Raw genomic sequence first — 54,245 nt, 5'->3', positions numbered from 1 at the left:
TAAGCAAGATCAAAAGCCGTCAGTTTTTGAAAAACATGAAAACTGACGACTTTTTTGGAAGGTATGAATAATTCAGGCTTAAGACTGAGTTGGGGAGTGCCATTTTGGGTAAAATGCGTTAAGATAGCCTTACTACAACAATAAGGAGACTACTCGTTATGATTTCGTTGATCGTTTTGGGCATCATTGTCTTTTTCGGACTGCGCCTATTTTTCGGTCTGTTTGGGTGGCTGTTTCGATTAATTGGCCTCGTCATTATTGGCGGCCTCATCTTTGCTTTTGCGTCCTCGTTTATCGGCATCTTTGTGATTATTGCGCTGGTGCTGTTAGGGAGCTGGACCTTTGGCAATTTATTTAGTTAAACCAATTAAAGATAGTGTTAATTAAACGATTAAACGGTGACTTGCTAGTTGGCAAGTCACCGTTTTTAGTTAGGAACATCGAAAAACCGCACAATGATCAAGAATGATGGTCGTTGTGCGGTTGTCAGTTAACTATTCAAATGAGAGATCTAGCAGCCAGAGTTGTTGCTGCCTAATGTGACCAGTTGTGATCCAAACGTGTCGGTAATCGGGTTTGGATTGTTTGGTTAATTCGTAAAAGTGGTCGAGTAGGTCGCTATACTCACCAACGAAGGCGTCAGTCATTAAGTTGACACTGAGACGGTTACTTGGAAAATAGAGTTCCTGGTTAGCAACCGGAACGGTGTCGGGAATCCCAATCGTCACCGTATTGGCGTAGTCCCGGGGATTAAAAATTACCCGGTCAGGATGCCGATTTACGTAGGTCAGGACGTTATAGATCGAATCAGAATTACTTGCCACACCAATTGCCCCTTTTCTTTCAAATGCTACCCCATTGTAGCAAATAAAGTTAGGAGCGTCAGCAGAAGTGCGTTTGTGTAACCGCTTAACTCGAAAATTTAAACTAAATTATAAAAATGACACAATTTAATCGGTGTACCAGTTCAAGTGAGTGACAACGGTTTAAAATTAGCATTAATCGAATTAGAAATCCCTGTTAAAATATGGATTTAGCCACCGTGATTATGAAAATTTAAAATTAGTTACCAATGCGAGCTTGACAGGGCGGGTGTTTCAGACTACAATTTATTAGAAATCAATGAGGGGAACTCAACTGATTTTAAGTCTAAGAAGCAACTATAAGGAGTGGTTTTTTTGGCAAAAGCACCTAAAGCATCTGAAATTGATTGGAGTAATTTAGGCTTCAATTATATGGATTTACCATATCGTTTCTTGGCCCATTGGAAAGACGGCAAGTGGGACAACGGCGAATTAACAGAGGACGCAACTTTACATATCAGCGAAGGTTCTACCGGGTTACACTACGGCCAAGCGGACTTTGAAGGTCTCAAGGCTTACCGGACAAAGAACAACGACATTCAATTATTCCGTCCAGACCAAAACGCAGCGCGGATGCACAAATCTTGCGAACGTTTATTGATGCCTGCCTTCCCAGAAGACAAGTTTGTTGAAGCGGTTAAGTCAGTGGTTAAAGCTAACGCCGACTACGTGCCACCATATGGCACTGGTGGGACTTTATACTTACGCCCATTGATGATCGGTGTCGGTGGTAACATCGGGGTTCACCCAGCTCAAGAATACATCTTCACGATCTTTGCAATGCCCGTTGGTGCCTACTACAAGGGTGGCGTTACGCCAACCAACTTCACCACGTCATACTATGACCGAGCTGCCCCTCATGGGACTGGTCAAAGCAAGGTTGGTGGGAACTACGGTGGGAGCCTCTTACCAGGGGACGAAGCACACAAGGCCGGATACTCAGACGTTATCTACCTTGATCCAGCTACCCATACCAAGATTGAAGAAGCCGGTTCAGCTAACTTCTTTGGTGTAACGAAGGATAACGAATTCGTGACGCCAAAGTCAGATTCAATTTTGCCAAGTATCACTAAGAAATCATTACTGTACTTAGCAGAACATAACTTAGGGATGAAGGCCATCGAAGGTGACGTCTTCATCGACAAGTTGGATCGCTTTAGTGAAGCAGGTGCCATGGGTACTGCTGCCGTTATCGCACCAATTGGTGGGATCGAATACAAGGATGAATTACACGTCTTCTACAGCGAGACTGAAGTTGGTCCTGTTACGCAGAAGTTGTATGACACCTTAACTGGTATCCAATTTGGTGACGTTGAAGCGCCAGAAGGTTGGATCCAAAAAGTTGAATACTAAACACTAGAACAGTCATTGTTCTTGAAAGCCAGCTTGTCGGTTGATGAGCTGGTTTTTTGTATGCTGTCGGTTGTGTCCAGCGTAAGTGTTGGGTGCGATTTGGGTGTTGGCTGTTTGTCGTCGCTTCGCTCGCCAAAGCCGCATGAAAACCGGCGCTCTCAGGCCACAAAATTCGGCGCCACTTAAACTGTTATTTCCAGGGTTCCTGAAGTTATAGAAACTTGTCAACCACGCGCTTTCTGGCCACCACGCCGAATGGTGCTGCGCGAGACTGAGAGCTGCATGTAAGGCGAGTCCGGTAAACCCGCCAGACCCGGGCGCCTTCACCGGACTCGCCTTACACACTGCTCTCAACCCGTCTCGCTCCGCACACTTACGTAACCAATCATAAAGAAACCGAAAATTTCGTAGCACTAGTCGAAATTAGCAGTTACGATGTGGTAAGGTTAACAAAACAAGCAGAATGGGAGCGGTTCAATGAGTAAGACGTATCAACAGACGATTGCGGCAATCCATGAGTTAGTCGATGAGGGCACGGTGCCTGGCGCGAGTTACGCGTTTATCGATGGTCAGCAAGTGGTTGCTGGTCGGTATGGGGCCGAATCGTTGGTTCCTGGATATGAACCGTTGCGTGCAGGTCAACTTTACGATGTTGCCTCGTTAACAAAGGTTGTTGGCACGACGAATGTAATCTTGCAGTTAGTTGCAGCAGGCCAACTGGCGCTGACAGATTCCGTCAGCAAGTATCTCGCCCAGTGGCGGTATCCGCAGGTGACAGTTCGGCATCTATTGACGCATACGTCAGGCATCACCGGGTACATTCCGCACCGTGATAAACTTAGTGCAGCGGAATTACATGATGCACTGTTGACGTTGCACGTGGGTGAGAACTTCAACGTTAAAATGGTTTATTCGGATATTAACTTTATTTTCCTAGGTTGGATTGCAGAAGCTATCCTAGGAGCGCCAATTCAAACGTTGATTACGCAACATGTACTGACGCCGCTAGGAATGCAGGATAGTACCTTTACGCCGTTAGACGCCCAAAATTGCGTGCCTACGGAGGTGTCTGCAACTCGAGGTGTCATTCGTGGCGTTGCACATGATCCTAAAGCGTTTGTGCTCCAGCGCCACTGCGGATCAGCGGGGTTGTTTGCGACGAGTGAAGATTTAGTTCGGTTTGAACAAGCGATGCTGACTGGTGGTGAACGGGCACCAATGCCGGTGTCCTTTCTAAGTGAGTTGAGTCGAGATCAAACACCGTTGCGGCATCAATGGCGCTCGTTTGGTTGGGCGTTGTTGCCGACTAAAGTTCCGACAACCCATAACTGTATTTGGCACAGTGGTTACACTGGAACGGCGCTGGTTTTAGATTTAACCACGCACCAAGGGATGGTCTTTTTATCAAACCGCGTTCATCCTAAGGCGCCAAATATTCGTTTCTTGGAGCGGCGTAACGCGCTCATTAACACGTATTTGGCTGAAAAAGTCACGCAAGCCAATTAAAAAACGACGCTAGCACTGCGAGGATCGCAAGCTAGCGTCGTTTTTGTGTTCAATTAGAAAGTGGCTGCAATTGGTAAGGCTTCTTGTTGAGCCAAGTCAGCGTCTGGGTAACGACGCTTGAGGGCGGCAACGAGTAACCGTTTTGCCAAATTACCGTTCCGCGTCAAGATTGGGCCGTGGAAGTAGGAGCAAAAGGCGTTCTTGTAGATGGCACCTTCAGTTTGGTCATCACCGTTATTACCGTGGCCTTCGAGCACGTTGCCTAATGGTCGTTCGCCTTCACCGAGGAAGGTTCGCCCTTGATGGTTTTCAAAGCCGTGGTAGGTTTCGCCGGTTTCTTCGTTTTTGATGACGATATCGCCGATAAATCGGTTGTTATCCTGAGCCAGAGTGTAATGATCCATGGCGCCGATGCCAGGAATCTTATCACCCTTAGCATCGATGTAGTAGTGCCCCAGTAGTTGGTAGCCACCACAGATCGCTAACACCGGACCATCATCTTCGATAAAGTCGGTGAGGGCTTGCTTCTTACCTTGGATATCCTTTGAAACGATGACTTGTTCAAAGTCTTGACCACCACCAAAGAAAGCAAGGTCGGTTTGGTCAGCATCGAAGGGTTGATCGAGGCTGACGACTTGAACGTTCAAATGGACGTCCATTTGTTTTGCGTAATAGTTTAATGCGAGAATGTTTCCCACATCCCCATAAGTGTTCATCAGGTCGCCATAAAGGTGAGCCACATTTAGTTCATAGGTCATTCGCCCATTCCCTCCTTGATATAGCCCTGATCGGCTAATAATTTCCGTAATTGTAACACAGCTGTGTAAGTTGCCAAAACATAAACGTGCTCGGTTGGCAAAGTCTTAATCTTTTCGACAACATTACTGAGTTCGGGTACGATTTGGTGCTTATCTTCCGGCACCCCAGCAACCTTCAAACGGAAGGTGATATCTTTATAACGTTCGCCCCCGGTGATGAAAGCGGGGATGTTTAACTTCGGCAGTTTTTCAAAGTTACCATCCCAGATCCAACTGGTATCGATACCGTCCGCGTAATTAGCGTTCAATAAACCAACAAAGGAGAATGGTTCCTTATCGGTTGCAATCATATCCAGCACTTGGTTCAAGCCAACTGGGTTTTTCACTAAGATCAACGTGACCTTCTTACCATCCAGGTCAATCACTTCTTGGCGACCGAACACTTTTTTGTCTTCGCTAAATGCCGCTTCGATCTCCTCAGGTTCAACGCCGAAGAAGCGACCCACTGAGTAGGCAGCCAGTGCGTTGTAAATGTTATACAACCCACCAATTTCAATCTTCATCGGGTGCTGGTCAACGTTAAAGGCGGAACTGGTTGGTGTCATTTCGCCGAGCTCAGTAACCGCGTGTGTTAACACTGGTCGTTCAAAGCCGCAGTTTGGACAGAAGTATTTGCCTAAATTACTGTAAGTGATGTAACGATAGTGGAGAATATGTTGACAGTTAGGGCAGAGAACGCCATCCGTGTTCGGCTTGGCCTTGATGTCTTGCTCTGGTTGGTGCCGGAAGCCGTAATAGATGATGGGGTTGGGCAAGTTCTTGGAGTGGAAAATTGGGGCATCGCCGTTGGCAATGATCGTGGCTTCGGGCGCCAGCGCCACGCCATCGATGATTTTTTGGTAGGTCGTGTAGATTTCACCGTAACGATCCATTTGATCCCGGAAGATGTTGGTGAAAACGAAGGCCTTCGGTTTGATGTAGCGTGTTACCTTAATCACGTTGGCTTCATCGACTTCCAGAACGGCGATTGGACGCTTACCCTTGGCCTTTGGTGCTCGCAAGAAGGTCGTCACGATGCCTTGCTCCATGTTCGAGCCAGTTGGGTTGGTCAAAATATCGGGGTACTTTTGCTGTAAGACCCGCACCGTCAACGCAGTGGTCAGCGTCTTACCGTTGGTCCCGGTAATCACGACCACGTCGTAGTTTTGACCCAGGTGTTTTAAAATATCGGGATCGATTTTAGTGGTGATCTTGCCCGGAAGCGAACTCCCACCCTTTAAAAAAGTATGTAGGAACCAGTAAGATGACCGACCCGCGAAGGTGGCAAAATGACTACGTAATGTCATGGTGAATTCTCCTTATATCAGTTCGGCGCAACAAAGGGTGCCGGTTTTTATCGTTAATTAGTGAACAGTCTAATCTGCTCAATGCGTGGATTTGGGGTTGGTCATGACGGTGAAGGACCTTATAATAACCAACTTAAATTATCCCGTAACATCAAGCATATATTTTACCATGTTTTTGCGTTGTGGGTGAGATTGAAGCTAATTTTGCATTAAATTAAGGTTTATGGGTGTGAGCTGCTGTTGAAATTTATTAGCGAGATAGGGTTAATTTGGCGATGGTGGCAGCGATTTTCGGCGCAATTTTGGCTGATTTGTTCTGGGATTTCTGAACCGTTGGAATGCTGCCGATGGGGTGCTTTTAGGCGACCGCGCCGAAACGTGAGCCCCGAAACTGAGTGCTGCATGTAGGGCGCGTCAGATGAAACTGCCAGGCCCAGGCACTTTTGTTGGGCACGTGGTTAGCCACATTTAAAAATTTGGCAACAATTTTCGGCGCCATGTTTGCTGATTTGTTCTGGGTTTTTCGAACCATTAGGATGCTGCCGATGGGGTGCTTTTAGGCGACTGCGCCGAAACGTGGGCCCCGAAACTGGGAGCGGAGTGTAGGGCGTGTCAGATGAAAGTGCCCGGGCCTGGCACTTTCATCTGACACGCCCTACACTCCGCTCCCAAAACGTTTCGGGTCCCACTCTGTATTTTTCCCCCAATATCCGCTATAATAGATAAGAAATTTGTGAAGAGTGGAGACTGAGACCAGTGGCACAATTATTTTTTAAGTACGGTGCGATGAACAGTGGTAAGACCATCGAGATCTTGAAGGTTGCCCACAACTATGAAGAACAAAACAAGCCGGTCATCATCATGACCAGTGGCACGGATAATCGGGACGGTGTGGGGCTGGTTTCGAGTCGAATCGGCTTGAAGCGCGAAGCAATCCCGATTTTTGATGAGGATAACGTTTTTGATCGTGTGAAAGCTATTAATCCAAAGGCCAACTGCGTGTTGATCGATGAGGCTCAGTTCTTGACGAAGGAGCACGTTTTTCAACTTGCTCAAATCGTGGATGAGTTAAAGATCCCAGTAATGGCGTTTGGGCTTAAAAACGATTTTCGCAATGAGTTATTTGAGGGGTCAAAATACCTGTTGCTTTACGCGGATAAATTGGAAGAAATGAAGACGATCTGCTGGTTCTGCGCTAAAAAAGCCACGATGAACCTGCGTTTTCACGACAACCAACCCGTCTATGAGGGTGAACAAGTACAAATTGGTGGCAATGAAGCGTACTATCCGGTATGCCGGAAGCACTATTACCATCCACCATTGACCATGTTAGGAGAATAGGAGACAGATAATGGACGAAATGTTCGACAGATTACAAGCCGTTGTGGACCGCTACGACGAATTAAACGAATTGATCAGTGACCCAGAAGTGATTGCGGATACCCGCCGCTTCATGGAACTCTCAAAGGAAGAGGCGGATCTTCGCGATACGGTTGAGGCTTATCGCCAATACCAAAACGTTGTGAGCCAAATCAACGATGACAACGAGATGTTACGCGAAAAGCTTGACGATGAGATGACCGAAGTTGTCAAAGAAGAGCTGAAGGAATTAGAACCTCAAAAGACCGCATTGGAAGACAAAATTCGGTTATTGCTCTTACCAAAGGATCCTAACGATGACAAGAACATCGTGATGGAAATCCACGGCGCTGCCGGTGGGGACGAAGCTAGTCTGTTTGCTGCAGACTTATTTGACATGTACTCCCGCTACGCTGAAAAGCAGGGCTGGTCCGTTGAAGTGGTCGACCGCAACGAAACTGAAGTTGGTGGTTTCAAGGAAATCGTCATGTTGATCAGTGGAAACAAGGTTTATTCAAAGCTCAAGTATGAAAGTGGCGCTCACCGTGTACAACGGGTGCCAGTTACTGAATCAGCCGGCCGGTTGCACACGTCAACCGCCACTGTTGGGGTAATGCCTGAAGCTGAAGACGTTGATATTGACATTGATTCTAAGGATATCCGGACTGACGTTTACCGGTCATCTGGTGCCGGTGGCCAACATATCAACAAAACTAGTTCTGCTGTGCGGATGACCCACTTACCAACGGGAATCGTTGTTGCCATGCAAGACGAACGGTCACAACAACAAAACCGGGCGAAGGCTATGCAAATCTTGCGGTCACGGGTTTACAACTACTACCGTGAACAAGAAGAAAGTGCCTACGACGAACAACGAAAATCAGCCGTTGGGACCGGGGACCGTTCTGAACGGATCCGGACTTACAACTACCCTCAAAACCGGGTGACGGATCACCGAATCGGCTTAACGCTGAACAAGCTGGACAAAATCATGAACGGGGACCTAGATGATGTCATTGACGCATTGATCCTCTATGATCAAACCCAGAAGATGGAGCAGCTGAATAATGGCTAAGATGACCTACCTTGAAGCTCAGAGGTGGGCTTCTTTGTTTTTAAGTGACCAACAATTGGACGAATCAGCGGCAACGTATTTGTTACAGGAGCTTAGTGGGTTGGATCAAACCCACTTGCTGTTGCACTATCGAAAAGACGTACCGGAAGCCCTATTGGCCCGTTATCAGGCTGCAATTCGGCAGTATGCGACTGGCACACCACCACAGTACATTGTCGGGACAGCGCCGTTTTACGGTCGGTCGTTTAAAGTAGACGAAAACGTGTTGATTCCCCGGCAAGAGACGGAAGAACTCGTCGAATGGGCGTTATCAATCCTGCCTCAGACGCCACAACGCATCCTAGATGTTGGCACGGGCAGCGGGGCAATTGGGTTGAGCTTGAAAGCGGAACGGCCTGCTTGGCAAGTGACCCTTAGTGATTTGTCCGAGGGGGCATTGGGGGTGGCGCGTCAAAATGCCACAGCGTTAGGGCTAGACGTTACTTTCAAACAGGGTGACCTATTACAACCCGTTACCGGTCAGGCGTTTGACGCCATTATTAGCAACCCGCCCTACATTGACCCAGAGGAAGCATCGGTGATGGACGCGGACGTGTTAGCTAGCGAACCGCGCATGGCATTGTTTGCTGACCACCACGGATTGGCATTGTATGAACAACTAGCAGCTCAATTAGCAACCGGGGTCGCCACGACGCACCACTTATTCCTAGAGTACGGGTTCCAGCAGCGTGAAGCGCTGACGGCGCTATTTGAACAACGATTTCCAACCGCTACCGTCACGGCTCGCCAAGATATTGCGGGGCATGACCGGATGCTACACGTGGCGATGTGAGATCAAACTAATAAACGAGGAGAAGACAACTATGGAAACAACGATTTATCACGCTGATCATGCCGATCAGATCAAAGCGGCAGCGGCGTTATTGAACCAAGGCGAACTCGTAGCCTTTCCTACTGAAACAGTTTACGGATTGGGTGCGGATGCAACCAATGAAACGGCAGTGGGTAAGGTATACCAAGCAAAGGGTCGGCCTAGTGATAACCCATTGATCGTGACCGTGTCATCAGTTGAAATGGTTGAGCGGTTTGCGCAACCACTAACGGAACAGGTCAAGCAGTTGATTGCGAAGTTCTGGCCAGGGTCGTTGACAATCGTGTTACCGCTACAACCCAACGCACTCGCTAAGGTTGTAACTGGTGGGTTATCAACTGCCGCATTTCGGATGCCAGCTAGTCAGGCAACGTTATCATTGATTGAAACGGCAGGGGTGCCAATTGTTGGGCCATCTGCTAACACGTCTGGCAAGCCAAGCCCAACCTTAGCCGAACACGTTTATCACGACTTAAAGGGTAAAATTGCGGGTATTTTGGATGATGGCCCAACGACGGTCGGTGTCGAGTCAACGATCATCGACATGTCAGTTGAGGTGCCAACTATTTTACGGCCAGGGGCGGTAACCGTAGCGGAGTTGGAAGCCGTTATTGGTGACGTGAAGGCTGATCACCACCACGTTGGTAAGAATGAAATTCCAAAGGCGCCGGGGATGAAATACAAGCATTACGCGCCAAGTGCGCAGGTTGAAATCGTGGATTCCGTGGATGACTTTAAGGCAGCAATGACGTGGGCCGGTCAACAAACCGGGACTGTCGGCTTAATGGCCACTGACGGTCAATTGGCCCAGTTAACCATTCCGGCGAACGTTGAAGTCTATTCATTAGGTGCAGACGTTGCCTCGGCCACTCACCGGTTATTTGCGGGATTACGCCATTTTGATACTGAATCAGAAGTCGCCCATATTTTAACGGCTGGGTTCGCTAATGAGGGGCTTGGTGCCGCTTACATGAACCGGTTAGATAAATCAGCCGGTGGGATGCATTTTACGAACGAACAATAGGCTTGTTTTGCCCTTTGTTTGGTTTTTACGGTCTAGACCCTTTGCTTTTAGCCCTAAGTTTGATAAACTTAACGTATCAAATGCCAAGGAGCTGATTGTGTGAGTTATCAAGAACAAGATCCGAAGTTATGGCAGGCCATTAGTCAAGAACAGGACCGCCAACAGCATAATATTGAGTTAATTGCTTCTGAAAATATCGTGTCGCCCGCAGTTCGGGCTGCTCAAGGTTCCGTTTTGACCAACAAGTACTCTGAAGGGTATCCTTCAAAGCGTTACTATGGTGGTAACGAGTACATCGACGTTGTCGAAAACTTGGCGATCGAACGGGCTAAGACGTTGTTCCACGCCGAATATGCCAACGTGCAACCACACTCCGGCTCCCAAGCAAACCAGGCCGTGTATGCGGCTTTCTTGAAGCCTGGGGATACAATTCTGGGAATGGGCTTGGATTCTGGTGGCCACTTGAGTCACGGTGCCAAGGTCAACTTTAGTGGTAAGCTTTACGAGGCATACAGCTACGGCTTAAACCCAGAAACTGAATTACTCGACTTTGATATGATCCGCGAGCTTGCTAAAGAGGTGAAGCCTCAAATGATCGTTGCTGGGGCCTCAGCCTACAGCCGGATCATCGACTGGCAAGCTTTCCGCGACATTGCGGATGAAGTCGGCGCCTACTTGATGGTCGATATGGCGCACATCGCTGGCTTAGTGGCTGCTGGGGTTCATCCTAACCCAGTTGGCATCGCTGATGTGGTCACCACAACGACTCACAAGACGTTGCGTGGTCCTCGTGGTGGGTTGATCCTGTCACAAGAAAAGTACGCAAAACAGATCAATTCTGCCGTCTTCCCTGGCACTCAGGGTGGTCCATTAGAGCACGTTGTTGCCGGGAAGGCCATCGCATTACTTGAAGATGCCCAACCTGACTTTAAGGATTACGCAGAACAAATCGTTAAGAACGCGCAAGCCATGGCAGCCGTCTTCAATGCGTCAGAACATATCCGGGTTGTTTCAGGTGGCACTGATAACCACTTGATGACCCTTGATCTGACCAAGACAGCGTTGAACGGTAAGCAGACGCAAGAACTGCTGGATTCGGTTATGATCACCACTAACAAGGAATCCATTCCAAACGAACCGTTGAGTCCATTTAAGACGTCTGGGATTCGGCTGGGTACCCCAGCCATTACAACTCGTGGCTTCAAGGAAGCAGATGCAAAGCGCGTTGCTGAACTGATCGTAACCGCAGTTGAACATCCAGAAGATGACCAAGTCTTGGATCAAGTTCGGGCCGATGTTCGTGCGTTGACGGATGCTCATCCAATCGATGCGTACGTGGCACCAATTGAATTTGGTAAATAGTGAACAATAAGTCACCATATTATGGTAGATTTCTGATGTGAATGTGAGCTAATATTCGATTAGCAATCGACCTGAATGGTGATGAACCGTGAATTCTTGAAGGAGAATTCACGGTTTTTTAGTCGTATCAGAAATCATCAGTTTTCGACGTTGGTTGATTGTCAATTTTTAAATGATCGTCATACGTTGAATCCGGAGTTTTTATTTACGCTTGTGTCCAGCGACAGTGTGCGGAGCGAGACGGGTTGAGAGCGTAATGTAAGGGCACTTCGGTGAAAGCGCCCGGGCCTGGCGGTTTTATCGAAGTGCCCTTACATGCAGCTCTCAGTCTCGCGCAGCACCATTCGGCGTGGTGGCCAGAAAGCACGTGGTTGACAAGTTCCTGCAATGTCAGGAACCCTAGAAATGACAGTTTAAGTGGCGCCGAATTTTGTAGCCTGAGAGCGCTGATTTTTATGCGGTTTTGGCGAGCGAAGCGACGACAAACAGCCGACACTCAAACCACACCCAACACTTACGCTGGACACAAACGATAGTTAATTCTTACAGGAACCCATAGAAGGGCGCAATTGAAATATGAGAGTGAAACTGTGTCGAAAAGGAACACGCATCCCTTGAATCAGTGACAAAAAATCGAGAAAACGGATTCAGCAACTAACCGCGTGGTTCTGCTCGCTAGGCCTGTACGCCACCGAACTGAAATGGTACAATTGTAAGAAATACAAAAGGAGTGTCAATTCATGGGCAAGTTTCAAGTTATGGATCATCCACTGATTCAACACAAACTGACAATTATTCGAAACAAAAACTGCGGGACAAAGGTCTTTCGGGAAGTCGTTGACGAAATCACGATGTTGATGGCGTACGACGTGGCACGTGATATGCCATTGAAAGACGTTGAAATCGAAACCCCAATTGCCAAGACAACTGTTAAAACCCTTGCCGGGAAGAAAGTGGCGATCGTGCCAATCTTACGGGCCGGCATTGGGATGGTTGACGGCATTATGAAGTTGATTCCGGCAGCCAAAATTGGTCACATCGGGATGTACCGTGATGAAGAAACTTTGGAACCACACGAATACTTTGTTAAGTTACCAGCGGATATTGATCAACGGCAGATTTTTGTGGTTGATCCCATGTTAGCGACAGGTGGATCGGCTATCATGGCCATTGACGCGCTAAAGAAGCGTGGCGCCACGAACATCAAGTTTGTTTGCCTTGTTTCGGCACCAGAAGGGGTTAAAGCTTTGCGTGAAGCTCACCCAGATATCGACATCTACACGGCAGCGTTAGATGATCATTTGAATGAAAATGGCTACATTGTACCTGGACTCGGGGATGCCGGCGACCGGTTATTCGGGACTAAGTAAGTTGCCACAACAAAAAACAATTAATGTAATTGTCCCGTAAATCGTGGACAAATCTGCATTAATTGTTTTTTTGCTAACGATTTTTACAAGTTAGCTTTGTATTTTGTGAGAAAGGGTGGTATTATTTTTGTTGTATTTGTAATGAAGTAGTAATGTTCATTTCAGTACCGCATTATGAATTGGTAGATCTAGTTTGATTAAAAAATCGGCTGGCACTTTCTGAATTCTTGCGTTAATTTGGTTTGAAAAGAGGTGATACTCTGTGGGAGATCCATCTTCAGTTCCTACCTTTCAATTTGGAGGGCTTACGTTTAACGCCGCTAACATTATTTCGGGGTTAATTGCGTTTGTGCTCGTTTTTTTACTTGTATTCGCATTGTCGCGGCACATCACGATGAAACCTGGACGGGGTCAAAACATCCTAGAATGGTTAATTGAGTTTACAAACGGCATTTTGAAGGGGTCAATTCCTGGAAATGAAGCGGGCGCGTTTGGGCTATATGGATTCACCTTGTTTTTGTTCCTGTTCGTTTCCAACGAACTTGGATTACTTGTTCAAGTTGCTGTTGGCGGAAAGGACTACGTAAGAAGTCCAACTTCTGACCCAATGGTTACAATGGCGTTTTCACTCGCGACGTTAATGATCGCGCAATACGCTGGTGTAAGCAAACTGGGTTGGAAGAAACATTTCTCAGGATACTTAAAGCCATTCGTTTTCTGGCTACCAATTAGTATTTTTGAGGAATTTACGAACTTCCTAACGTTAGGACTTCGTATCTTCGGTGTGATTTTCTCAGGCGAAATGTTGCTGAAGATCATCGGAGAGATGGCCTTTTCGCACGGGATTGTAACGTTGATCGTTGCAGCTCCGATCGCAATGGTTTGGCAAGCATTCTCAGCGTTCCTTGGAGCCATTCAAGCGTTCGTGTTCGTAACACTGTCGTCAGTCTACATTTCGAAGAAACTCGACGTGGAAGAATAACGACAACCGTTAGTTAAGATTTTTACTCTTATTTTTCATCTTTAAGGAGGATATACAGATTATGGGAGCTATTGCAGCAGGTATTGCCATGGCCGGTGCGGCTATTGGTGGTGGTGTCGGTGACGGTATCGTTATCTCTAGTATGTTACAAGGTATGGCACGTCAACCAGAATTATCTGGTCAATTACGGACCAACATGTTCATTGGTGTTGGGTTAGTTGAAGCCATGCCTATCATTGCCTTCGTTGTCGCTTTGCTTGTTATGAACAAGTAATTACGTCAACTCGTTAAAACAATTTTAACTAGAAGGAGGTGTCAATAGATGTTTTCACATTTAGCCGTAGCTACTGGTTTAGCAGTTGGTGATTTGCTGTTCTACGCGATTTGTTTCATTATTTTGATGTGGTTGATCAAGCTCGTTGCTTGGAAGCCAGTTAACGAAATGATGCAAAAACGGGCGGATAAGATTTCTGATGATATCGATTCTGCCGAAAAGTCTCGTGAAGAAGCGGCCCAACTGGCTACGCAACGTCAAGAAGCCTTGGCCAACTCTCGTCAAGAAGCATCGTCAATTGTTGATTCTGCTAAGAAGCAAGGTCAACAACAACGCGATGGTATCCTGGCACAAGCCCAAACCGATGCACAATCGTTGAAGGAAAATGCCCAAAAGGATATTGAACAAGAGCGTCAAGACGCATTGTCAAGTGTGCGAAATGATGTGGCTGATTTATCTATTGAGATTGCTTCCAAGATCATTCAAAAAGAATTAAGCGCTGATGATCAAAAGGCATTGATTGATTCTTATATCGAAGGGTTGGGGAAGTAACATGAGTCTTGATAAGGTAACGGTAGCCAAGCGCTACTCCAAAGCACTGTTCGAGTTGCTCAACGCCAACGACCAATTGGACGCTGGTTACGAGGAACTTAAGCAGCTTCGTAAAGTCTTCCAAGACAACCCACAATTGGGCACTGCATTAACAGACAAAAGTTTAGCACCTGCTAAGCGGGAAGCCTTAGTCAAACCGTTGCTAGATAACTCGACATCATACATTCACAATTTGATTCAAATGACTTACGATTACGACCGGATGGACGACATGATCGGTATTATCGACCAGTTCCAAAAGTTGTATGACGAGCAAAACCAAACGGTGTACGCTGATGTCACAACGGCGGTGGCCCTTGATGACGCCCAGCTTGATAAAATCAAAGCTGGTTACGCCAAACGGGTCGGTGCTAAGCAAGTCGTTTTAACTAACAAGGTTGACGCAGCCATTATTGGTGGCGTGATCATCAAGTCGGCCGGGACCATCTTTGATGGCTCGATCCAGACGAAGATCAATCGCGTCCGTCAAGCATTGTTAGCATAACGAGATCTTTATAAAGGGGTGAAACCTATATGAGCATTAAAGCTGAGGAAATCAGTGCTCTAATCAAACAACAATTAGAAAACTACCAAGACGAGATCTCTGTTGAAGAAACCGGTACCGTAACCTACGTTGGTGACGGGATCGCCAGAGCTCATGGTCTTGAAAACGCGTTGTCTGGTGAGTTGCTCGAGTTCGATAACGGGGTTTATGGCATGGTCCAAAACCTCGAAAGTAACGACGTTGGTATCGTTGTTTTAGGTGATTTTACTAAGATCACTGAAGGCGATACGGTTAAGCGGACTGGGCGGATCATGGAAGTTCCTGTTGGGGACGCCTTGATCGGTCGGGTTGTTAACTCACTGGGTCAACCAGTCGACGGTAAGGGTGAAATCAAAACTGATAAAACCCGTCCTATCGAACGAAAAGCGCCAGGCGTTATGGAACGGAAGTCGGTTTTCGAACCACTTCAAACTGGGATGAAAGCCATTGACTCCCTTGTTCCAATTGGTCGTGGTCAACGTGAATTGATCATTGGGGACCGTAAAACTGGTAAGACAACTGTCGCCATTGATACGATCATCAACCAAAAAGGCCAAGATATGATTTGTGTGTACGTTGCGATTGGCCAAAAGGAATCAACGGTTCGTGGTTCAGTGGAAACCTTACGTAAGTACGGTGCCATGGATTACACCATCGTTGTTACTGCCGGCCCTTCGGAACCAGCACCATTGCTTTACATCGCACCATATGCTGGTGCCGCAATGGGTGAAGAATTTATGTTCAATGGCAAGCACGTCTTGATTGTTTATGATGATTTATCAAAACAAGCGGATGCTTACCGTGAACTGTCACTGATCCTTCGTCGGCCTCCAGGTCGTGAAGCTTACCCTGGTGATATTTTCTACACTCACTCACGTTTATTGGAACGGGCTGCTAAGTTGAGTGACGACTTAGGTGGCGGTTCAATGACTGCTTTGCCAATCATTGAAACCAAGGCCGGTGACGTTTCTGCTTACATCCCAACCAACGTGATCTCCATCACCGATGGTCAAATCTTCTTGGATAGCGATTCATTCTATTCAGGTGTTCGGCCAGCCATTGATGCCGGGACTTCTGTTTCCCGGGTTGGTGGTGACGCTCAAGTTAAGGCGATGAAGAAGGTTGCCGGGACGCTTCGTTTGGATTTAGCTTCTTACCATGAATTGGAATCATTTGCACAATTTGGTTCTGATTTGGATGAAGCTACCCAAGCTAAGTTGAACCGTGGTGCTCGGACGGTTGAAGTCTTGAAGCAAGGTTTGCATTCACCACTCGCCGTTGAGAAACAAGTTTTGATCTTGTACGCCCTGACTCATGGTTACCTGGACAAGGTTGAGTTGGACGATATTGCTAAATTTGAAAGCGGCTTATTCGACTTCTTCGATGCCTCACATACTGAGTTATTAGAAGAAATTGCCAAGACTGGTCAATTACCAGACACTGACAAGATGGATGCTGCCGTTACCGAATTTGCAAGCACATTCCAACCTGCCGAAGCTGCAGCGGACAAATAAACTTGAGGAAGGATGGTGAGAGCTGATGGCTGAATCAATTAGCGATGTCCAACATCGGATTGCTTCAACAAAGAACACCCGTCAGATCACACAGGCCATGCAAATGGTTCAAACGTCAAAGTTGAACCAGATCCAAAAGGCTGCCGTAGGCTATCAAGACTACGCGGCTAAGGTCAAATCGGTCGTGATGCATTTGGCGAAATCTCATCTGTTAGATGATTCCTCAAGTGAGTCGCAGTCAACGCAGTCGAAAAAGGCGGCTTACTTGGTCATTACTTCTGACCGAGGCATGGTTGGCAGTTATAACAGTAACGTTTTACGTGAGACCAACGAATTCATCGCTTCCCACAGTGGCGACGATGACTACTTGATCTTAGCAGTTGGCGGAACTGGTGCAGACTTCTATAAGAAGCGTGGCGCAAACATTGCCTACGAATATCGTGGTGTCAGTGATGTGCCAACTTTTAACGAAGTTCGCGAAATTGTCAAAACCGTCACATCAATGTATGATGACGGCGTCTTTTCTGAGCTTTACGTCTGCTACAACCACTTCGTTAACCGAATTTCATCCAGTTTCCGTGGTGAAAAGATGTTGCCAGTGGATAGCGAAACGTTAAGCGGTGACGCTGCTGAAGAAACTCAAGCACCAGCGTTGACCGCAGCTTATGACATGGAACCTTCTGAAGGTGAAGTGCTCAAGGTGGTCTTGCCACAGTATTCAGAAAGTCTCGTTTTCGGGGCAATCTTGGATGCTAAGACTGCTGAACATGCTTCAAGTTCAAACGCAATGAAGTCAGCGTCAGATAATGCCGACGACTTAATTGCTAACCTTGAACTACGGTATAACCGTGCCCGTCAAGCAGCAATTACGACTGAAATTACCGAAATTACTGGTGGGCAAGAAGCTTTAAATAATTAATGACGGGAGGAAATAACGAATAATGAGTTCTGGTAAAGTTGTTCAAGTTATCGGACCAGTTGTCGACGTTGCTTTCCCGTTGGATGAAAAACTCCCAGATATCAACACCGCCTTACACATCAAACAAGATGATGGCAGTTTCCTTGTGACCGAAGTTACCCTTGAATTAGGGGACGGCGTCATGAGAACCATTGCCATGGACGGTACTGATGGTCTTCGCCGGGGTATGGAAGTTGAAAACACTGAGTCTTCAATTTCTGTTCCTGTTGGTGATGACACACTTGGTCGGGTGTTTAACGTCCTCGGGGATCCAATCGACGGCGGTGCTGATTTCGGCCCAGATGCTGAAAGAATGCCAATTCACCGTGATGCACCAAAATACGATGAATTGAACCCAACTTCAGAAATTCTGGAAACCGGGATTAAAGTTATCGACTTGTTAGCGCCATATGTTCGTGGTGGTAAAATTGGGTTGTTCGGTGGTGCCGGTGTTGGTAAAACCGTTTTAATTCAAGAACTTATCCACAACATTGCGCAAGGTCACAATGGGATCTCTGTCTTTACGGGTGTCGGTGAACGGACTCGTGAAGGTAACGATATGTACTACGAAATGAAAGGCTCGGGTGTTCTCGAGAAGACGGCCATGGTGTATGGTCAAATGAACGAGCCACCTGGAGCCCGGATGCGGGTTGCTTTGACTGGTTTGACGATTGCGGAATACTTCCGTGACGTTAAGGGCCAAGACGTGCTGTTATTCATCGATAACATTTTCCGGTTTACTCAAGCCGGGATGGAAGTTTCAGCCTTACTTGGTCGGATTCCTTCAGCCGTTGGTTACCAACCAACCTTGGCTACTGAAATGGGTCAGTTGCAAGAACGGATCACGTCAACGAAGAAGGGGTCAATCACCTCTATTCAAGCCGTTTACGTTCCTGCCGATGATTACACCGACCCTGCTCCAGCAACCACTTTCGCGCACTTGGACGCTACCACTAACCTGGAACGTGCCTTGACGCAACAAGGGATCTACCCAGCCGTTGACCCGTTGGCATCTACTTCAACTGCCCTTGACCCACAAGTCGTTGGTCAAGAACACTACGAAGTTGCCACTGAAGTTCAACACGTTTTGCAACGTTACCGTGAACTTCAAGACATCATCTCAATTCTTGGGATGGATGAATTGTCTGACGAAGAAAAGACCATTGTTGGCCGTGCTCGTCGGATCCAATTCTTCTTGTCACAAAGTTTCTCCGTTGCCGAACAATTTACTGGGTTACCAGGGAAGTACGTCCCAGTCCAAGAAACTGTTAAAGGCTTCAAGGAAATCTTGGAAGGTAAGTATGATGATCTTCCAGAAGACGCTTTCCGTAACTGTGGCCCAATCGAAGACGTTGTCGAAAACGCCAAGAAGATGCAGGCTAACCTGAGCAAATAAGGAGGGGTTCTAATTGGCTGATGAACAATCAGTTTTAACCGTTAGTATCGTAACCCCCGATGGTAACGTCTATGATAATGCCCAAGCCAAAATGTTGATCGTGAAAACGCAACTTGGTCAGCTTGGGATCATGGCGAACCACGTTCCCGTTATTGCCTCATTAGCAGTTGACGAAGCTCGGGTCCAACTTGTCAGTGGTGGAGACGACGATGAAATTGCCGTTAACGGCGGTTTCGTTGAATTCTCTGAAAATGTTGCAACCATTGTCGCTGATACTGCAGAAATGCAGAAGGATATCGATGTCGAACGTGCTCAGAACGCCAAGAAGCGGGCGGAAGCTCACATCAAGGAAGCTCATGAGACCCACGATAGCGATTCATTAGCTCGAGCTGAAGTTGCACTTCGGCGGGCGATTAATCGAATTAACGTTGCTGGCAAGTAATCCTTGCCACGCGAAAAGGGACCAGCGCATTTGCGCTGGTCCCTTTTTGAATTTTACTTACGTTTGTGTCCAGCGTAAGTGTTGGGTGCAGTTTTGAGTGTCGGCTGTTTGTCATTGCTTCGCTCGCCAAAGTCGCACGAAAACCGGCGCTCTCAGGCTACAAAATTCGGCGCCACTTGAACTGTTATTTCCGGGGTTCTTGAAGTTGTAGGAAGTTGTCAACCACGCGCTTTCTGGCCACCACGCCGAATGGTGCTGCGCGAGACTGAGAGCTGCATGCAAGGCGACATCGGTAAACTCGCCAGGCCCGGGCGCCTTCACCGATGTCGCCTTGCACACTGCTCTCAACCCGTCTCGCTCCGCACATTTACGCTGGACGCAAGCGATAGCAAAACGAAAACACGACAGGCAAACTACCAACCTCGATAGTTTACTTGTCGTGTTTTATTGTTAAAGTTATTGTTTTTATTCGAATATCATAATCAATCAAATTTACCATTTCACGAACAAATCACCAAACACTTACGCTAACATGTATGATAGCGCTTTCGATAAATTTGAAAATTAAACCTGATATTTTCAAAAAAATATTCCATAATCAGTTTAAAAAAATTGGTTTACAAGTTCTTCCGTGGTAATGCCCATAATGGGAGTTGCTTGCAAGACAGGGGTTAAAGCAGCCTGAATTGCGGTTGGTGTGTAAGTGACGCCCTGTAAGGTTTGCTCTAGTTGATCAGTCGGTAAATTACTAAAGAAATCGCCGGATAGTTGGACATCTGAGAGTCGTTGGTTGACTAAGTTATAGCGCAACCGCAGTAACCCAGCACCAGTGATGTAGCTGGTATTCGTATGGTCAAATGATCGAGTTGAACCATAAATGACCTTTTGATTATGAAACTGAGTGGCCGCAATTTCAGAAATTCGCGCCTCATCTTCAGCGTTCAGTGACCTTGTTTTTGCCCGGGTTAGCGTAATCAACGCTTGCGTTAACCGGGTAATGAACATCGTTGCCGACCAAGTGGGGCACTGTTCCTTTAAATTAATGGTGCGTTGATGAACGGATTGAATCCGTTTGGCTTTCAACTTAACGGGATCAACTTGAAGTGCTTGTGCCATCCAATCAAGGTTAGAATCGAATAGCAGACTACCATGGTGCAATCGGTAGCCAGGGGTGACATATTGTGCGCTCCCAGATACTTTGCGACCAGCAACCTTTAAATCGTTTCGACTGTCGGTTTGCGCATCAATCCCAATCATTTTTAAGGCTTCACAGACAAGGGTCAACCCAGACGTGAAGTCAATGTCGTGGTGTCGATCTGGTGTGATCAAGGTAAACTGACAGCCACCCTGATCCGTGTAGATGGCACCACCACCGGAGAGTCGACGAACAACGTTGATCTGGTGCTCGGTAATGAAGTCCTGATTGAGCTCAGCCGCGGCTTCTTGGTATTTGCCCAGCATCACCGTTGGGGTGGTTGACCAGACGAGTAAAACGGGTTCTGATGGTCGTTTTTCGGTCATCAAATAGTACTCCAAGGCAAAGTTATGATAAACGTCCAACGACTTGATCGGAATCGTGATCATTTAGTGACCGCTTGAACTGCTTCGAGCTCTTCTCTGGCCTTGTAAGAGCTACGAACAAGTGGGGAGCTGGCAACGAACTTGAAGTGACGTTTCATCGCTTCTTTGTAGTATTGCTGGTAGCGAGACATTGGCACCCATTCGCGTAAGCGGTAGTTCTTTGGGCCTGGTTGAACGTATTGACCAATCGTTAAGAAATCAACGTCAACGGCGCGTAAATCGTCCATGAGTTGGTAAACTTCCTCATCGGTTTCGCCGAGGCCGAGCATGATCCCTGTTTTGACGTACATGTCCTTTGGCGCGTGTTCACGGACGTATTTGAGAACCCCGAGGGAACAATCATAAGTTGCTCGGTTCCGTACTTTAGGCGTGATGGAGCGTACCGTTTCCATGTTGTGGTTAAAGACATCGGGACCGGCAGCAATCACCTTGTCTAAGCAATCTTCGCGACCTTGAAAATCGGGGGTCAGAACTTCAATGGTTGTTTCTGGTGTCAATTCTCGAAGCGCGTTGATCGTGCGAACGAATTGGTCAGCGCCTAGATCTGGTAAGTCATCCCGGTCAGTACTGGTGACGACCACGTGGCTGAGACCGAGTTTTTTGGTGGCCTGAGCGACTCTTAGGGGTTCGAACAGGTCAACTTCCTTGGGGTGGCCGTGAGGGACGTCACAGAAGCGACAAGCCCGGGTACAGTTAGGGCCAAGAATCATGAATGATGCAGTCCCGCTCCCAAAGCATTCGCCTAAGTTAGGACAGTTGGCCTCAGCACAGACGGTGTTTAATTTTAACCCTGAAAGCAGACCGTTCATTTGATCGACCTTCTTTTGGTCGTACGTGACTTTGAGCCAGTCTGGTTTAGGTTGGTGAGTTGGTGTCGATTGTTGCGTTGTCATAGTTAATAGCCTCCAGTGAGTATTGGTTAAGCAACTTCAATAGTTGCAACGAGATCACCGACGTTCGTTGTATCGCCGGTTGCGACTTTTTGATTTTTGAGAATGCCGTCTTCTTGGCTTTCAACTTGACTGATGACCTTGTCCGTTTCAACTTCAAATAGAACGTCACCGGCCTTAACGGTCTCGCCAGGTTGCTTGACCCATTTCCCGAAAAAGTAACTATCGGACTTCGGGCTCAGTTTTGGCATGTGAACTTCTTTTAGCATGTTGATCAGCTCCTGCAAGTGAATAAATTTTGTTGACGCCTAGACTATAACATGTTTTTAGAGATTGTGAAATTAAAGCGGTTATTTCAACGAAAACGCGCTATAAATGCCTATATAACAGCGATTGTGGCTATTTTGTTCAAATCACAAAGTAATTGTTATTCGATATAAAAATGGCATATTAAATATAGCAATATGGAATTGCCAAATTACCCAACTTGCTTACTTTGTGAAACGGCAACCGCCAATCAAAAAATAGAGCGCTAAGTTCGCAATCAAATCAATTTTATGATTATATTAACCATAAGAAAATGATCAACCAGTGACGACTCAAACGGCAATGTTCGGAAATTGACTACCAGGTTCACTAATCGCCTAATAATTGAAAATCAGACTGAAAACAGACAACTGTCCAGTTTAACGCAGATAGTCAATTCAGTGATGAAAATCGTAATATTACAAATGACATAGAATCGGCGACATTGTGAACAAAGTATGCTATATTTTACTGGTAATGTAGAAAGGAAAGTTAATTTATGCGAACAATTGGAGCGCAGGCCCTAATGACGTTAGTGAGTCATTTTGTTTTTATTTTCGTGGCCTTTTGGAGTATTCAAAAATTGCACATTGAAAATTTAATGCGGCTGTATCCTAGTCAAGCGCGAGTCCTAATTGTGATGCTGTCAGTTACGGTAGGGTATACTTGCAGCGAATTTTTCCTAAACTTTATTGATAATGTCCGGAATTTAATTTTTCTGGTTAAATAACCGGAGCTGTGGAGGGAATTCAAGTGGAAAAGATTATTGTTCATGGTGGTAATGAATTAAGAGGATCTGTACATATTGAAGGCGCTAAAAACGCGGTCTTACCAATATTAGCTGCATCGATCCTGGCACAAGAAGACGAAATGGTCTTAACGAACGTTCCAATTCTATCTGACGTTTACACGATGAATAACGTGTTACGTTTCTTAAACGTGGACGTTGATTTTGACGAAGCTGATAACCGAGTTCGCTTGAACGCGGCGAAACAGTTATCGACCCAAGCACCGTTTGAATACGTGTCAAAAATGCGAGCATCGATCGTTGTGATGGGGCCGCTTTTGGCGCGCTACGGTCATGCTCAAGTGGCGATGCCTGGTGGCTGTGCCATTGGTTCGCGGCCAGTTGATCTACATCTCAAGGGTTTTGAAGCCTTGGGCGCAACGATCAACCAGCACGATGGTTACATTGAAGCAACGGCGGATGAATTGATTGGGACTAACATCTATCTTGATTTTCCAAGTGTGGGTGCGACCCAAAACATTATAATGGCCGCAACGATGGCAACCGGGACGACGGTGATTGAAAACGTTGCTCGGGAACCTGAAATCGTGGACCTTGCAAACGTCTTGAACAAAATGGGCGCTAAAGTTCGCGGTGCCGGAACGGAAACGATTCGGATCGAAGGCGTCACTGCTTTACATGGCACGTCACACTACGTTGTTCAAGATCGGATCGAAGCAGGGACCTTCATGGTCGGTGCTGCCTTGACCCATGGTGACGTTTTAGTTGAAAACGCCATTTCAGAACACAACAAGCCCTTGATTTCGAAGTTGGAAGAAATGGGTGTTACCGTCATTGAAAATGAAGCTGGTGTTCGGGTCATTGGACCGAAGGAATTAAAGCCAACGAACGTTAAAACGTTGCCACATCCAGGGTTCCCAACGGATATGCAGCCACAGATGACGGTCTTGCAGTTGGCTGCCAACGGGACAAGTACCTTGACTGAAACGGTGTTTGAAAACCGCTTTATGCACCTTGAAGAGTTACGGCGGATGAACGCTAACTTTAAGGTGGAGGGACGAACGGTTGCCCTGTACGGTCCAACGGAATTTAACGGTGCTGAAGTTGCTGCTACTGATTTACGAGCTGCCGCGGCCTTAGTTTTGGCTGGTTTAGTGGCTAACGGGTATACGCAAGTGACTAACTTGAAGTACCTTGATCGTGGTTATTACCAATTCCACAAAAAGCTCCAAGCACTAGGGGCTGAAGTTGAACGGGTCTCCGTACCTGATCAAGAAGAAATTATTTTAAAGTCGAAAGCAAATGATTGATCGACAGCGTTAGTTTGAAAGTTCGAGCGTGGTCAGCGTTTCTGGCGCCCACGCTCGAACTTTTTTGCTGGCGTTCTTTATCAGATCTAAATACTTATCAACCCCGGGATATGGTATAATTAGCGGTTGAGATATTAAGTTCAGGAGGAATGAAGCAGGATGGCTAAAGATATTGGTATTGACTTAGGAACTGCCAATGTTCTAATTTACGCAGTCGGCAAGGGTATTGTTTTAAATGAGCCGTCAGTGGTCGCAGTTGACACAAAAACGAACCAGGTATTAGCAGTGGGTTCAGAGGCTTACCGGATGGTAGGACGGACTCCTAGTAATATTCGGGCGATCCGACCATTGAAGGATGGGGTTATCTCAGATTTTGATATTACAGAAAGTATGCTGTCGTATTTTATCAGCAAGCTTAACGTTAAGGGCTTTTTGTCTAAGCCTAACATTATGATCTGTGCCCCAACCAACATTACGGAAATTGAACGGCGGGCAATTATTCAAGCTGCTGAAAAATCCGGCGGGGCCAAGGTTTACTTGGAAGAGGAACCTAAAGTGGCTGCCGTTGGCGCGGGGATGGATATCTTCAAACCTCGCGGGAACATGGTGATCGATATTGGTGGTGGGACGAGTGACATTGCCGTCTTATCATTAGGTGACATTGTCGCCAGCAAGTCAGTCCGGGTAGCCGGTGATGAACTGAACGTCAACATTATCAATTACTTGAAGACGGCACATAACCTCCAAGTTGGTGAACGCACGGCTGAAACCATCAAAATCAAGATTGGTTCCGCCTATCTCGAAGAAAACGATACCGATAGTATGGAAGTTCGGGGCCGTGACTCAGTCACCGGGATGCCTCGGTCAATTGAAATTACAGCTGCTGAGATTCAACCTGCAATTGGGGCCATTATGGTTCAAATCGTTGCAGCAGCTAAAGAAGTGCTTGAAACGGTTCCTCCTGAATTGGCTTCCGATATTATTGATCGCGGGATCATGCTTACTGGTGGGGGCGCACTCCTCCGGGGCATTGATAAGCTCTTCATCGAACAGTTAAAAGTGCCCGTCATGATTGCTGAAAGTCCGCTAGATAACGTGGCCAAGGGTGCGGGAATCTTACTCGAGCACATGGACGCCACCTCTAAAAAGCGGAACCGGCGTGACTAAAGGAATTTAAATTTGAAACAATTATTAATGATGCTCGTTCGCGGATATCAACGATGGATCTCACCGTTATTTCCACCATCGTGTCGCTATTCGCCAACGTGTTCACGATATACCCTGATTGCGTTAGAAAAACACGGCGCTGTGAAGGGGACGTTAATGGGGGTTGCGCGCATTATTCGGTGTAACCCGTTCGTCCGGGGTGGGTACGATCCTGTACCCGACCACTTTAGCCTACGACGTAATAAGCAGGCTGAAGCGGAATACCGGCGGCAAATGAACCTGAAGTAGTCCTGGTGACTACTTTTATTTTGGTACCTGCTAATTAAATTAAATGACCTAAAGGAGTTAAGTATGTCCAAGAAAAAACAACCAGTTGAAGTTGCAATTGATGAAATTACGCTTAACGGCGCTGATGCCCTCCAAGTATCCATTAAGGATCAAGTTGTGGGTACGATCCAAACCACTGAAAAGGGTTTTGAAGCCCAAGTTGGTGACGACCGGCCAGTTAAGGTCAAGTCACAAGATGAAGGCGTTGAATATCTGATTCAAGCCTACAATTTACACCATTAATGGCTAACACCGTGAGTGGAGTTTAAAAAACACTAAAGGCCATTCGTTTGGCCATGACTTCTCAACGGTGACCGTTATAATAAAATTGAATAAGAGAGGAGGACGTGATGTGAACGAACGTCGAGAAACAGACGACGGTGAATCACGAATCGATTACGGGGTTATTTTTTGCGTCCTGATGCTGGCATTGATCGGGTTAGCGTCGATTTACGTGGCTGCCTCACATGATTCCAGTGCCACCAGTGTGTGGTCACTGATTTTTTCTCAGTTAGTGTGGTACATTATTGGATCGGTCGCCATTTTGGTGATCATGCAGTTTGATTCCGAACAGCTGTGGAAGGTGGCCCCGATTGCTTACTGGCTGGGGGTATTTCTCCTAGCGGCCGTGCTGGTCTTTTATAGTCGAACCTACGCCGCCTCTACTGGGGCTAAATCGTGGTTTGCGATTGGACCGCTGACGTTTCAGCCATCTGAAGTCATGAAGCCAGCCTTTATTTTGATGCTGGCTCGGGTGGTGAGTGATCATAACCATACGTTCTTCGAGCACACGCTGCACTCCGATTGGCTGCTGCTGGGCAAGTTGATTTTATGGACGTTACCCGTTGCAGTACTGTTGAAGTTGCAAAATGACTTTGGGACGATGCTGGTGTTCTTCGCCATCGTTGGTGGGATTGCCCTGATTTCTGGCATCACGTGGAAAATCATCGTACCAGCAGTTGTCCTCATCGGCGGTGTCGGTGGGACGGCGTTAACGTTAGTCACAACGACTTGGGGTCGAACGATTCTGGAACACATCGGCTTTCAAGCTTACCAATTTTCACGGATTGATACCTGGCTGAACCCGGCAAGTAACACGTCTGATCAGGGTTACCAACTCTGGCAGAGTATGAAGGCGATTGGTTCAGGGGGCGTCTTTGGGACTGGCTTTAACGTCTCGAAGGTGTACGTGCCCGTGCGTGAATCTGATATGATTTTCTCCGTCATTGGCGAAAACTTTGGCTTTATCGGTGGCTGTATCCTGATTCTGTTGTACTTGCTGCTGATTTACCAAATGATTCGGGTGACGTTTGATACCAAGAACGTCTTTTACGCCTATATTTCAACTGGAATTATCATGATGATTTTGTTCCATACCTTTGAAAATATTGGCATGAATATTGGCTTGCTACCACTGACCGGGATTCCCTTACCATTTGTGAGTCAAGGGGGGTCCGCCCTAATTGGGAACATGATTGGGATTGGCTTAATCATGTCGATGCGTTATCATTATAAGAGTTACATGTTTAGTCGTAACGATGACTTCGAATAACGGAGCCAAATAATTGGTATGAGGTGAAAGGTATGAATGAAGCAACTTATTTTTGGACTAAGGAAATCGATGGCAAAACACGTGTTGGTTTAACCAAGGCGGGCCAAGATGAACTTGGGAGCATCAAGTTTGCAAACTTACCAAGCGTCGGGGATCAAGTTACCGCTGGCAAAACGTTAATGAGTGTTGAGGCTGAAAAGGCCGTTTCCGACATTGACAGCCCAGTGAGTGGCAAGATTGTTGCCGTGAACCCACAATTAGATAACGACTTTGACGCGTTGAACGGCGAAGCCGAAGCGGATGCTTGGTTAGTTGATGTTCAACCCGCATAATTGGGATTCCATTAAAATTACCTGTTAATCGGCGCTTGACATTCTCATGTGAGCTAGGTATACTTTGGGCATTGATTCAAAATACTCCGGCAAGATGAGTAGATGTGAACGACCCTCGACAGAGAGTTCCGGTGGCTGAAAAGGAACAGGGTGCGCACGATTGAAGATGGTCTTGTACTAACGGGTGGTGGTGAGCTACGGCAAACCATGACTGGCTAACGTCCAATATCGCGTTGAGTCTTCATTGACTCTTAGAGGTTACGGTTGTGAGACCGTAACGAATTTAAGGTGGTACACGACAAGCTTCGTCCTTAATCAAACCTAGTGTTTGATTGGACGGAGCTTTTTTAGTTAAACGAACGAAGCAGGGGGCAACTTACCGTGATTGAATTTAAAGACGTGACGAAGACGTTTAACACGAAGGAAGGCGATTTAACCGCCGTTTCCGATGTGAACCTCACCATTGAGGATGGTGAAATTTACGGTATCGTGGGTTACTCTGGCGCCGGGAAAAGTACCTTGGTGCGGATGCTCAACGGCCTAGAAACACCAACGACTGGTGAAATTGATATTAACGGCGATAAAATGTCGACCTTGAGTGGGTCGGCACTTCGACAAAAGCGCCAAAAAATTGGCATGATTTTCCAACACTTCAACCTATTGTGGTCACGGACCGTGATTCAAAACATCATGTTTCCGCTGGAAGTTGCGGGGGTACCACGCAAAGAACGGCTTGAAAAAGCACAGAACTTAGTTGAACTGGTTGGATTGAAGGGCCGGGAGCACGCTTACCCATCAGAACTTTCAGGTGGTCAAAAGCAACGGGTTGGGGTTGCCCGGGCGTTGGCCAATGATCCCGAAATTTTGATTTCAGATGAAGCCACGAGCGCCTTGGATCCGCAAACTACGGATGAAGTGCTCGACTTGTTGCTCGAAATCAATAAGCGCTTGAACTTGAGTATCGTCTTGATCACTCATGAAATGCACGCGATTCGCAAAATTTGTGATCACGTTGCCGTCATGGAAGCTGGTCAAGTTGTTGAACAAGGAACCGTATTTGAAGTCTTCCGCAATCCTAAACAAGAGATTACGAAGCGCTTCGTGAACGAAGAAGTTGATCCATCATTGACGGATACCAACATCATCGTGGATGACTTGATCAAGAGCTATCCAAACGGGATGATCATTCAACTGGTCTTCCATGGCGATCAAGCTAAGTTGCCAATCGTGTCAGAAATTATTCATCAATACCCAGAACTTCAAGTTAGCATCATTGAAGGGAGTATTCACCAAACGCAAGAGGGCGCTATTGGGACGCTGTATCTGCAATTAATTGGGGACGCCGATAGTCTAACTGGCGCCACTGAATTGCTGAAGAAGATGCGGGTCGAAACGGAGGTGATCCACCATGACTAATGGTTCATACTTTGCGTTTAAGACGGTTGACTGGGGTGCCATGGGGGCCGCCACTTGGGAGACCATTTGGATGACCATTGTATCCATGATCATGGTTGCCATCTTAGGGTTATTACTTGGATTGTTACTATTCGAAACAACTGGTAACCATAGTGCGGGTGTCCGGGCATTGAACTGGGTCGTCTCATTCTTAGTCAACGTGTTCCGGTCAATTCCATTTATCATCTTGATCATGCTATTATTGCCAATCACCAAAGGACTGGTTGGCACGATTATTGGACCGACTGCCGCACTGCCGTCGTTGGTTGTTTCCGCCGCACCATTTTACGCCCGGATGGTTGAAATTGCGTTCCATGAAATTGATCATGGTGTGATTGAAGCCGCCGATTCAATGGGCGCAACGAAGTGGCAGATCGTTTACAAGGTGTTATTACCCGAAAGCATGCCAGCATTGGTTTCCGGCGCAACCGTCACAACGATTTCACTGATTGGTTACACTGCAATGGCTGGTGCGATTGGTGCCGGTGGGTTAGGGAACCTCGCCTACATTGACGGTTTCCAAGCAAGTAACAATACCATCGTGTTAGTGGCAACCATTATCATCGTGATCATTGTGTTTGCCTTTCAATTCATTGGGGATTTTCTCGTTCGCCGAATCGACAAGCGAACGCTATAAAATTGTTCAACACTATTCTGTGGGAGGAATTAGCTATGAAATTTTCGAAAAAATTATTAGGGATTTTGGGCGTCGCAGCGACGGCCGTTGTATTGGGTGCCTGTGGTAACAGCAAGTCAAGTAGTTCTAAGACAACTACGATCACCGTTGGGGCTTCAGCAGTCCCTCACGCTGAGATTTTGAAGCACGTGCAACCACAATTGAAAAAGGAAGGCGTTAACTTAAAGGTCAAGGTGTTCCAAGACTACGTAATGCCTAACAAGGCTTTAGCTGCTAAGGAATTGGATGCCAACTACTTCCAACACATCCCATTCTTAGCTGAATGGAACAAGGAAAACAAGGGGAGTTTGGTTAGCGCCGGTGGCGTTCACTTGGAACCAATTTCAGCCTACTCCAAGAAAGTTAAGAACTTGAAGGACGTTAAGGATGGCGCAACCATTCTGGTTAGTTCAAACGTTTCTGATTACGGTCGGGTATTGACGATCTTGAAAGATGCCGGTTTGATCAAGATCAAGAAGGGCATTGATATCACTACTGCAACCTTCGCTGATGTCACTTCAAACCCTAAGCACTTGAAGTTCAAGCACAGTTACGAACCAAAATTGATGCCAAGTATCTACAAGAACGGTGAAGGCGACGTGGTCTTCATCAACGCCAACTACGCCGTTCAATCAGGTTTGGATCCTCGTAAGGATGCCATCGTGACTGAAAAGTCGACCTCACCATACGTCAACATCGTTGCTGTACGTAAGGGCGACCAAAAGAAGCCAGCCATCAAGAAGTTGATGAAGGCTTTGCAATCAAAGAGCACACAAAAGTGGATCTACAACCACTACAAGGGTGCCGTATTACCTGCTAAGAGTTACAAATAAGCTTAAGTAAATATGAACACCGCAGATTCTGATCTAGAGTCTGCGGTGTTTTTTGTTGTCTGCTATCGTTTGTGTTCAGCGTAAGTATCTTGCTGTCAGTTTGTGAAGTGCGGTGATTTGCTTGAACTGTCGATTCCGGTAGTCAACTAGGTTCCTGCTGTGGGGCCGGCCTGAGCCAAAGGGCGGTCTCAGCCCTCGAATTGAAGCCTCGCTAAACCCATGCGAGTCTTCAATTCGTCCCCGATGATTGGTGGTTGCTGGAACCCCGCCATCAACCACCAATCATCGCGACACAGCATACACCTAGTTGCCTACCTCCATCTTATCGTGGCGTTCAACTGATGAAGTACAGTATCACTCAATCGTTGACCCGTTGCAGTTACTGAACATTGACCACAATCATTTCTGCAGTTGTCGAGTTACCATCCAACGCCGCTATTACGCACTTTCGTCAACTTCAGAATATTGCAGTTAGCAGTTAAGTTTCTGACAGCGCACTATGTAGCGGGAGGCGGAGGCGCGCGAGGCTCAGCAGTGTCGGTATGACTTAGGCAGTCGTGCCTCGTGGGGTTCGAGGTGCGAGTGCCTTAGTCATACGCGGGTCCGGAGAGATCCGGCATGGAAGTGGTTTTCTTCCATTCCTAGCTCGTAGGCCCGCCACTGCGTTCCAGCCTCGCATAGCGCCGGAGCCTCTCGCGGCATCTTCCCACTATAGAAAACCAGAATCACTTCACAAACTAAACATGCTTACGCTGGACACAAGCGTGAGTAAATTTCTAACTGGATATTGACAATTCAAACCGCTACCTTTATAGTTAGTTACATAAGTAATTAACCAAGTGAGTAACTAAATGGAGGATACAATTATGACGGCACCAATTGTTTCAGTTAAAGCGTTGCGTAAGACGTATGGTAAGCCTGGTGAGAAGCAGTATGAAGCGTTGAAGGGCATCACCTTTGAAGTAGCACCAGGTGAGTTTGTGGGGATCATGGGGGCGTCTGGTTCTGGGAAGACGACGCTACTTAATATTTTGGCAACGTTGGACCAACCAACTAGTGGCGAAGTCTTGATTAACCAGCAAAACGTCGCTAACCTGAAGGGTAATCAAGTTGCCGATTTTCGGGCGCATCAAGTTGGGTTTATTTTCCAAGATTTTAACCTACTAGAGAATTTGACGAATGCCGAAAACATTGCGTTGCCGCTGTCATTACAAAACGTCAGCGCCAAGAAGATTAAGCCTAAGGTTGACCAAGTTGCAAGTCAGTTATCGATTGAAGCGATTTTAGACAAATACCCAACGGAAATCTCCGGTGGGCAAAAACAACGGGTTGCCGCTGCTCGGGCGTTGGTGTCAGAACCAGCAATTTTGTTCGGTGATGAACCAACCGGGGCCTTGGATTCTGGGAGTGCTCGAGACTTACTTGAGATGCTAACCGAAGTTAACCAAGAACAGCACGTTCCCGTATTATTGGTGACCCACGATCCGTTCTCGGCCAGTTATTGCCAACGAATTTTGTTTATCAAAGACGGGCAAATTGGTCAAGAGCTGGTTCGCGGTGAGCAATCACGGCAAGCATTCTATCAATCAATCTTAGACACGTTAGGCACGTTTCAATAGGAGGGATCATTTTGCTGAACAAATTAGCATTTACCGGGATCAAGAGCCGGTTAAAAGATTACGTGGTCCTCTTCTTTGGATTAGTGATCTCGAGTGCGATTTTTTACATGTTTGAAGCATTAGCCACGAATCAGAGTTTTTTGAAGGCCAATGCGCAGGTGACCGGGGCCCAATTTATTTTCCAATTTGGAGCCGTGTTGCTGACGATCATTACGTTAGTGTACATTTTCTACGCCAACTCGTTTTTAATGAGTATGCGGCGGCATGACTATGGGTTGTTCATGATGTTGGGCGCCAAACAGTCCAAAATCGGGCAATTGATTTTAGTTGAAACGATGGTGATCGGAACGATTGCCAGCGTGATCGGTGCCATTGTGGGTTGTGCGCTGACCGGGGTCTTAGGGCCATTTTTGATGACTAAGTTATTGCAGACCCAGTTGCAGCATTTTGCGGCCTTTTACATGCCAGCATTTGTAACGACCATTGTGCTGTACGTCGTGTTGTTCTTCATTGCCGGAATCATCAACCGGATCTCGTTAACGAAGACGCCGGTGCTGTCACTGTTACACGGCGATAGTCAACCAAACCGGCCAACGTTAAAGCCAGTGAGCCAATTGATTCAAGTGATTGTTGGCTTGGGGTTGTTGGCAGTTGGTTACTACGCAATGAGTCACTTGAAGACATTACAGTTGATGGCGATTCCATTAGCGTTAGTCACCATCGTGTTAGGGACTTACTTCCTCTTCAACGCCATTTTCGTATGGTTAGTGGTGTTATTGAAGCGAACCTCATGGGCAACTAAAGGGTTGGGTAACTTTACGTTGGCGCAATTGAGTTTCCGGATTCGAAACTACACGAAAATCTTATCAATTGTTTCGATCCTGTTTGCGTTGGCGTTGGGTGCCATTACAGTAGGGATCGGGATGAACCGTCAAGTGTATATGATGGCTAATACCAACTCAGCTTACACGGCGGCGTTCGTTGATCCGAGTGCCAAGACCCAACAATCAATTGATCAATTGAACTTGAAAACGAAGGCTAAATACGATCAAAAGGAAACCAAAACGACGGTTTACTACAATGCTGAACAGTTAAAACAAACGCCACTTCAAACGAACAAGGGCTTAAACGATATTGGTGGTGCCTCAGATAATCGACAGGCACTGAAAACACCTAAGTTCAGCGGAATTGCGGTTGCTGACTTGCAGCGAGATTCCAGTCCACTTAACATGCTCCAGTCGGGGACCCAACGGCAAAAAATCGCCAAGGTCGTCTCGACCACGAAATTTAAGCAGATTGCCGGCGTGAACCACCAATTAACGGTATTCCGAGTGAAGAACTTAAAGACCAGTCAACCAGCCCTTAAGAAATTGGTTGCTAATGCGGGCATCAAGTCCGTGATGGACCTTCCCGGAAGTTACAGCACATTGGTCATGGGCATCACCTTCTTTGGTGGCTTTGAATTTATGGGCTTCTTCCTCGGCATTGCCTTTCTCGCCATGTTAGCAAGTTGCTTAATGTTCAAGATTTTAAGTGGGGCAGCGAGTGATCAAATTCGTTACCAGATGCTTAATAAGATTGGGACGCGGCAATCCGTTTTACGACGGTCGATCGTAAAAGAAATCTTCGTTCTGTTCATTTTGCCAGCCATCGTTGGGGTCATCCACGTGCTATTTGGCCTGCAGATGTTCAAACTATTAATGGTCGATCCGTACGATCAGCTCTGGTTACCATTTACAATCTTCGGTCTGTTGTATATGATTTACTATGTAATTACCGTTTTACTGTACGAGCATATCGTGTTACCAAAGGTTAAAATCGACCGTTAACGCTAACTGACAGTAAAACCGGGTAAAGTGAGAGATCGGGTGGTGCAAAATGCAGTTTAATTTTGATAGTACTGAACCGTTGTATCTCCAGGTTGCTGAACAGATCGAAGAAGCCATTTTCTTACAGAGCTTTCAAGAGGGTGAACAGGTACCATCTACAACGGAAATTTCCAAACAGTTCCACATTAATCCGGCCACAGTGCTAAAAGGCATGAATATTTTGGTGACGGCGGGATTTTTAGAAAAAAAGCGTGGGCTCGGGATGTTTGTGACGAGCGGCGCGCCTGAAAAGATTCGTGAGAAACGCCAGACGGAATTTTATCACGATTACGTCGTTAATTTAGTGAACGAAGCCAAGAAACTGACGCTAACCGAGACAGCGATTATCGACATGGTGAAGAGGGGGTTTAGTCAATCGTGAAACCAATTGAGATTCAACAGTTAACGAAACGGTTTGGTCAACAATCGGTTTTAGATGGGATCAACCTGACCTTAAAACCAGAAACGATTTATGCGCTACTGGGTCGTAACGGTGCCGGTAAGAGCACGCTGTTTAACATTATTGCGAACCGGATCCCTCAAACGGCGGGGACGGTGACCATTGAGGGCCAGCCAATCAGTAATAATGATCAGGTGTTGAACCGGTTGTACCTGATGAGTGAAGTCAACCTTTATCCACCACGGATGCGGGTTGATGAAGTATTTAAGACGACCGCGGCGTTGTATCAAGGCTTCGATTTTGACTTTGCTGACCGGATGGTGAATGAATTTGGGTTAAATACTAAAACCCGGTTTAATAAGTTATCAACGGGTTACCGGTCAATTTTGAAGTTGATCGTTGCACTGGCTGTCGATGTTGACTACGTGTTTTTAGATGAACCGACTTTGGGGTTAGATGCCAACCATCGGGAGCTGTTCTATAGTCTTTTGATGGAGACCTATGCGGAGCGGCCGCGGACGTTTGTGATTTCAACGCATTTGATTGAAGAAATCGCCAACTTGGTGGAGCAGGTGCTGGTGCTACAGAACGGTCAGCTGACGGTAAACGATACGGCTGAACATCTTAGTCAGTTAGGTCTTGCTGTGACGGGGCCGGTTGCTGATGTGCAGACGTACACGGCGGGCCTAAACGTGATCGGTCACGAAGCGCTGGGCAAATTGCGAGTTGATTACATCTATGGTGAGCTTAATGAGCAACGTGAGATTCCAGACACGGTTTCGATCAGTCACCTTGACCTGCAAAAACTCTTCATCTATTTAACTAGTCAGGAGGTCGTTAACCAGTGAGAGGAAAGGTTGCGTTTACGTACCAGTTAAAAAACTACTTTAAGCAGTTGGGGTGGACCTATCTCTGGGCGTTTTGCTTGATAGCGGTACTTCCGTTTGTGTTATCCGTCCTGTTAGGACAAGCCCACGTTTATTCGTTCACTGATTACCTCCCATCTGAGTTAACGTCAATGGTCTTAGGGTTGTTTGTGTTCGTGTCGGGGGCGATTACCTATGATGGCTTTAAGCTGTTTATTCAAAACGGGATTGGTCGGCGGACGTACTTTAAGACGAAGGTTGCCGCACTTGGTGTGATTATTTTGGCGGGAGAAGCCATTAATTTGATTTATGGGGCCGTGTTTCAGGCGTGGTTGACACCAAACGGGCCTTACTTGATGGGCTTTTCGAGTCTGTACGGTCACTACTTTGGTAACTCGGTTGCGGATATTTTATCGGTCTTGCTGATTACGTTACTTTTCATTGCGTGTGTCGCGGTAACGGGTATGGTGATTGGCGGCGTTTTAGGGCAGTTTAGCCGGCGTGGTCAAATCATTATGATCGTTGCAGTGCCGATTTTGATGATTATTTTGCTCTTTGTGCTGATCTTGTTAAATCAGCAAAGTAGCCTTAAACTCACATGGTTGGGGAACCTGTTATTATTAATGGTTGGTGCGCAACCAGACTTAAAGCTAGGTCACATGATTGCGTATGCGCCGATGATTTCGGGGAGTATTTACACGATCGTCATGTTAGCCATCGCGTATCGGTTAACACTTCGGCTTCGAATCCCGCGGTAATTTAAAATCGAGAAGGGTCCCTTGGTGTCGGTTGGTTGGCATTAAGGGACCCTTTGAACTTTAAAGGTTAAAATGGCGTGAGGTAACGGTGAGTTCGGTCATACCGCTTCTCTCACCGGTCTAATCATGCTAGAATAAGACTAATAGTTTGGGAAACGGAGCGAATTTGAGTGAATGTAGATAATCAAATCGATGAATTAAGAGCGCAGTTAGTCACGCTACGAGAAGAAGTGAACGCTGGCAAACGGTATCAATCGTTAGGGCAACGCTTTGAGCAGTTGTTGGATTCAGTACCGACTGAACCTGCCACGGCGGTCAACTTACCGGATGACGATGATGGTATTCGAGCACTGCTGTTACAGCTAAACGGGCAGATCCAAGATGAAACGTTGCAAAACGTTCAGGATGCTGACGTCATGAAGCTGGTGCAACATATTGGCTCAACCGATGCCCGGATTCGGGATAAAGGGGTGTACTTTCTCTTTAACGACCTGATTCAGCAGCGACTACTGTCTAATTCGCAGATGCTGATGCTGGTACGCTACTTATTGGGCGACACGGTGCTATTTGCGCACATTTTAGAGCCTGAAAATGACGCCGTTTATCGCCGGTCATTTGCGGTGCTCCTCTTATCGGTGTTGCTTTACGCCGACCGGGCCGGGTATCACTTCTTGACGGATGAGTTGGTCAACCAGGTTGTGGATCAATTAGCGCTGTACATCCTCTTAGAAACGGATACCCGCGGCTTTATTGGTCAAAACGGTTGGGCACACACCTATACGCATATTGGTAATTTACTAGACGAGTTATCTGAACGTGAGCGCTTAACGCGAGCGGATAAGCTCTTTTTAATGGCCCTGTTGATCGAACGCTACAAGAAGCTAAATGGTGCCTTGATTTTTGGCGAACCACAGCGATTGGCCGGGTACCTTGCTCGAATCACTAACAAGAATCAACTTTACGCTGACTACTTATTAACTCAGTTGAAGCGGTGGCGACAACAGCTCGTGGTGATTCAATCGGAGGAGAGTCAGTCTGGCTGGAACCGCATCTATAATCGGGGACGGTTGATTGAAGCAATGATCATCCGGCACGATTTTAACCGAAAGATCATGCAGTATTTAACGTCCGTAATTGACTTTTTAGCGTAACGGTAAAGGATGGGTGACCGGAATGGTGACTCGTCTTTTTATCATTTTGGCGACTTGAGCTGACACTGAAAGGCAATGTTCGTGATGAGCGAGGGGAAGATGAGGCAAATTAATTATTATCGACGATTATTCCAGACAAGTTATCAATTATTAAAAATTAGAGCCGTCAACTTAGGCTGGCTCGTCCTATTAGCGGTATTAGTGTCACTACAAACGATGATGCTTAACAGCGGTTTGGCTGGTGTAAAATTGGTTTTAGCTGGGCTGTTTTTGATTGGCTTACCGTTTGAATTAACGTTGGTGTTAACCGCATTATCTGTGGACCAAGCGACGGTAAATCAAACTGATTTATTGATTCTTAACGCGTGGCAACGATTTAAGCGGCTTTGGCCGATGTTATTTGGGATGGAACTCCTTTTGATCCTCGTCTGGTTACCGTTTGGGGCTGCCGGGTTTTCAGCCGCGATTATTAACCTGTTCACGCTGCCAACTCATCTAGTTGATTTCGTTGTGTTGCAACGCCGAATTGTTGCGGTTGGCTTGGTCATTGTGTATGTTGGCATTGTTATTGGCTTTATGGCGGTCTTGCGCCAACTTGTGCGTCATTTTTGCACTGTCTCAACCGTTAAGTGGTGGCAGTTACTGGGACGCTTTTGGCGACCATTTTTAAGCTTGTGGCTTCCATTGGTGATTATTGATCGGTTAGTTGTGTGGGGGTATCGAACAGTTGCGCTTTCACTATCGCATACCGTTAATCACGTGGTGGGGTTAATTTTGATGATTATCCTTGTGGCATTATCGCTTGTCATTTTGAGCGGCCTTTTGTTTGCCTTGGTGTGGGAGGCGCTTGATCAGCCTGCATTTTTACCGCATTTTGACGATAGCGATGACGCGTTGCATACGATGGCGTGGTTTCCAACTGGGTTAGTGGTGTTGCTGATCGCAATGTTTAGCTTTCAGGCCTTTAACGTTGGGGGTGTTGCAGCACCAGCGGTTACGGTTGCTCATCGCGGCGTGGTTGGTCATAACGGTGTGCCAAATTCGATTGCGGCACTTCAACAAACGGTTAAGCATCATCCCAATTTCGTGGAGATCGATGTTCAAGAAACTGCGGATGGTCAGTTTGTTGTGAGCCACGATCAGCGCATTAAGCCTAAACAAGCCGCTGGGTCGCGTAGCATCCAAAAGTTGACCTATTCCCACCTTGCAAAGGAAAACGTCGTGGTGAATGGTAAATCGGCTAAATTAGCAACGTTAGCTAGTTACTTGAAGGCGGCTAAGGCAGCACAACAGCGAGTGATGGTGGAAATTAAAGTCACGCCGCAAGATTCTAACGATATGGTACGGCGGTTTGTTTCTCAGTATGGGAACCGGTTAATTGCGCAACATGCGCTGATCCATACGATGAGTTATCAGACGGTTTTGGCACTGAAACAGCAAAATGCGAATTTGATTGTCGGCTATATTTTACCCGCTGATTTTTACTCACTGCAGGTGATTGGGTTAAATCAAGCGATGGTGAAACAGGCGCATTCAATTGGGGCACCGGTATTCACGTGGACGCCAGACAAGGTTCATCAGATGCAGATGATGCGGGTATTGGGAACGGATGGCCAAATTACGAACCGGGTCGATCGACTACAGCAAGTTAATCGCCAGTCAATTGACCGGTATAGTTGGGCAATTTTACAAAATGCTTTGAATCAGTTGATCTAGCGATGTCGTAGGTAACCTTACGAAGGAGTTGATCAATATGAGTCATCGATGTCAGTGGGCTGAAAAGAGTCCACAGCTATTGAGATATCACGATTTAGAGTGGGGCGTGCCGGTACGAGATGAACGGCAGTTATTCGAAAACTTAGCACTGGAAGTCTTTCAGGCTGGATTGAACTGGCAGGTTATCTTGCGTTATCGACCAGCACTTAAAGCTGCGTTCGCTCAATTTGATGCTGAACGAATCGCCCACTTTACGGTGCCGCAAATTAAAGCGCTTTATACCGATCCGACGATTATTCGAAATCGGGCTAAGATTGATGCGGTGATTGAAAACGCTCGGGTGCTAACCGGCTTACATGATTTAGGGTGGCAGCTAAGTGAAACATTGTGGCAGCAGGTCAATCAAACCCCGTTAGATCATCAATTGCGTGAGGGTGACGTGCTCCAGCCGGGGTGGTTTGTGGCTGATTTGGTCCAGACATTGAAGCAACTTGGTTTCAAACGAATTGGACCGAAGACCTGCTATGCGTTATTGCAAGCTTCTGGGATGGTGAATGATCATTTGCAGTCCTGTTTTCGGCATGATGAAGTTTCTGGTGTTCGGCCGGATACTGGGTTTGAAGTGGTTCCTTAGTTGGATATTTTAGAGCAGTTCACAGCGCAATGTTGTGGGCTGCTTTTTTTGTTGTCGTTTGTGTCCAGCGATAGTGTGCGGAGCGAGACGGGTTGAGAGCAGTGTGCAAGGCGACATCGGTGAAGGCGCCCGGGCCTGGCGGGTTTACTGATGTCGCCTTGCATGCAGCTCTCAGTCTCGCGCAGCACCATTCGGCGCGGTGGCCAGAAAGCACGTGGTTGACAAGTTCCTGCAATGTCAGGAACCCTGAAAATAACAGTTTAAGTGGCGCCGAATTTTGTTGACTGAGAGCGCCGGTTTTCATGCGGCTTTGGCGAGCGAAGCGACGACAAACAGCCAACACCCAAATCGCACCCAACACTTACACTGGACACAAACGTAAGCAAACAACAGCACAAAAAAGCCTCACTACGAATAAATAATCGCAGTGAGACTTTTCATCACTAATTAACGCTAAAATAATTCAAAAATTAAAGATTAATCTCGTTTAGCCAGTTGTTTAGCTGGCTTGTTTTGAAGATCGGTCCGAACGACGAGGACGTCGCAAACGGCAGTCCGGGTAACGTATTCGGTAACTGACCCGATCAAGAGACGTTCAACGGCGTTTAAGCCAGTTGCACCGATCATAATGAGGTCGATATCGAGCTTTTTAGGCATATCGCGCGCAATGATGGTCTTGGGTGCACCGTATTCAATCGAGTAGTCAACGCTGGTAACCCCATCGTCTTTAGCTTGTTGAATGTACTTGTCCAAAGTCTTCTTGGCCGTATCGGTCACTTCTTCAACCATCGTTGTATCGAAACTCGAGATGTTTTGGAAGGCCCGGGTATCCACAACGTGAACTAAGTGTAAATCGGCGTCGTTTCGTTTGGCAACGGCAACCGCTTTCTCAAAGGCTAATTCTGCTTCGTATGATCCATCAACGGGAACTAAGATGTGATTGTATTGTTGTAGCATAATGACTCACCTCTCTCTACTTGTTACCTCTATTTTACGTTATTTTCAGCAAAATAAAAAGTAAAAGGCGAATCCGGTTACAAGTTTATTTTTTCAGGTTCTTTGGGAAGAAGGTGATCAGCATGAGCTGGATCCCGACCACGTCAAGCACAACGATCAATAAGCTGATTGAAATAAAGATATCATTTTGAGAAATCGTTGCCGCTGCGGCAATTAAGCCGGCGATGATCAGGGAGACACCACTGAATTTAACAACGCCTGAGAGGTTCGGGTTGCTTTCGGGGTGAAAGACCAGAAAGGGTTTGTGTAGGTGACGCAGGAAGAACCCGCCAACAAAGAGGGCGAGACAAACAAAGATGACCATTAAAATGTTGATTACCAAAACAAAATACCTCCAGTAGGGCGGAAGGCTCCGCGCTAACTCATTTTCAATATAAAAAAAGCTGACTCACAAGGTGTAAGCCAGCTCTCAAAACGTTGCCGTTTTGAAAGATCTAATAGTGCCGTTAATTTGCCCGATAGGTTTTGGCCCGCTCAAAAAGCAGGTGGGACGGGTATATCTGCCTTCAAACTACCAAGTGAAAAGGCCTGTCATCCAACAGAGTTATCCCAAGTCCCAATGTAACAATAATTGTTCGGCAAACACGTATGTGGGCAACGCGCACACCCTAGAACTCGAGTTAATCTTAGCATAGGGCATTGGATTTTTCAAGCAACGTGCGATTAGAACTGTGACTAATGCTTGTTTTGATGCTGTGCTGAACGAAGTCGGTCGTATTGCTGGCCCAACGCGGTTTCAAATTTACCGTTTTGTTTGGGCACGTAGTACTGCGCGTCTTTGATCTTATCGGGCAGATATTGCTGTTTGACCCAGTCGTTTTTAAAGTTGTGGGGGTAGTCGTACCCGACCCCATGACCGAGATCCGCTGCCCCTTTGTAATGCGCATCCTTCAAATGGGCGGGAATGTCACCATAGTGGCCCTTAGCGATGTCGGCCATGGCAGCGTCGATAGCTGCCATACCTGAGTTCGACTTAGGTGATAGGCAGAGTTCAATCACGGCGTCTGCCAGTGGAATTCGCGCTTCTGGGAAACCCAGTCGTTGTGCCGCGGTCACGGCTTCAACAACCCGTGCGCAGGCTGGCGGATTCGCTAACCCGATATCTTCATAGGCAATCACCGTCAGTCGGCGGGCAATCGAAGGCAAGTCACCAGCGGTAACGAGCCGTGCGAGGTAGTGAAGCGCTGCATCGGTGTCGCTGCCTCGAATGGATTTTTGAAATGCCGAGATGACATCGTAGTGGGCATCGCCGTCTTTGTCATGGCTAAACGCCTTTTTTTGAACGCATTCTTCAATGATCGGCAACGTTAAATTAATGGTGCCATTGGCATCGGGATTAGTTGATTTGGCGGCGAGTTCAAGCCCATTCAACGCACTACGGAGATCACCGTTGGTGGCCGTTGCCAGGAAGGTTTCCGCGGCGGATTCGAGCTTGATATTGGTATCGCCTAAGCCGTTAGTCGTATCCGTCAGTGCCCGGTCAATCGCCGTTTTGATGTCATCGGCAGTGAGGGGCTTAACCTCGAAAATTTGGGTCCGGCTACGAATGGCTGGGTTGATACTCATATAGGGATTTTCAGTAGTCGCACCAATTAAAATGATGCGACCGTTCTCAAGGTGGGGGAGAAGAAAATCCTGTTTGGTTTTATCCAACCGGTGGATTTCGTCCAACAATAAAATGACCGTCCCACTCATTTTGGCTTCTTCGGCGACGACCTGAAGATCCTTCTTAGAGTCGGTGGCGGCGTTTAGTTTTCGAAAAGCGTACTTGGTTGATCCCGCAATAGCACTGGCGATACTCGTTTTCCCAGTACCAGGTGGTCCGTAAAGAATCATCGAGGACAGCATCTTAGCTTGAACCATTCGGGCGATGATTTTGCCGGGTCCCACTAAGTGTTGCTGACCCACAACGTCTTCGATTCGTTGTGGGCGCATGCGATAGGCAAGTGGTTGTGGCATAGTTTGACTTCTTTCTTTTCTAAATTAGGTCGTTATTGACCAAAAAAATGCTTTAATTTCGTGCGCCAACCGGATTTATCAGGAGCCGGCGTAGTGGGTTCAGCTGTAGTTGGATACTTCTCAGCGACCGCAATCGGGTAAACGTTAATTGCGGTTTTAGCGACTACAACCAGACCGGAGTCCGTGGGCTGGTTACCATAAAAATCATCTTGGACGATGGTAAAGGCAGTGTTGGACTGTGCCGCAAGTCGAATGTAGGCGCGCAGATTTCCCTGACCAACGTGACCGTTAAAAATAACTTGGTAGGTGGGGTTCGCCGCCAATTCACGTTGGAAGGCAGTGAGATATTCTTGCGCTGCAACCTGTTCGAAGGTCATCAGCAGCGACACACGTTCCCGGAAAGTGCCCAAGTAGTGGCGTTGTTCGTCCGGATGGAGTAACTGGGGGCCATACATGGCATTGTCAAGGTGAGACGATAATTGATCTTTGTCAGGCATTGCAGAACATCCTTTCTTTTAAGCTTAACTCAGTTTAACATATGGGTAGAGAAAAGTTGAATGGGGTGGGTTAAGATGTTTAATCAAGAAGACTTTGCGGTGTTTGATGACTTAACACTGGCTGGGCGGTTGGCCAAGGTTCGGTCGGTGATCGACCCGAAATTTGAGGCATTAGCGCCAGCAATTATTGAAACGATGGGCCAAACGAAGCCGGTTTACGGGCACGTTGCCAAGCATTTACGCCGGTTCAAGAATCCGCCAATGAACACCTGGATCGCGTTTAGTGGTAATCCACGCGGATATAAGATGGCACCACATATCATGCTGGGGTTCTGGGATGACCGGTTATTCATCTGGTTAGCTGTTTTGGCCGAAGCCAAGGAACGGCAACGGTTGACGCCAGTGTTAGCGGGCATGTTACCACAGTTCACAACGTTAGGGGCAACTTATGAAATTAGCCAGAACCATATGGCTAAACCGGCCACCGACTTAACGTTGCGCAACCTTGAAAAGCAACTGGAACATTACCAGACGGTTAAACAGGCTGACTTTTTGGTTGGTCGTCAATGGTTCAAAAATGAGCCAATCTTTGATGACCCGGACCAATTACGGGCAACGTTGTTGCAGACGTTTGCGGAACTGGCACCGTTTTATGAAACGTTGAATCTTTGAGGTTGATACTGTCGTTTGTGTCCAGCGATAGTGTGCGGAGCGAGACGGGTTGAGAGCAGTGTGCAAGGTAACATCGGTGAAGGCGCCCGGTCCTGGCGGTTTTACCGATGTTGCCTTGCATGCAGCTCTCAGTCTCGCGCAGCACCATTCGGCGTGGTGGCCAGAAAGCGCGTCGTTGACAAGTTCCTACAACTTCAGGAACCCTAGAAATGACAGTTTAAGTGGCGCCGAATTTTGTAGCCTGAGAGCGCCGGTTTTCGTGCGGCTTTGGCGAGCGAAGCGATGACAAACAGCCTTCGCACAAAATTCACCCAACGCTTACGCTGGACACAAGCGTAAGTTACGCAAATCTACACAAAAAAAGATGCACACCCGCGGGTATGCATCTTTTTTTGTGAAAACCGAAATATTAACGGAAATATTAACGGTTGTAGTATTCAACGATAAGTGATTCGTCGATTTCTGCATCCATTTCTTCACGTTGTGGTAAACGAACAAGCTTACCTTCGAGCTTATCAGCATCGAATTCAACGTATTGAGGACGACCAACAACGGCTTCAACGGCATCCTTGATGATTTGCATGTCCTTTGACTTTTCACGAACGCTGATCACTTGACCAGGCTTAACTTCGTATGAAGGAATGTCAAGACGCTTGCCATCAACAGTGATGTGGCCGTGGTTTACCAATTGACGAGCTTGGCGACGAGTAGTAGCCAAACCTAAACGGTAAACAACGTTGTCAAGACGACGTTCGAGTAAGATCATGAAGTTAACACCATGCTTACCTTCGCGGATCTTGCCGGCGCGAACGAATAAGTTGTGGAATTGACGTTCAGTCATACCGTAAGTGAACCGTAACTTTTGCTTTTCGCGAAGTTGCGTACCGTATTCAGACAACTTTTGACGACGGCCTTGGCCGTGTTCGCCAGGAGCGAATGGACGACGAGCTAATTCCTTACCAGTACCTGAAAGTGAAACACCAAGACGACGAGAAATGCGCCAGCTTGGACCTGTATAACGTGACATAAATTGGTTCCTCCAATAATTTTAGTTGGAGTAAAATAATCTAACGTGAGTTTGATATTCGTGCAGATCCCTTTGCAGTGTTCGCCTTGTGCAGCTGCAGGTTACTAGCTGAACCACCAATTGGCAGTGATCTGTTGACGAGCTTACCGCTCACCGCTGCATTATTTTACACAAATGCCAGTATATCGCGAATCGCTAGGCGATGTCAATATGTTTGAGCAGAATCTCGGCAAATTGTTCAAGTTCTTGACGATCGTTATCGTCGAAACGACCTAGGGATGGCGAATCAATATCCATAACGCCGATTTTGACCCCGTTTTTGGTCAATGGCACCACGATTTCAGAATTGCTGGCCGAATCACAGGCGATGTGACCGGGAAATTCGTGGACGTTTTTAACGACTTGCGTGGTTTGCGTTTGAAACGCTGTTCCGCAGACGCCAGCGCCGTTTTGAATGTGCACACAGGCGACGTTACCTTGAAATGGTCCTAAAAGGAGTTCATCGTCTGCTTCTTGATACAGATAAAACCCTGCCCAGTTCAAATCCGCCAGGGATTGATTCAACAAAGCTGATGCGTTAGACAGGTTCGCAATCAAGTTGTGTTCATTGTATAAAAGGGCGTCAAGTTGCTGGTTAAGCAAGGAAGTTGCTGGGGTAGTTTCAGACATGTGTTAATCTCCTTATCTAAAGATGAATTAAAACTTCAAATTTACGGTGAAGCCTTTTCACTAGGTATGCTATAATTTAAGCTAGCATAGATTTTAATGGCTAGCAGATTAAAAAGCAATCATAATTACTCATATACATAGTGTGTATTTTAGATATGAAGGACGGGGATTAGATGTTTAGGGTGCTTATCGGGATCATTATTCTAGCAATTGTTATTTACGCCGGTGTTTTGATCTATCAACAGGTTTTGATCAGAAAACTAAAGGCGGTCGATCAAAAGCGTCAGGCCTTAGACATTGACCAGCTTGTGCAGGCCGTGGATCAGGTGAAGCGGATGAGCCTTACTGGTAAGACGCTGGAACAGGTGAAGGCACTCGTAACTGATTTTCAGGAATTGACGGATAATCGGTTACCACGATTAGCTAAGCAAACTAGTCAAGCCATCACAGCAGCTAAGCAGTACCACGTATTTGCTGCTCAACAGGCCGTTGGCAAGGCAAATGAATCATTGAAAGTTGCCCAACAAGCCATTGATGAGTTACAGGCGCAGGTTAAATCGCTGAAGGATTTAGACACGCAACATAAAGAAGCGGTTAAGTCATTGGAAGGCAAGTATCAATCATTACGCAAAACGTTGCTGGCCAAGAACTTCATGTACGGGCCAGCGATTGACGGTTTGGAAGGTCAATTGGCGCAACTAGAGGATGACAATGACCACTTCCGCGAACTAACGAGTCAAGGCGATCACGAAAAGGCGGCCGAGTTATTGGCCCAATTGCAACGCGATACGGATCGATTAGAAGAAATGATTCAACAGATTCCGCCATTATTCAAGAATATTGAAACCCAATTTCCTGATCAGATTCGCGAATTACAACAGGGTGAACAAACCTTAACGGCAGAGGGGTACAAATACCCAGAGGCTGATTTGTCAGAGCAAATCAACGCGTTGACGGATCAGGTTGCTACCAGCAAGACGGCGCTTGGCGACTTAGATTTAGATACGGTTTCGCAAAATGATACGGCGATTGCGACTAAGATCGATCACTTCTATGATTTGATGGAACAAGAAATGAATGCGAAACCTAAAGCCGAAGCTAACTTAGATTACTTAGCGAAGTTCATCGCTCATGCCAAGAACCAAAATAGTTTGCTATTACGGGAACTGGAACGGCTCAACCTCAATTACACCTTGGATCACCAAGAATTAGAAACGGCCCGTGGTTTCCGGGAACAGCTTCGAACCATTGAAGGCGACTATCAAAGTGACGTTGAACGGATGCACGATCAAACGGCGGTAATGACCCAGGTTGTTAGCCGTCAAGAAAAACAAAAGCAAGAAATGACGCAGATCGAACAGCAACAGCAAGAAATCAACGATAGTGTTGCGGGGTTGGCCAAGGAAGAACAACAGGCTCGCGAAACCTTGCAGCAATTTGAATTCGAGATGCACAGTATCAAGCGCCAAGTTGAAAACTTGAACTTACCAGGCGCCAGCAAGGCTTATCAAGATTACTACATGGTCGTCAGTGATGAAATCAAGAAACTAAACGAAAATATCAACCAAGTCCAAATCAACATGGAAGATATTACGAAACAGTTGATCATGATTCAATCAGATCTGGACATCTTAACTGAAAAGACCGACGATTTGGTGGACAGCGCGTTACTGGCTGAACAGCTGATTCAGTACGCGAACCGCTACCGGTTGACGCATGCCGAAGTTGCTGAAGCGAGTCAAAAAGCCCAACAGTTATTTGATAACGATTTTGACTATGCCAAGAGTTTAGAAACGATTGCAACGGTGTTGGATCAAGTTGAACCTGGTTCATACAAACGACTAGAAGATCAATATTATCAAAATAAACAAACGACCACGCCTTCAAACGAAGAAGCGTAGTTGACACACGCGGTATCAAGCGCCTTGAAAGGGGCTGCTTGGTACCGCTTTTTTGCTGGCAACCCAATCAATCTCGCTTGTCTATCAGTCGTTTTCTGTTATAATGGAAACACTTTTAATTGGAGTCGAACCAATTTAAAATAAAGAGGCTCAGATATAACATGATCTATTTTGATAATAGTGCAACAACGCAAGCGGCTCCCGAAGTGGTGGATACTTACGATAAGGTAAGCCATCAGATTTGGGGGAACCCTTCTAGTCTGCACAAATTTGGTGAACAGGCGTTTAACCTGTTGGAACAGTCTCGTAAGCAAATTGCCGATCTATTAAGCGTTTCTCAGAGTGAAATTCTCTTTACCAGTGGTGGTACTGAGGGTGATAACTGGGTCGTTAAGGGAACTGCAATCGAAAAGCGGGCGTTTGGTAACCATTTGATTACAACGGCGGTCGAACACGACGCCATTCATAACTCAATGGAGCAGTTAAAGCAACTTGGGTTTGAAGTGACGTACCTGCCCGTTGATGAACATGGTCGCATCTCAATCGCTGATTTGAAGGCCGCTATCCGACCAACCACGATTCTAGTGTCCGTCATGGCGGTCAACAATGAGATCGGGACGATTCAGCCCTTAGCCGAAGTGGCGGATGTGTTAAAAGACTATCCGAAGATTCACTTCCATATCGATGCCGTTCAGGGGATCGGTAAAGGTATTCAAAAGCTCGTGATGAACGATCGGGTGGACTTCGTGACCTTCTCAGGGCACAAGTTCCACGGCCCTCGGGGTATCGGGTTTATTTATGCGCGTCGTGGCCGCAAGATTGCACCACTGTTAACCGGTGGTGGTCAAGAGCGTAACCTGCGGAGCGGGACTGAAAACTTACCCGCTATTGCGGCAATGGCCAAAGCATTACGGTTGTTGTTAAATGACGAACCTAAAAAGGTTGCCCGGCAAGCCGAAATTAAAAAACGGATTTTTGATCACGTGAGTCAATTCCCACTTGTGACCACTTTTTCTGAAATTAATAATGGCTTTGCGCCACACATTCTCTGCTTTGCGATTTCAGGTGTGCGGGGTGAAACCATTGTCCATGCGTTTGAAGAGCATGATATTTATATTTCAACGACCAGTGCTTGCTCATCGAAGAAGCACTTGGCTTCAAGCACGTTAACGGCGATGGCGGTTCCTGAATCGTTAGCAACCAGTGCAGTTCGAATCTCTTTGGATGAGCACAACACGTTGGCGGAAGCCGATGAATTTATCAAAGTATTTGACCAACTCTACGACCAATTCAAGAAACTTAGCGATTAAGGAGGCCTAGTATGCAATATTCTGAAATCATGGTTCGCTACGGCGAGTTGTCGACCAAGGGCAAGAACCGGAAGGACTTTATCCGGGTGCTTGGTCGCAACGTTCGTCGCAGTCTGCATGAGTTTGAAGACTTAGAGATCCATGCCCAACACGACCGGTTGCACGTTGAACTAAACGGCACCGATTCAACCCCCGTGATTGAGCGGTTAAAGGGCGTTTTCGGGATCGAAAACTTTTCACCAGTTGTTAAACTGGAAAAGGATTTTGACGCTGTTAAAGACATGGCGCTCAAGATGATTCAGGCTCAATTTGAACCAGGCATGACGTTTAAGATCAACACGAAACGTCAAGATCACCGGTTTGAATTTGATACCAACGAAATCAATGATAAGCTGGGTGGCCACATCCTGACTAACATCCCTGGCATTCAAGTAAAGATGAAGCACCCAGACATTACGCTACGAGTGGAAGTTCGCCTAAACGGAATCTTCCTCAGTAGCGAAACGATTCCTGGCGCTGGCGGATTACCCGTTGGGACTGGTGGTAAGGCTGCGATGATGATCTCTGGTGGGATCGATTCACCAGTAGCAGCTTACCTTGGCATGAAACGGGGCGTTAAGCTGGATATGGTGCACTTCTTCAGTCCGCCATATACCAGTGAACAAGCCTTGGCTAAAACCAAGGACTTAACGTCGAAAGTGGCTGGCTTTGCTGGTAGTATCCAGTTTATCCAAGTGCCATTTACGAAAGTTCAAGAAGAAATCAAGGAAAAGGTGCCTGAAGGTTACCTGATGACCATCCAACGGCGGATGATGTTACGCATCACCGCTGCGATTGCCGCTTCCCGGGGTGATAAGGGTGTGTTCACCGGTGAATCTCTTGGTCAAGTGGCCTCACAGACCCTTGAAAGTATGATGGCAATCAACGATGTCACCACGATGCCAGTCTTGCGGCCATTAGTGTCGATGGATAAGACCGAAATCATCAAAATTGCGGAACAAATTGACACTTATGAACTGTCAATTTTACCATTTGAAGATTGCTGTACGATCTTTACGCCACCAGCACCAAAGACCCGGCCTGACCTTGAAAAGACCCGGAACTTTGAAAAGCTGATCGACGTTGACGCGTTGATGGCCGAAGCCATTAACGGCATTACCGTGACTGAAATCAAGCCAGGCGAAAACTACATGAACCAACAAGAAGACGTGTTTGCAGAATTACTGTAATCGCGGATTTGATGAAGCTGACCGATATGATTATATTGGTTGGCTTTTTTGTGTGCTCTTACGTTTGTGTCCAGCGTAAGTGTGCGGAGCGAGACGGGGTGAGAGCAGTGTGCAAGGCGACATCGGTGAAGGCGCCCGGGCCTGGCGGGTTTACCGATGTCGCCTTGCATGCAGCTCTCAGTCTCGCGCAGCACCATTCGGCGTGGTGGCCAGAAAGCGCGTGGTTGACAAGTTCTTACAACTTCAGGAACCCTGGAAATAACAGTTTAAGTGACGCCGAATTTTGTAGCCTGAGAGCGCCGGTTTTCATGCGGCTTTGGCGAGCGTAGCGATGACAAACAGCCGCCACCCAAATCGCACCCAACACTTACGCTGGACACAAACGACAGTCAGCAGAAAAACCACGTAAGGCTTGCATTTCAGGCAAAAACGAGTTAAATTTAACTCAAAATGACCAAGGAGTGTGTTCATTGTGAAGGTGACGTTTAACGGTGATCCAGTTGAATTAGAAGGGACTCCACCACAAGTTGGGGACCAATTACCAAAGTTTAAGCTGTTTAATGCGGATAACGAAAAGGTTAAGATGGCACAACTGATCGGCAAGCCACTTGTGTTGTCAATCGTGCCGGATTTGAACACGCCGGTCTGCAGTTTACAAACTAAAAAGTTTAATCAGCAGGCTGACCACTATCCTGACGCAACTTTCGTAACGATTTCAAACAACACCATTCAAGAACAAAAGAACTGGTGTGCTGCTGAAGGGGTTCAAAACCTCCAAGTACTTTCTGATGAAGAGCTGTCATTTGGCTACGCGACGGACTTGTATTTACCAACGTTAGGTAATTTAGCTCGGGCGATCATCATTACTGATGCTGAGGGTGTGATCACCTACGAAGAAATCGTTTCTGAAATCAAAAATGAACCAGATTACCTAGCAGCCCTTGATGCATTAGAAAAATTAACATCTAGAGTTGACGCTTAGCTAAAAATTGGCTATCATAGCGTGTATAAGCATTTGAAGCAAGAGGGGTCGTGCCCCTTACCGTTCAGAGAGAAACTGCCTGGCTGAAACAGTTTCCGGTAACCCACGACCAGTAGCTTGCGAGCTGTTTGGCTGAACTGATAGTAAGCCAAACCGGAGTGACATCCGTTACCGATTGTTATTGAGAGGGGTTAAAAGCCCAATTTAGGTGGTACCGCGAAGCATTTCGTCCTATTATTGTTAGATGATAGGACGAGATGCTTTTTTCTTACATAGCAATCAAATTAAAGAAGGGAAGTTGATTTAATGAGTGAACAATCAAATGAAATGCCACCCAAGTACGATCCACAAGCCGTTGAAGCGGGTCGTTACAACGAATGGCTAGAAGACGGGCTGTTTAAGCCTAGTGGGGACAAGAAGGCCCATCCATATTCCATCGTTATTCCACCGCCTAATGTTACCGGGAAACTGCATTTAGGCCATGCTTGGGATACCACGTTACAAGATATGATCATCCGTCAAAAGCGGATGCAAGGCTTCGATACGTTATGGTTACCAGGGATGGACCATGCCGGAATCGCCACTCAAGCAAAGGTTGAAGCCAAGTTACGTGAACAAGGTATCAGCCGTTACGACCTTGGTCGTGAAAAGTTCATTGAAAAGGTCTGGGAATGGAAGGACGAATACGCCAACACCATTAAGACCCAATGGGGTAAGTTAGGCCTATCACTCGATTACTCCCGTGAACGGTTTACGCTTGATGAAGGGTTATCCGATGCCGTTAAGAAGGTCTTCGTTCAACTCTACAACAAGGGCTTGATCTACCGTGGCGAGTACATTATCAACTGGGATCCACAAGCGCGGACTGCTTTGTCTGATATTGAAGTGATTCACAAGGACGATAAAGGGGCTTTCTACCACGTCAAATACAAGTTTGCCGATGGTGAAACCACCCTTGACGGCAAGGATTACATTGAAATTGCCACTACTCGTCCTGAAACCATGATGGGTGATACGGCCGTTGCCGTTAACCCTAAGGATGAACGGTACAAGGACGTTATCGGTAAGAAAGTTATCTTGCCATTAGCTGACCGTGAGATCCCAATCATTGGTGACCAACACGCCGATCCCGCCTTTGGGACTGGGGCCGTTAAGATCACGCCAGCGCATGACCCTAATGACTTCTTAGTTGGGAACCGCCATAACTTGGAACGCATCAACACGATGAACGAAGATGCCACGATGAACGAAAATGCCGGTAAGTACGAAGGTATGGACCGCTTTGAAGCTCGGAAAGCCATGGTTAAGGATCTCCAAGACCAAGACTTGATGATCGCCATCGACCCAATCGTTCACTCGGTTGGTCACTCAGAACGGACTGGGGTTCAAGTTGAAGCGCGCTTGTCAACGCAATGGTTTGTTAAGATGAAGCCACTGGCTGAACAAGCGTTGAAGAACCAAGAAACTGACGACAAGGTTGATTTCGTGCCGGATCGGTTCGAAAAGACTTTTTCACAATGGATGGAAAACATTCATGATTGGGTTATCTCCCGTCAACTTTGGTGGGGTCATCAGATTCCAGCTTGGTACAACAAAGAAACCGGTGAAATCTACGTTAACGAACAACCACCTAAGGACATCGAAAACTGGGAACAGGATAAAGATGTGTTGGATACGTGGTTCTCAAGTGCCTTATGGCCATTTTCAACGATGGGTTGGCCAAACACGGATGCGCCTGATTTTAAGCGGTATTTCCCAACCGATACGTTAGTTACCGGTTACGATATCATCTTCTTCTGGGTATCACGGATGATCTTCCAAAGCCTTGAATTCACTGGTCGTCGGCCATTCAAGCACGTGTTATTGCACGGGTTGATTCGTGACGAACAAGGTCGCAAGATGAGTAAATCACTGGGTAACGGGATCGATCCAATGGACGTTATCGACAAGTACGGTGCCGATGCACTTCGTTGGTTCTTGTCAAACGGCTCAACGCCTGGTCAAGATATCCGGTTTACTTACACGAAGATGGACGCTGCTTGGAACTTCATCAACAAGATCTGGAACGCTAGTCGTTACGTCATCATGAACCTTGGTGACATGAAGCAGCCGAAGTTACCAGCTGAAAGTGAATGGGACTTAGCTGATCGCTGGATCCTCAGTCGCTTGAACAAGTTGGTTGCTCAAGTTACTGAACAGTTCGACAAGTTTAACTTCGGTGAAGCTGGTCGAGCCTTATACGACTTCATTTGGAACGATTTCTGTGACTGGTACATCGAAATGAGTAAGGAAACCTTAAACGGTGACGATGAACAAGCTAAGGACAACACCCGTAACGTGCTGGCTTACGTCTTGGATCAAACCTTGCGTTTGCTACACCCAATCATGCCATTCGTGACCGAAAAGATTTGGTTAACGATGCCACATGTTGGGGACTCTTTAGTGGTTGCCAAATACCCAGAGACCCACGCCGAATTCGCAAACGACCAAGCCGAAGCCCAAATGGCCAACTTGATCGAGTTGATCAAAGCTGTTCGGAACATCCGGGCCGAAGCCAACGCCCCAATGTCATCTGAAATCGACGTCTTGATCAAGACCGACAACAAGGACTTACAACACGTGTTCGAAACTAACCGGAACTACATTGACCGGTTCGTTCACCCAAAGGCCTTGACAATTGGCGCCGACATCGCCGCACCGAAATTAGCCATGACTGGGATCATCAGCGATGCCGAAGTTTACGTACCATTGGCTGAATTAGTCGACTTAGACGAAGAAGCTGCCCGGCTTGAAAAGGAAATCAAGAAGTTTGAAAGCGAAGTCGATCGTGCTAAGAAGAAACTTAGTAACGAACGCTTCGTGGCCAACGCCCCAGCCGACGTGGTTGAGAGCGAACGCCAAAAACAAGCTGATAACGAAGCCAAGCTCCAAGCTACCAAAGACCGTTTCGCAGCTTTAAAAGCTGAAAAGTAACACTATCAGCACTAACGATACGTGATGCTAACGCAAAGCTCCGGCTGGTTTGAACCTTGAACCAGCCGGAGCTTTTGCGTTGATGCTTACGTTTGTGTCCAGCGTAAGCATTATGCTGTTCAGTTTGTGAAGTGCGGTGATTTGCTTAAACTGTTGATTCCGGTCAGCGGCTAGGTTCCTGCTGTGGGGCCGGTCTGAGCCAAAGGGCGGTCTCAAACCTCGAAGTTAAGCC

53 protein-coding genes and 1 other annotated feature are annotated in these 54,245 nt (G+C 46.8%); of the genes, 41 read left to right on the top strand and 12 right to left on the bottom strand.

Annotated features, from left to right (window positions below):
- Positions 1–158 precede the first annotated feature (158 nt).
- A complete protein-coding gene (locus ACYVR3_RS10860) occupies positions 159–362 on the top strand; it encodes a hypothetical protein (protein ID WP_054734251.1) in 204 nt (67 codons plus the stop codon).
- 132 nt (positions 363–494) lie between these two features.
- Here ACYVR3_RS10860 and ACYVR3_RS10855 read toward each other — a convergent pair whose 3' ends face one another.
- Entirely contained in the window at positions 495–824 is a 330-nt protein-coding gene (locus tag ACYVR3_RS10855; protein ID WP_054734248.1) for a hypothetical protein, read from the bottom strand.
- A 354-nt stretch (positions 825–1,178) separates the two neighbouring features.
- Between ACYVR3_RS10855 and ACYVR3_RS10850 the strand changes: the two genes are divergently transcribed.
- Together ACYVR3_RS10850 and ACYVR3_RS10845 are read left to right on the top strand one after the other, a co-directional pair.
- Positions 1,179–2,216 carry a branched-chain amino acid aminotransferase gene (locus tag ACYVR3_RS10850; RefSeq protein ID WP_461244258.1) on the top strand — a complete coding sequence of 346 codons (1,038 nt, stop codon included), beginning with the start codon at positions 1,179–1,181 and terminating at the stop codon, positions 2,214–2,216.
- 477 nt (positions 2,217–2,693) lie between these two features.
- Positions 2,694–3,722 carry a serine hydrolase domain-containing protein gene (locus ACYVR3_RS10845; protein ID WP_461244257.1) on the top strand — a complete coding sequence of 343 codons (1,029 nt, stop codon included), beginning with the start codon at positions 2,694–2,696 and terminating at the stop codon, positions 3,720–3,722.
- 53 nt (positions 3,723–3,775) lie between these two features.
- On the opposite strand, the gene ACYVR3_RS10840 is transcribed toward ACYVR3_RS10845, so the two are convergent.
- Both ACYVR3_RS10840 and ACYVR3_RS10835 read right to left on the bottom strand, forming a co-directional pair.
- Positions 3,776–4,480, bottom strand: a complete 705-nt coding sequence (locus ACYVR3_RS10840; protein ID WP_054737398.1) for a type 1 glutamine amidotransferase — start codon at positions 4,478–4,480, stop codon at positions 3,776–3,778.
- Positions 4,477–5,826, bottom strand: a complete 1,350-nt coding sequence (locus ACYVR3_RS10835; RefSeq protein WP_054737399.1) for a Mur ligase family protein — start codon at positions 5,824–5,826, stop codon at positions 4,477–4,479. The genes ACYVR3_RS10840 and ACYVR3_RS10835 overlap by 4 nt, the downstream gene beginning before the upstream one ends.
- A 756-nt stretch (positions 5,827–6,582) precedes the next feature.
- Between ACYVR3_RS10835 and ACYVR3_RS10830 the strand changes: the two genes are divergently transcribed.
- The 14 genes from ACYVR3_RS10830 to ACYVR3_RS10765 all read left to right on the top strand — a co-directional run bounded on the left by ACYVR3_RS10830 (position 6,583) and on the right by ACYVR3_RS10765 (position 19,588).
- Positions 6,583–7,167: a thymidine kinase gene (locus ACYVR3_RS10830; RefSeq protein WP_054737400.1), complete on the top strand. Its 585-nt coding sequence runs from the start codon at positions 6,583–6,585 to the stop codon at positions 7,165–7,167.
- Between the two features lie 10 nt (positions 7,168–7,177).
- Positions 7,178–8,260, top strand: a complete 1,083-nt coding sequence (prfA, locus tag ACYVR3_RS10825) for a peptide chain release factor 1 (protein ID WP_461244256.1) — start codon at positions 7,178–7,180, stop codon at positions 8,258–8,260.
- The gene (prmC, locus tag ACYVR3_RS10820; RefSeq protein WP_461244255.1) at positions 8,253–9,092 is read left to right on the top strand and encodes a peptide chain release factor N(5)-glutamine methyltransferase; all 840 of its coding nucleotides are present in this window, start codon (positions 8,253–8,255) and stop codon (positions 9,090–9,092) included. Before prfA ends, prmC begins: the two co-directional genes overlap by 8 nt.
- Before the next feature lie 31 nt (positions 9,093–9,123).
- Entirely contained in the window at positions 9,124–10,155 is a 1,032-nt protein-coding gene (locus tag ACYVR3_RS10815) for an L-threonylcarbamoyladenylate synthase (protein ID WP_461244254.1), read from the top strand.
- Positions 10,156–10,254: 99 nt separating this feature from the next.
- Positions 10,255–11,517, top strand: coding sequence for a serine hydroxymethyltransferase (gene glyA / locus ACYVR3_RS10810; RefSeq protein WP_461244253.1), 1,263 nt, complete (start codon positions 10,255–10,257; stop codon positions 11,515–11,517).
- 740 nt (positions 11,518–12,257) lie between these two features.
- A complete protein-coding gene (upp, locus tag ACYVR3_RS10805) occupies positions 12,258–12,887 on the top strand; it encodes a uracil phosphoribosyltransferase (RefSeq protein WP_054736109.1) in 630 nt (209 codons plus the stop codon).
- Positions 12,888–13,149: 262 nt separating this feature from the next.
- On the top strand, positions 13,150–13,869 hold the full coding sequence (gene atpB, locus ACYVR3_RS10800) for a F0F1 ATP synthase subunit A (protein WP_054736110.1): 720 nt from the start codon (positions 13,150–13,152) through the stop codon (positions 13,867–13,869).
- Between the two features lie 61 nt (positions 13,870–13,930).
- The gene (gene atpE / locus ACYVR3_RS10795) at positions 13,931–14,143 is read left to right on the top strand and encodes a F0F1 ATP synthase subunit C (RefSeq protein ID WP_054736111.1); all 213 of its coding nucleotides are present in this window, start codon (positions 13,931–13,933) and stop codon (positions 14,141–14,143) included.
- A 48-nt stretch (positions 14,144–14,191) separates the two neighbouring features.
- Positions 14,192–14,695, top strand: a complete 504-nt coding sequence (atpF, locus tag ACYVR3_RS10790; protein ID WP_054736113.1) for a F0F1 ATP synthase subunit B — start codon at positions 14,192–14,194, stop codon at positions 14,693–14,695.
- A 1-nt stretch (position 14,696) separates the two neighbouring features.
- On the top strand, positions 14,697–15,239 hold the full coding sequence (gene atpH, locus ACYVR3_RS10785; RefSeq protein ID WP_461244252.1) for an ATP synthase F1 subunit delta: 543 nt from the start codon (positions 14,697–14,699) through the stop codon (positions 15,237–15,239).
- A gap of 29 nt (positions 15,240–15,268) precedes the next feature.
- Positions 15,269–16,792 carry a F0F1 ATP synthase subunit alpha gene (gene atpA, locus ACYVR3_RS10780; protein ID WP_461244251.1) on the top strand — a complete coding sequence of 508 codons (1,524 nt, stop codon included), beginning with the start codon at positions 15,269–15,271 and terminating at the stop codon, positions 16,790–16,792.
- 25 nt (positions 16,793–16,817) lie between these two features.
- A complete protein-coding gene (locus ACYVR3_RS10775) occupies positions 16,818–17,711 on the top strand; it encodes a F0F1 ATP synthase subunit gamma (protein WP_054736116.1) in 894 nt (297 codons plus the stop codon).
- Positions 17,712–17,733: 22 nt separating this feature from the next.
- Positions 17,734–19,146, top strand: a complete 1,413-nt coding sequence (atpD, locus tag ACYVR3_RS10770; RefSeq protein WP_057152315.1) for a F0F1 ATP synthase subunit beta — start codon at positions 17,734–17,736, stop codon at positions 19,144–19,146.
- Between the two features lie 13 nt (positions 19,147–19,159).
- Complete coding sequence (locus tag ACYVR3_RS10765) at positions 19,160–19,588, top strand: F0F1 ATP synthase subunit epsilon (protein ID WP_461244250.1); 429 nt, start codon at positions 19,160–19,162, stop codon at positions 19,586–19,588.
- A 603-nt stretch (positions 19,589–20,191) separates the two neighbouring features.
- Here the strand turns inward: ACYVR3_RS10765 and ACYVR3_RS10760 are convergent.
- From ACYVR3_RS10760 to ACYVR3_RS10750, 3 genes are read right to left on the bottom strand one after another with little or no spacing between them, the layout of a single operon-like run.
- Positions 20,192–21,172: a lipoate--protein ligase gene (locus ACYVR3_RS10760; RefSeq protein WP_461244249.1), complete on the bottom strand. Its 981-nt coding sequence runs from the start codon at positions 21,170–21,172 to the stop codon at positions 20,192–20,194.
- Positions 21,169–22,062, bottom strand: coding sequence for a lipoyl synthase (gene lipA / locus ACYVR3_RS10755; RefSeq protein ID WP_461244248.1), 894 nt, complete (start codon positions 22,060–22,062; stop codon positions 21,169–21,171). Before lipA ends, ACYVR3_RS10760 begins: the two co-directional genes overlap by 4 nt.
- Before the next feature lie 26 nt (positions 22,063–22,088).
- The gene (locus ACYVR3_RS10750) at positions 22,089–22,328 is read right to left on the bottom strand and encodes a biotin/lipoyl-containing protein (RefSeq protein ID WP_054736123.1); all 240 of its coding nucleotides are present in this window, start codon (positions 22,326–22,328) and stop codon (positions 22,089–22,091) included.
- Positions 22,329–22,864: 536 nt separating this feature from the next.
- On the opposite strand from ACYVR3_RS10750, the gene ACYVR3_RS10745 reads away from it, so the two are divergent.
- From ACYVR3_RS10745 to ACYVR3_RS10660, 18 genes are all read left to right on the top strand, one after another.
- Positions 22,865–23,095: a DUF1146 family protein gene (locus ACYVR3_RS10745; RefSeq protein WP_054736124.1), complete on the top strand. Its 231-nt coding sequence runs from the start codon at positions 22,865–22,867 to the stop codon at positions 23,093–23,095.
- A gap of 23 nt (positions 23,096–23,118) precedes the next feature.
- The gene (gene murA / locus ACYVR3_RS10740; RefSeq protein ID WP_461244247.1) at positions 23,119–24,423 is read left to right on the top strand and encodes a UDP-N-acetylglucosamine 1-carboxyvinyltransferase; all 1,305 of its coding nucleotides are present in this window, start codon (positions 23,119–23,121) and stop codon (positions 24,421–24,423) included.
- A gap of 159 nt (positions 24,424–24,582) precedes the next feature.
- Positions 24,583–25,590 (top strand): rod shape-determining protein MreB, encoded by a 1,008-nt coding sequence (gene mreB, locus ACYVR3_RS10735; RefSeq protein WP_461244246.1) that lies wholly within the window; start codon positions 24,583–24,585, stop codon positions 25,588–25,590.
- A gap of 27 nt (positions 25,591–25,617) precedes the next feature.
- Entirely contained in the window at positions 25,618–25,878 is a 261-nt protein-coding gene (gene yidD / locus ACYVR3_RS10730) for a membrane protein insertion efficiency factor YidD (protein ID WP_420852589.1), read from the top strand.
- A 63-nt stretch (positions 25,879–25,941) separates the two neighbouring features.
- Complete coding sequence (locus tag ACYVR3_RS10725; protein WP_054736128.1) at positions 25,942–26,160, top strand: DUF2969 domain-containing protein; 219 nt, start codon at positions 25,942–25,944, stop codon at positions 26,158–26,160.
- 109 nt (positions 26,161–26,269) lie between these two features.
- Complete coding sequence (locus ACYVR3_RS10720; RefSeq protein WP_057152319.1) at positions 26,270–27,469, top strand: FtsW/RodA/SpoVE family cell cycle protein; 1,200 nt, start codon at positions 26,270–26,272, stop codon at positions 27,467–27,469.
- A gap of 32 nt (positions 27,470–27,501) precedes the next feature.
- Positions 27,502–27,801, top strand: a complete 300-nt coding sequence (locus ACYVR3_RS10715) for a glycine cleavage system H family protein (RefSeq protein WP_054736131.1) — start codon at positions 27,502–27,504, stop codon at positions 27,799–27,801.
- Positions 27,802–28,182: 381 nt separating this feature from the next.
- On the top strand, positions 28,183–29,217 hold the full coding sequence (locus ACYVR3_RS10710) for a methionine ABC transporter ATP-binding protein (protein WP_054736133.1): 1,035 nt from the start codon (positions 28,183–28,185) through the stop codon (positions 29,215–29,217).
- A complete protein-coding gene (locus ACYVR3_RS10705; RefSeq protein WP_054736135.1) occupies positions 29,210–29,893 on the top strand; it encodes a methionine ABC transporter permease in 684 nt (227 codons plus the stop codon). The genes ACYVR3_RS10710 and ACYVR3_RS10705 overlap by 8 nt, the downstream gene beginning before the upstream one ends.
- 35 nt (positions 29,894–29,928) lie before the next feature.
- Complete coding sequence (locus tag ACYVR3_RS10700; RefSeq protein WP_461244245.1) at positions 29,929–30,765, top strand: MetQ/NlpA family ABC transporter substrate-binding protein; 837 nt, start codon at positions 29,929–29,931, stop codon at positions 30,763–30,765.
- 866 nt (positions 30,766–31,631) lie between these two features.
- A complete protein-coding gene (locus ACYVR3_RS10695) occupies positions 31,632–32,384 on the top strand; it encodes an ABC transporter ATP-binding protein (protein WP_054736139.1) in 753 nt (250 codons plus the stop codon).
- 11 nt (positions 32,385–32,395) lie between these two features.
- Positions 32,396–34,213, top strand: a complete 1,818-nt coding sequence (locus ACYVR3_RS10690) for an FtsX-like permease family protein (protein WP_461244244.1) — start codon at positions 32,396–32,398, stop codon at positions 34,211–34,213.
- A 49-nt stretch (positions 34,214–34,262) separates the two neighbouring features.
- Positions 34,263–34,634, top strand: coding sequence for a GntR family transcriptional regulator (locus ACYVR3_RS10685; protein WP_054736143.1), 372 nt, complete (start codon positions 34,263–34,265; stop codon positions 34,632–34,634).
- A complete protein-coding gene (locus ACYVR3_RS10680) occupies positions 34,631–35,500 on the top strand; it encodes an ABC transporter ATP-binding protein (RefSeq protein ID WP_461244243.1) in 870 nt (289 codons plus the stop codon). Before ACYVR3_RS10685 ends, ACYVR3_RS10680 begins: the two co-directional genes overlap by 4 nt.
- Positions 35,497–36,276, top strand: a complete 780-nt coding sequence (locus tag ACYVR3_RS10675; protein WP_461244242.1) for a hypothetical protein — start codon at positions 35,497–35,499, stop codon at positions 36,274–36,276. Before ACYVR3_RS10680 ends, ACYVR3_RS10675 begins: the two co-directional genes overlap by 4 nt.
- A gap of 170 nt (positions 36,277–36,446) precedes the next feature.
- Entirely contained in the window at positions 36,447–37,427 is a 981-nt protein-coding gene (locus tag ACYVR3_RS10670) for a DUF2785 domain-containing protein (RefSeq protein WP_461244241.1), read from the top strand.
- Positions 37,428–37,526: 99 nt separating this feature from the next.
- Entirely contained in the window at positions 37,527–39,143 is a 1,617-nt protein-coding gene (locus ACYVR3_RS10665; protein ID WP_461244240.1) for a glycerophosphodiester phosphodiesterase family protein, read from the top strand.
- A 37-nt stretch (positions 39,144–39,180) separates the two neighbouring features.
- Positions 39,181–39,777 carry a DNA-3-methyladenine glycosylase I gene (locus ACYVR3_RS10660; protein ID WP_461244239.1) on the top strand — a complete coding sequence of 199 codons (597 nt, stop codon included), beginning with the start codon at positions 39,181–39,183 and terminating at the stop codon, positions 39,775–39,777.
- 477 nt (positions 39,778–40,254) lie between these two features.
- Here the strand turns inward: ACYVR3_RS10660 and ACYVR3_RS10655 are convergent, their stop codons facing one another.
- The 4 genes from ACYVR3_RS10655 to ACYVR3_RS10640 form a co-directional block, all read right to left on the bottom strand.
- The gene (locus ACYVR3_RS10655) at positions 40,255–40,734 is read right to left on the bottom strand and encodes a universal stress protein (RefSeq protein ID WP_461244238.1); all 480 of its coding nucleotides are present in this window, start codon (positions 40,732–40,734) and stop codon (positions 40,255–40,257) included.
- Positions 40,735–40,819: 85 nt separating this feature from the next.
- A complete protein-coding gene (locus ACYVR3_RS10650; RefSeq protein ID WP_461244237.1) occupies positions 40,820–41,116 on the bottom strand; it encodes a hypothetical protein in 297 nt (98 codons plus the stop codon).
- A 353-nt stretch (positions 41,117–41,469) separates the two neighbouring features.
- Positions 41,470–42,753 (bottom strand): replication-associated recombination protein A, encoded by a 1,284-nt coding sequence (locus ACYVR3_RS10645; protein ID WP_461244236.1) that lies wholly within the window; start codon positions 42,751–42,753, stop codon positions 41,470–41,472.
- A 32-nt stretch (positions 42,754–42,785) separates the two neighbouring features.
- The gene (locus ACYVR3_RS10640) at positions 42,786–43,250 is read right to left on the bottom strand and encodes a YueI family protein (RefSeq protein ID WP_461244235.1); all 465 of its coding nucleotides are present in this window, start codon (positions 43,248–43,250) and stop codon (positions 42,786–42,788) included.
- Between the two features lie 75 nt (positions 43,251–43,325).
- Between ACYVR3_RS10640 and ACYVR3_RS10635 the strand changes: the two genes are divergently transcribed.
- Positions 43,326–43,922, top strand: coding sequence for a DUF1054 family protein (locus tag ACYVR3_RS10635; protein ID WP_461244234.1), 597 nt, complete (start codon positions 43,326–43,328; stop codon positions 43,920–43,922).
- A gap of 421 nt (positions 43,923–44,343) precedes the next feature.
- On the opposite strand, the gene rpsD is transcribed toward ACYVR3_RS10635, so the two are convergent.
- Together rpsD and ACYVR3_RS10625 are read right to left on the bottom strand one after the other, a co-directional pair.
- Positions 44,344–44,949 (bottom strand): 30S ribosomal protein S4, encoded by a 606-nt coding sequence (gene rpsD, locus ACYVR3_RS10630; protein ID WP_054737358.1) that lies wholly within the window; start codon positions 44,947–44,949, stop codon positions 44,344–44,346.
- Between the two features lie 195 nt (positions 44,950–45,144).
- Positions 45,145–45,618: a GAF domain-containing protein gene (locus ACYVR3_RS10625; RefSeq protein WP_461244233.1), complete on the bottom strand. Its 474-nt coding sequence runs from the start codon at positions 45,616–45,618 to the stop codon at positions 45,145–45,147.
- Positions 45,619–45,791: 173 nt separating this feature from the next.
- On the opposite strand from ACYVR3_RS10625, the gene ezrA reads away from it, so the two are divergent.
- The 5 genes from ezrA (at position 45,792) to ACYVR3_RS10600 (ending at position 54,013) form a co-directional block, all read left to right on the top strand.
- Positions 45,792–47,519, top strand: a complete 1,728-nt coding sequence (gene ezrA / locus ACYVR3_RS10620) for a septation ring formation regulator EzrA (RefSeq protein WP_461244232.1) — start codon at positions 45,792–45,794, stop codon at positions 47,517–47,519.
- A gap of 161 nt (positions 47,520–47,680) precedes the next feature.
- A complete protein-coding gene (locus ACYVR3_RS10615; RefSeq protein WP_057152322.1) occupies positions 47,681–48,829 on the top strand; it encodes a cysteine desulfurase family protein in 1,149 nt (382 codons plus the stop codon).
- Between the two features lie 11 nt (positions 48,830–48,840).
- Positions 48,841–50,058 carry a tRNA uracil 4-sulfurtransferase ThiI gene (thiI, locus tag ACYVR3_RS10610; RefSeq protein WP_461244231.1) on the top strand — a complete coding sequence of 406 codons (1,218 nt, stop codon included), beginning with the start codon at positions 48,841–48,843 and terminating at the stop codon, positions 50,056–50,058.
- Positions 50,059–50,530: 472 nt separating this feature from the next.
- Entirely contained in the window at positions 50,531–51,040 is a 510-nt protein-coding gene (tpx, locus tag ACYVR3_RS10605) for a thiol peroxidase (protein ID WP_054737361.1), read from the top strand.
- 23 nt (positions 51,041–51,063) lie between these two features.
- Positions 51,064–51,277 (top strand) — a binding site (T-box leader).
- A 69-nt stretch (positions 51,278–51,346) separates the two neighbouring features.
- Positions 51,347–54,013, top strand: a complete 2,667-nt coding sequence (locus ACYVR3_RS10600) for a valine--tRNA ligase (protein ID WP_461244230.1) — start codon at positions 51,347–51,349, stop codon at positions 54,011–54,013.
- Positions 54,014–54,245 lie beyond the last annotated feature (232 nt).

The organism is Secundilactobacillus muriivasis, assembly GCF_054785195.1.
This window is presented reverse-complemented; position numbering and strand designations above follow the sequence as displayed.

Bases quoted from the DNA above. Each gene is read 5' to 3' on its own strand.
- ACYVR3_RS10700 (WP_461244245.1), top strand. From the start codon at position 29,929: ATGAAATTTTCGAAAAAATTATTAGGGATTTTGGGCGTCGCAGCGACG.
- atpF (WP_054736113.1), top strand. From the start codon at position 14,192: ATGTTTTCACATTTAGCCGTAGCTACTGGTTTAGCAGTTGGTGATTTG.
- ACYVR3_RS10615 (WP_057152322.1), top strand. From the start codon at position 47,681: ATGATCTATTTTGATAATAGTGCAACAACGCAAGCGGCTCCCGAAGTG.
- rpsD (WP_054737358.1), bottom strand. From the start codon at position 44,949: ATGTCACGTTATACAGGTCCAAGCTGGCGCATTTCTCGTCGTCTTGGT.
- ACYVR3_RS10685 (WP_054736143.1), top strand. From the start codon at position 34,263: ATGCAGTTTAATTTTGATAGTACTGAACCGTTGTATCTCCAGGTTGCT.
- lipA (WP_461244248.1), bottom strand. From the start codon at position 22,062: ATGACAACGCAACAATCGACACCAACTCACCAACCTAAACCAGACTGG.
- ACYVR3_RS10640 (WP_461244235.1), bottom strand. From the start codon at position 43,250: ATGCCTGACAAAGATCAATTATCGTCTCACCTTGACAATGCCATGTAT.
- ACYVR3_RS10635 (WP_461244234.1), top strand. From the start codon at position 43,326: ATGTTTAATCAAGAAGACTTTGCGGTGTTTGATGACTTAACACTGGCT.
- ACYVR3_RS10835 (WP_054737399.1), bottom strand. From the start codon at position 5,826: ATGACATTACGTAGTCATTTTGCCACCTTCGCGGGTCGGTCATCTTAC.
- prmC (WP_461244255.1), top strand. From the start codon at position 8,253: ATGGCTAAGATGACCTACCTTGAAGCTCAGAGGTGGGCTTCTTTGTTT.
- ACYVR3_RS10815 (WP_461244254.1), top strand. From the start codon at position 9,124: ATGGAAACAACGATTTATCACGCTGATCATGCCGATCAGATCAAAGCG.
- upp (WP_054736109.1), top strand. From the start codon at position 12,258: ATGGGCAAGTTTCAAGTTATGGATCATCCACTGATTCAACACAAACTG.
- thiI (WP_461244231.1), top strand. From the start codon at position 48,841: ATGCAATATTCTGAAATCATGGTTCGCTACGGCGAGTTGTCGACCAAG.
- atpD (WP_057152315.1), top strand. From the start codon at position 17,734: ATGAGTTCTGGTAAAGTTGTTCAAGTTATCGGACCAGTTGTCGACGTT.
- ACYVR3_RS10725 (WP_054736128.1), top strand. From the start codon at position 25,942: ATGTCCAAGAAAAAACAACCAGTTGAAGTTGCAATTGATGAAATTACG.
- mreB (WP_461244246.1), top strand. From the start codon at position 24,583: ATGGCTAAAGATATTGGTATTGACTTAGGAACTGCCAATGTTCTAATT.
- atpE (WP_054736111.1), top strand. From the start codon at position 13,931: ATGGGAGCTATTGCAGCAGGTATTGCCATGGCCGGTGCGGCTATTGGT.
- ACYVR3_RS10645 (WP_461244236.1), bottom strand. From the start codon at position 42,753: ATGCCACAACCACTTGCCTATCGCATGCGCCCACAACGAATCGAAGAC.
- atpH (WP_461244252.1), top strand. From the start codon at position 14,697: ATGAGTCTTGATAAGGTAACGGTAGCCAAGCGCTACTCCAAAGCACTG.
- ACYVR3_RS10760 (WP_461244249.1), bottom strand. From the start codon at position 21,172: ATGATCACGATTCCGATCAAGTCGTTGGACGTTTATCATAACTTTGCC.
- ACYVR3_RS10775 (WP_054736116.1), top strand. From the start codon at position 16,818: ATGGCTGAATCAATTAGCGATGTCCAACATCGGATTGCTTCAACAAAG.
- ACYVR3_RS10840 (WP_054737398.1), bottom strand. From the start codon at position 4,480: ATGACCTATGAACTAAATGTGGCTCACCTTTATGGCGACCTGATGAAC.
- ezrA (WP_461244232.1), top strand. From the start codon at position 45,792: ATGTTTAGGGTGCTTATCGGGATCATTATTCTAGCAATTGTTATTTAC.
- ACYVR3_RS10860 (WP_054734251.1), top strand. From the start codon at position 159: ATGATTTCGTTGATCGTTTTGGGCATCATTGTCTTTTTCGGACTGCGC.
- ACYVR3_RS10715 (WP_054736131.1), top strand. From the start codon at position 27,502: ATGAATGAAGCAACTTATTTTTGGACTAAGGAAATCGATGGCAAAACA.
- ACYVR3_RS10655 (WP_461244238.1), bottom strand. From the start codon at position 40,734: ATGCTACAACAATACAATCACATCTTAGTTCCCGTTGATGGATCATAC.
- ACYVR3_RS10750 (WP_054736123.1), bottom strand. From the start codon at position 22,328: ATGCTAAAAGAAGTTCACATGCCAAAACTGAGCCCGAAGTCCGATAGT.
- prfA (WP_461244256.1), top strand. From the start codon at position 7,178: ATGGACGAAATGTTCGACAGATTACAAGCCGTTGTGGACCGCTACGAC.
- ACYVR3_RS10625 (WP_461244233.1), bottom strand. From the start codon at position 45,618: ATGTCTGAAACTACCCCAGCAACTTCCTTGCTTAACCAGCAACTTGAC.
- ACYVR3_RS10600 (WP_461244230.1), top strand. From the start codon at position 51,347: ATGAGTGAACAATCAAATGAAATGCCACCCAAGTACGATCCACAAGCC.
- ACYVR3_RS10745 (WP_054736124.1), top strand. From the start codon at position 22,865: ATGCGAACAATTGGAGCGCAGGCCCTAATGACGTTAGTGAGTCATTTT.
- ACYVR3_RS10665 (WP_461244240.1), top strand. From the start codon at position 37,527: ATGAGGCAAATTAATTATTATCGACGATTATTCCAGACAAGTTATCAA.
- ACYVR3_RS10695 (WP_054736139.1), top strand. From the start codon at position 31,632: ATGACGGCACCAATTGTTTCAGTTAAAGCGTTGCGTAAGACGTATGGT.
- yidD (WP_420852589.1), top strand. From the start codon at position 25,618: ATGATGCTCGTTCGCGGATATCAACGATGGATCTCACCGTTATTTCCA.
- atpA (WP_461244251.1), top strand. From the start codon at position 15,269: ATGAGCATTAAAGCTGAGGAAATCAGTGCTCTAATCAAACAACAATTA.
- ACYVR3_RS10845 (WP_461244257.1), top strand. From the start codon at position 2,694: ATGAGTAAGACGTATCAACAGACGATTGCGGCAATCCATGAGTTAGTC.
- ACYVR3_RS10705 (WP_054736135.1), top strand. From the start codon at position 29,210: ATGACTAATGGTTCATACTTTGCGTTTAAGACGGTTGACTGGGGTGCC.
- ACYVR3_RS10660 (WP_461244239.1), top strand. From the start codon at position 39,181: ATGAGTCATCGATGTCAGTGGGCTGAAAAGAGTCCACAGCTATTGAGA.